Origin of the sequence: Streptomyces sp. NPDC006450 (assembly GCF_040612195.1) — a bacterium.
Lineage (GTDB): Bacteria > Actinomycetota > Actinomycetes > Streptomycetales > Streptomycetaceae > Streptomyces.
In genome coordinates this window covers 1-57671 of the sequence record NZ_JBEXPT010000028.1, presented here as the reverse complement: position 1 = coordinate 57671, position 57671 = coordinate 1, and the positions used below count along the sequence as shown (strand labels likewise).

Genomic DNA, 57671 nt, shown 5'->3' with positions numbered 1-57671 from the left:
GGCGCTCGTCGCCGAACCAGTGGCCCACCACCTCCACGGCCGGGTCGGAGGTGATCGTGATGGCCCGCTCCACGTCGGCGCGGCGTTCGATGGACCGGCTGAACCCGAAGGAGATGATCATTCCGGTACCGACGGTCGAGCGGTTCTCGGGCTTGAAGTAGCCGATGAACCGCTCCTCGGGAACGTAGGTGGTGAAGGTGGTGTGCCGGGCCTGGCGGCGGTTGTGCCCGTCGAGCGCGACCGCGTCCACGGTGTACTTGGCCGCGAGCGCGAGCCGGCCCGACGCCGGGTCGGGGCTCCAGCTGAGCCCGTCGACGGCGATGGCGCCGGGCACCTTCTCCTCCTGGGCGTCCTCGACCTTGGTGACCACGACCCGCTCCAGCCGGCCCTCGGGCACCGAGACCTTCAGCGGGCCCTCGGCCGGCACCCCCTTGGCGTTGTCGTCAGGGCTGATCCTGATCGCCTCGTCCGGTGACCGGGGTTTGCCGGGCAGCTGGATCTCGATCGGGGAGCCGCCGTTCTCGGTGCATCCGGCCAGGCCTCCGAGGAGGCCCGCCCATACCGCCACGGCGGCCAAGCCCGCCCCTGCCCGCCTCGTCAGAAGAGTCACGTCCCTCCAACGACCGGGCCCCTCCGGGGGAAACGTGGGCGCGGCCCACGTTCCAGGCAGGACAGTCCGGGCAGAACAGTGGGAAGGACCAGACGGGGGCGGGCCGCGGCAGGGACGCCGGGGCCGCAGTTCCCCCACCCCCGCAGGTACCGAGAGCCGTGGAGGCGGGCAGTGTCGAGCGCAGCCGAGCAAGAGGCGGTGGAAGCCGTCGCGGGGACCGGGCATCCGAACGGGGCCGGGCATCCCACAGTGACCGGGAACGGAAACGGAAACGGGAACGCCAACGGAAACGGGAACGGGAACGGATCCGGGAACGGGACGTCGAACGGCCTGGCCAGAGGCCATGCGGCGGCGGTACGGGAGCGGACCCGGCCCGGACCACCCGTGTGGCCCGGCTCCTCGCATCCGCTGGGGGCCCGGTTCCACCAGGGGCCGGACGGGAAGGCCGGGACCAACTTCGCACTGTGGGCGCAGGGCGCGGAGGCGGTGGAGGTCTGCCTCTTCGCCGAGGACGGGTCCGAGAGCCGGTGCGGGCTGACGGAGCTGACCCACGAGATCTGGCACGGCTTCCTGCCGGGCGTGCGCCCCGGGCAGCGGTACGGATTTCGGGTGCACGGGCGCTGGGACCCGTGGACGGGTGCCCGCCACAATCCGGCGAAGCTGCTCCTGGACCCGTACGCACGAGCCGTGGACGGGGACTTCCTGCTGCCGCCGGAGGTGTACGGGCACGTCCGCGACTGGCCGCAGCAGTACATCGCGGACACCGTGCGCGACGACCGCGACTCGGCCCCGCACGTCCCGAAGGGGGTCGTGGTCCACGACGACGACGACTGGGCGGACGACGTCCGGCCGAAGACCCCGTGGGCCGATTCGGTCATCTACGAACTGCACGTGCGCGGCTTCACCATGCGCCATCCCGGCATCCCCGAGCACCTGCGCGGCACGTACGCGGGCCTCGCCCACCCGGCGGCGATCGAGTACCTGACCGGGCTCGGGGTGACGGCGGTGGAACTGCTGCCGGTCCATCAGTTCGCGCACGAGGACCACCTGCTGCGCCGGGGCCTGCGCAACTACTGGGGCTACAACTCGGTCGGCTACTTCGCCCCGCACGCGGCGTACTCGTCGAGCGGCACGGCCGGCCAGCAGGTCGGCGAGTTCAAGCGGATGGTCAAGGCGCTGCACGCGGCCGGGATCGAGGTCATCCTCGACGTGGTCTACAACCACACGGCGGAGGCCGGCGAGCTGGGCCCGACGCTGTCCCTGCGCGGGATCGACAACCGGGCGTACTACCGGCTCCAGTCGGACCAGCGCCGGTACGCGGACTACACCGGCTGCGGGAACACCCTGCACGCCGGGCGGCCGCACGTGCTGCGCCTGATCACCGATTCGCTGCGGTACTGGGTGACGGAGATGGGGGTGGACGGCTTCCGCTTCGACCTGGCGGCGGCGCTGGCCCGCTCGATGCACGACGTGGACATGCTCTCGCCGTTCCTCGCGGTGATCGCCCAGGACCCGGTGCTGCGGCGGGTGAAGCTCATCGCCGAGCCGTGGGACGTGGGATCGGGCGGGTACCAGGTCGGGGCGTTCCCGCCGCTGTGGACGGAGTGGAACGACCGCTACCGGGACGCCGTACGGGATTTCTGGCGCGGCGCGCTGCCCGACGTACGGGACCTCGGGTACCGGCTGTCGGGATCGAGCGACCTGTACGCGTGGGGCGGGCGGCGGCCGTACGCCTCGGTCAACTTCATCACCGCGCACGACGGTTTCACCCTGCGCGACCTGGTGTCGTACGAGTCCAAGCACAACGAGGAGAACGGCGAGGAGGGCCGGGACGGCACCAACGACAACCGGTCCTGGAACTGCGGGGTGGAGGGCGAGCCCGCCGGGGGCACGGAACCGCGGATCGCGGCGCTGCGCCGGCGGCAGCTGCGCAACATGCTGACCACGCTGCTGCTGTCGACCGGTGTGCCGATGCTGGTGGCGGGCGACGAGTTCGGCCGGACGCAGGGCGGCAACAACAACGCGTACTGCCAGGACAACGAGACGAGCTGGGTGGACTGGTCGCTGCTGGAGGATCCCTCCTGGCAGGCGCTGCTGGCGCTGACCCGGCGGCTGCTGGCACTGCGCCGGGCCCATCCGGTGCTGCGGCGCCGCGCGTTCTTCTCGGGGCGCTCGCAGGGGGCGGACGGGCTGCGGGACCTGGCCTGGTTCACCCCGGCGGGGGCGGAGATGACCGAGCGGGACTGGTACGCCCCGGCCGGATCGCTGGGCCTGTACCTGTCGGGGCAGGACATCCCGGGCCGCGACGAGCGCGGGCGGCAGGTCACGGACGACAGCTTCCTCGCGCTGCTGCACGCCGGGGACCAGCCGGTGGCGTGGGTGCTGCCGGGGGCGCCGTGGGGCCGGGCGTACGAACTGGTCCTGGACACCTCCCGGGAGGACCAGGCGGCGGCGCCCGCCACCGTGCACCGAGGGGGCGAGAGCGTGACCGTACCGGCCCGCGCGGTGCTGCTGCTCAAGGTGGTGGGCGGGCCGGCATAGAGGCCGGGCCCGGGTCTGCGGTCCCGCGGGCTCCGGTCTGCCGGTCCGCGGGCTCGGGTCCCGGTCTGCGGTCCGCGGGCTCGGGTCCCGGTCTCCGGGGGGCCGCATCCGGCCGACCCGGAGCGGGAGCCCGCGGACGCCCTGCGATGATGTGCCCTTCATACGCACGGATATACGGATGTTCGAGGGGTCGTGTCGATGGCGAGTGTCGGGACCGCGCTGCGGGAGCTGCGCGGGGCGCAGAAGTCGGCGAAGGGGGTGTCGCTGTACTCCCGGTTCGTCAACCGGCCCGTCGGGCGGTACCTGGCCGCCGGGTCGTACGCGCTCGGGCTGACCCCGAACCAGGTGACGCTGATCAGCGCCGCCCTGAGTTTCGCGGGCGCGGCCGTCGTCGCCCTGGTGTCGCCCTCGTGGGGGCTGGGCATCGCGGTGTGGGCCCTGCTCGCCGTCGGCTTCGCCTTCGACTCGGCCGACGGACAGCTCGCCCGGCTGCGCGGGGGCGGGAGCGCGGCGGGCGAGTGGCTGGACCACGTCGTGGACTGCGCGAAGCTCACCTCGCTGCACACCTGCGTCCTGATCGCCTTCTACCGCTTCCCCGGGTCCTACGGGATCGGCACCGGCGCGGACGGCGCCGCCGCGGCCGACTGGCTGCTGGTGCCCCTGGGCTTCCAACTCGCCGCGGTCGTGACCTTCTTCGGGGGGCTGCTCACGGAGAAGCTCAAGCCGAAGCCGGCGCCGGGGAGCGCGGCCGCCGCGCCGTCGACCCTGCGCGCGGTGGCGCTGCTGCCCGTGGACTACGGGGTGTTCTGCCTGGTGTTCCTGCTCCTCGGCGGCAGCGGGCTGTTCCGCTGGGTGTACGCCGGGGCGGGCGTGATGGCCGCGCTGTTCCTGGTGGCGTTCCTCGCGAAGTGGTTCCGGGAGCTCAGCGCCGTCCCCAGGTGACCGGCGCCCGGCGGACCGGCGTTCGGGAGGCCGGAGTCCGGCAGACCGGCTTTCGGGCAGCCGGCTTTCGGGGAGCCGGCTTTCGGGGAGCCGGCGCCCGCCGCTCGCGGTGACCCGGGCGCCGCTCCGCTCAGCCCCGCTGTTCCGTGGCGAGCGGCTGCGACAGCACGTCCAGGGCCCGGCGCAGCTGCGTGCTGGAGGTGTGGACCGTGTACGGGAAGTAGACGACCTCGACCCCGTGCACGGCGAAGTCCCTTTCCAGCTGGTCGCCCTTGGGGGTGCCGCGCCAGTCGTCGCCCTTGAATATGACGTCGAACCGGACTTGTTTCCACGTTTCGACCTTGTCCGGAACGGTCTCGACGAAAGCGGCATCCACGTACTGGACGCTGCGGACGATCTCCAGCCGCTCGACGAGCGGGATCACCGGGCGGCGCCCCTTGGCGAGTTCCGCCATTTCGTCGGACACGACGCCGGCCACCAGGTAGTCGCACTGACTCCGGGCATGCCGAAGGATGTTGAGGTGTCCGATGTGGAAGAGATCGTAGGCACCCGGCGCGTAGCCGATCCGGTGAGGTCTGCGCCCAGTCTCGGCAAATTCGGACATGTCCCGCTCCGTCACGTGTTATCCCCCAGAAGCCGCACACCCCGGTGTGGCGGATTAGCAGACAATAGCGTGCACGTTCCCCGTGGTGCCGGTGAACGAATAGGGTGACGTGCGCATCATCCAGGTGAGAGGGGGACGTCGAGTGTCGAAATCCGGTCAGCGACGCCTACTGCTGGTTTCCACGAATTACGCCCCCGAGCACACGGGCATCGGCCCGTACGCCACTCAGATCGCGGAGCACTGGGCCGGTCTCGGTCACGACACCCACGTCCTGGCGGGCATGCCCCACTACCCGGCCTGGTCCGTCGAGCCGGAGTACAAGGGGGCGCTACGGCGCACGGAACAGCGCGCGGGAGTGACCGTGCACCGGCGCGCGCACACCGTGCCTCCGCGTCAGACCGCCCTCCGCCGGGCACTCTTCGAAGGATCGATTCTGCTGCACGGCTCCGTGGCCCCGCCCCGGATGCCGAAGCCGGACGCGGTCCTCGCCCAGATGCCGAGCCTGGCCGGCGGCCTGGTCGCGGCCCGCCTCGCGGCGCGCTGGAAGGTCCCCTTCGTTCCGGTCGTCCAGGACCTGATGGGCGCCGCCGCCGCGCAGAGCGGGATCAGCGGCGGGGACAAGGCCGCCGCGTTCGCGGGGCGGGCCGAGGCGAGCGCGCTGAAGCGGGCCACGCTCGTCGGCGTGATCCACGAGACCTTCGTCGACCGGGTCGTCGGCATGGGCGTGGACCCCGAGCGGATCCGGCTCGTCCCCAACTGGTCCCATGTGGCACAGCCCACCAAGCCGCGCGGGCGGACCCGCCACCACCTGGGGTGGGCCCCCGACCAGACCGTCGTCCTGCATTCCGGAAACATGGGGCTCAAGCAGGGACTCGAGGTCCTCGTCGGCGCGGCCCGGCTGGACCCGAGCGTCCGTTTCGTCCTGATGGGCGACGGCAGCCAGCGTGCCGCCCTCGCCGACCTGGCGGCCGATGTTCCCAATCTCGACATCATCCCGCCTGCCGCCGACGGCGAGTTCCCGGATATCCTCGCCGCGGCGGACGTGCTCGCGGTCACGCAGCACGCCGCCGTGATGGACATGAGCGTGCCGTCCAAGCTGACCTCGTACTTCCAGGCCGGCCGTCCCGTCGTCGCCTCCGTCGCCGCGCTGGGCGGGACCGCCCAGGAAGTGGAGCGTTCGGGCGCCGGTGTGCTCGTACCGCCGGAGAACCCGGAGGCCCTGCTGAAGGCCGTACGGGCGCTGGCGGAGGACCCCGCGGGCGCGGACGCCCTGGGGGCGGCCGGGCCGCGCCACGTGGCGGCGCACCTGAGCCGTGAGGCGGGCCTGGCCCGCATCGACGCACTGATGGACGAAGCACTTGGGGGTCCCCGGCCGTGATCGAGACCAACCGCCCGGCAGCGGCTCCGGCCGAGGACGAACCGGACCTGCTCCGGGACCAGTTCCGCCAGCTCCTGCGCTACCGCCGGCTCATCGGCGCGGGCGTGGGCATCGGCCTGCTCGGCGGGGTCTACCTCGGCGTCTCCACGGCGGACACCTACGTGGCCACCGCCGACATCGTGCTGCGCGCACCCACCGACGACCCCTTCAACCCGAGCCTCGCCCCCGACAAGGCGATCAACATCGGCTCGGAGCGCCAGGTCGCGCTCTCCAGCTCCATAGCCAACGAGGCCGCGAAGAAGCTCGGGGTCTCCGCCACCGACTTCTCGGCCCTGCGCGCCGGTCTGCAGGTGACCAACCCCCCGCAGACGATGGTGCTCCGCTTCACCTACACCGCCGCCACCCCCGCCGAGGCCGCCAAGCGCGCCAACGCGATGACCGAGGCCTACCTGCTCAAACGGCAGGAGGCCCTCGACGTCACCCGCGACAAGATGGTCAAGGGCTACCAGGACCAGCGCGACCCCGTGGCCAAGCAGCTCGAAGACCTCTCCAAGCAGATCACCGGCATGCCGGCCGGTCCCGCGCGGGACGCCGCGTATTCCGCCAAGACCGACCAGCAGAGCAAGATCAACACCCTCAACGGCAACATCGCCAAGCTCCAGGCCCTGGACATGACCCCGGGCCGGGTCACCAGCGCCGCCGTCCCGCCGCACGGGGCCGACGGTCCCGGACTGGCCATGTCGCTCGCGCTCGGCGCGGCCGTGGGTCTCGCCCTGGGTCTGCTCGGCGCCTGGGTGCGCCTCGTCTTCGACCCGGCGCCGCGCTCCGAGGGCGACGTGGCCCGGGCCCTGCGCGCGCCCGTACTGGGCTCCCTGCCGCGGGGCAAGGCCGACGGCGGTCCGCTGCTCGCGGCGGGCGAGGAAGACCCCCGGCTGGCCGAGGAGTTCCGCTCGGTGGCCTTCCGGCTCGCCTACGACTCCCGCTTCGCGGACCGGCGCCGCCTCCTCGTGGTCGCCCCGCGCGGCAGCAGCGAGATCGCCGCCGCCGTGGCGGTGAACCTGGCCGCCTCCTTCGCGGAGACCGGCAAGGACGTGCTCCTCATCGAGGCGGACCTGCGCACCCCGGTGCTGGCCAGCCAGCTGCCCACCGACGCGGCCGGCCGGCCGCGCTGGAGCCAGTCGCAGGCGGGCGCGGGTGCGCAGCACGGGGAGACCGAGTGGCCCGACGGCCGCCAGCTCCTCGTGGACGCCGGGGAGTCGGGCACCTTCGACCTGATCCCGGGTGAGCGGGTGCGCAACGTGCCCCGCGCGCTGACCTCGCAGCGGGCCACCCGCCTGATCTCCGAGGCCGACTCCCCCAACGCCACCGTCGTGGTGCTCGCCCCGCCCGTGCTCTCCTACGCCGACGCCCTCGCGCTCGTCGACCGCGTGGACGGCGTCCTGGTGGTCTGCAATCCCGGTGCGGTGCGCCGCACCGACCTCTCCCGCATCCGCGAGCTGATCAGCGGGGCCGGCGGCACGGTGCTGGGCGCCGTCCTGCACGCGCCGCTTCCGGGCGAGAAGAAGCGCGGCCTCGGCAGGGCCCCCAAGGGCGGCGGCCCCGCCGCCGAGGACCCCCGGCCTGCGCCTCCTTCCCCGCCCCCGCCCGGTTCGCGGGAGCCGCAGCCGATCCCGTACGAGGTGGCCGCCGCCGACGCCTCGCAGCACATCCAGGGCGACGGCACCGACACGGTCGCCCTGCGTACGGTCCGCACGGGCCGGCGGTGAGCCGGCGCGGCCTCGCGGCGGTCGCCTCGGTACTGGACCAGGCCGCGTCCAGTGCCACGAACATCCTCGTCCTGGTGCTGGCCGCCCGGCTCTCCTCGGCGGCCGGCTTCGCCGACTTCTCGATGGTCTACGTGACCTTCACCGTGCTGCTCGGCCTGAACATGGCCTACGTCGGCCAGACCCTGGTGCTCGAGAAGGACCCCGACCGCCTCGCCGCGGCCTGCCGCTCCGGGCTCTCCTTCACCGGGGCCGCCTCGGCCGCGGTCGGCGCCGCAGTGGCCCTCGTGGGACTGCTGCTGCCCGGGGCCACCGGCCGGGCATTCCTCGCGCTGGGACTCGTACTGCCCCTGGTACTGCTCCAGGACGGGCTGCGCTACTGCTTCTCCGCGCTGCGGGCGCCCCAGCGGGCGCTGGCCGCCGACGCGTTGCGCCTCGCCTGCGTGGTGCCGGCGCTGCTGCTCCAGCCCGAGGGCGCTTCGGCCGGGCGGCTGGTGCTGGTGTGGGGGGTGTCGGCGCTGCCCGCCCTCGCGCTGGGGCTGTGGCTGCTGCGGTCCTCGGTGCGGGGCGCCGCCGGCGGCGCCATCGACCTGCGCCCGTACCTGCGGCGCGGGTACCTCGGACAGCGGTTCGTGGTCGAGTTCGCCGTGGGCAACGGCTCCAGCCAGCTCGCCGTGCTCGGCCTCGGCGTCTTCGCGACCCCGCTGGCCGTCGGCGCGCTGCGCGGCGCCACCACCCTCTTCGGGCCGCTGAACGTGCTGTTCAACTCCGCCAACTCCTTCGGCCCGCCGGTCGTCGGCCGGGCCTCCGGGAAGCGGGGCGTGGTCCGGCTGACCGCCCTGATGGGCGGCGCGCTCGCGGTGACCGGCGCCGCGTGGGGGGCCGTGCTGTACGCGCTGCCGGAGCGGGTCGGCCGCGAACTGCTCGGCGACACCTGGCGGGCTGCGGCCGCGCTGCTGCCCGCAACGGGCGCGCAGTACGCCGTCATGGGGCTCGGCACCTGTGCGCTGCTGACCCTGCGGGTGCTGAATCCGAAGGCCACCCTCTCGCTCCAGGTGGTCTTCTCGCTGCTGTCGGTCGGGCTGCTGCTGGGCGGGTACGCCGTCTGGGGCGTGGCCGGGGCCGCCTGGGGGCTCGCCCTCGGCTCCGCCTCGAAGGCCGCGGCGGGCTGGCTGCGCGTGGCCCGGCTGCCGGCCTCCGCACCGGCCGGGGCCCGTCCCGCGGACGCGGTCCGGGCGGCCTGAGACGCGGGGTCCGGGCGACTTCTCCGGCGGCCTTCCCCACGGCCTTCCCGGGTGTCGTCCCGGCGCGCAGGGTCAGGCCTGGGTGTCGCCGAAGCCCTCTTCGAGCAGGTCGAACAGGTCCCGCATGGGCTGCTGATGGTCCTCCCGGCCGCGGATCAAGCTCGTGGTGTCCATCGCGAAGCGGGCCGGCGCGGCGGACTCATGGAGCGGCTACAGGTGCCGGCGTCAGCGCAGGGCGGTGGCCCTGTCCTGCCGGTACGTGGCCACGAGCGCGAGGCACATCCCCGCGATGGCGATCCTGCCCGAGGCCTGGAGCAGGGGCCCGCGCAGCAGGATGAAGGAGTAGCCCGCGACCAGCGGGACCACCGTGGAGATCAGGCTGCCCGGCGGCGAGCTGCGCCGGGCGCGCTTCGCGTACCGCCGGTCGACGCGGGCGGAGGCGTACCCCATCCCCAGGAGCCCCGCGCCCATGCCCAGCGGCCCGAAGTCGATCCACAGCTCGGCCCAGATCGGGGAGGAGAGGTTGGTGTTGACCGTGCCCATCCACTGGCCGACCATCACGCCGGTGTCGCGCGGCTTGCCCGACCACACCGAGCGCGGCACCGCGAAGAAGACGGATCCCGCGAGCTGGCGCCCGTAGGAATGGCCCGGGCCGGACTCCGAGAAGGTGATGGTGTTCGCGAACATGCCGATCTGGTCGTAGTCCTTGAGCGCCATCGGCTCCAGGAACGAGGTCGTCTCGACCGGCTTGTAGTTCTTCTCGTCGTAGCGGAAGCGGTCCGCGAACGGGAAGACGAGGAGCGCGATCACCACCGCCATGGACAGCGCCACCCGGTACATCGCGGCGCTCACCGGGAAGACGGTGAAGAGCATCGCGAACATGACCGTGAGGAACCAGTAGCGCGGGTTCGAGATCGGGTTGTTGACGATCAGGTTGAGGACCACGAGCGCCGACCAGGTGACGATGATCGACACCTTGCGGCGGGCGAACTTCGAGGTGATCAGCCAGCGCGTGTACAGCAGCAGGGCCAGCAGCGCGGGGACGGTGCCGAAGCCGCGCAGCAGCGCCTGGCCCGCCTGGCCGTCCTGGGAGACGCCCGCTTCCTCGATGCCCGCGATGATCTCCTGGCGGCTGGAGAAGAACACCGCCGGGCCGCCCAGCTTCACGATCAGGGCCGCGCCGCCCAGGAACGCCACGGCGGTGAGCAGGTGGAGGCGCTGCCGGTGCGCCATGACCGGGCGCGGCTCCTTCATCGAACCGCCGGCGCGGCCGGCCGGCCGGTGCCGGGCCAGCAGGACGCCCACGTCGAAGGCGGCGCAGCCGAGCAGGACGAGGCCGATGGCGGCGGTGAGGTCGGAGCGCGGGCCGACGACGGGGGTCGGGACCTGGCCGAGGACGGCCTGGGCGAGGGGGGCCACGCCCATGGCCATGTAGACGAAGAGCCAGAAGGAGCCCTGGAGCAGCTTGCGACGGCTGGTCAGGACCATCGCCGAGAGCCGGGCGCCCGCGTACATGGTGAGCAGGAGCTGGAGCCAGAAGGCGGCGTCGCGCTGGCCCGCACCGGGCTGGACGGCGACGAACAGGGGCAGGAAGACGGTGAATCCGAGGGCCAGCGGCACGGAGAGCGCCCGGGAGAGCAGGGTGCGGGGCGTGGTGACCTTGCCCCAGCTCTTCTCGTCACCGGGGCGCGGTGGCGCCGGCCTGACGGCGCTCTCGCGCATGTCGCTCGCCACGCTTGCCCCCACCCCCTGTGCCTGATCCGGGCGCAGTCTAGTCTGGGCGCTCGGCGCCCGGGGAGGCGCCTTCGAGGGCGCCGTCGGGGGCCGGAGTACGAGGGGTGCCTGTGCGTGATCTTCCTGCCTTCACGCTGGCCGGATACGACAAGGGGCGGGGGCGGCTGACGCAGGCGCTCTGGTTCGCCGTGATGAACACGCTCTTCATGAGCTGGCTGTGCCCGGCCCGGCTGCGGGTCGCGCTGCTGCGCGCCTTCGGGGCGCGGATCGGCGAAGGGGTGCTGATCCGCCACAAGGTGCGGGTGCTGTGGCCCTGGAAGCTGACCGTGGGCGACCACGCGTGGATCGGCGAGGGCGCCTGGGTGCTGAACCTGGAGCCGGTGACCATCGGCGCGCACGCCTGCGTCTCGCAGGAGGCGATGCTGTGCACCGGCTCGCACGACCACCGGGCCGCCGACTTCCGCTACCGCAACGCGCCGATCACCGTCGAGGACGGTGCGTGGGTGGCCGTACGGGCCACCGTGCTGGCCGGCGTGACCATCGGCCGGTGCGCGGTGGCGGGCGCCGGGTCCGTGGTCCACAAGGACCTCCCCGCGCTGACCCTGCAGACCCAGGACGGGCACCGCCGCCCGGTCGAGGAGCCCAAGTGAGAGTCCTGCACGCCGTCACCCTGCACTCCCCCACGCACGCCTTCGGCGGGCCGGTGCGGGTCGCGCTGAACCTGGCCAAGGGGCTGCGGGCCCACGGGCACGAGGCGAACCTGCTGGCACTGGGCGAGGGCTTCCCGGACCCGTGGCCGACCGCGGTGGAGGGTGTCCCGGCGAAGCTCTTCCCGGCCCGGCGCCTGCTCCCCCTGGGCTTCAGCGGGATGACCTCGCCGGCCCTGCTCGCCTCCGCGGGCCGCCTGGTGCGGGGCGCGGACCTGGTCCACGTGCACCTGGCGCGGGACCTGGTCACCCTGCCCGTCGCCCTCGCGGCGCTGCGGGCCGGCACGCCGCTGGTCCTGCAGACCCACGGCATGGTCGACCCGAGCGGGAAACTGCTGGCCAAGGTGCTGGACGCGCTGGCGGTACGCCGCCTCCTGCGCGGCGCCGACGCGCTGCTCTACCTCACGCCGCACGAGCGCGAGGGCCTCGACGCGGTGGTCGGGGCGCCGCTCCCGAACACCGTCCGCCTCGTCAACGGCACCCCGGCCCAGGAGGAACGCCCCGCCCTGTCCGGGCCTGCGCGGATCCTCTACTCGGCCCGCCTGCAGGCACGCAAACGCCCGGTGGACTTCGTGGACGCCGCCCCGGCCGTGCTGGCGGCGTACCCGGACGCGGAGTTCGTGGTGGCCGGCCCGGACGAGGGCGAACTCGCCGCGGTCCGGGCCCGCGTGAGCGCCCTCGGCCTCTCCTCCCGCTTCACGGTCCCGGGCGCCCTGTCCGGCGCGGAGGTCCTGACGGAGCTGCGCCGCGCCCACGTCTACGTACTGCCCTCGGTGGACGAGCCGTTCCCGATGTCGGTCCTGGAAGCCCTGTCGGTGGGCGTCCCGTCAGTGGTCACGCACTCCAACGGCCTGGCCCGCGACATCGCCCGCGCGGGCGCGGGCCGCGCGGTCGAGCCCGGCCCGGCAGGCGTCGCGGAGGCGGTCCTGTCCCTCCTGGACCCGGCCGCTAACGCCACGGCCTCGGAGGCCGCCCGCGAACTGGCGGCCTCCGCCTTCTCGATGGACGCGGTCCTGGACACGCTGCTGGAGGTCTACGGACGCATCTCCCGCTGAGGAGCCGGGCGACATCGCCCGGTCGCGGCCGCGTGGTGGTCGCCTTGCCGCTCTGCCCGGGGCTCGTTCGTGCCTCAGAGTCCGCGGCGGGTCTCGTCGACGACCGGGAGGGCGCCGACGCGACGGCGCTTGAGAACGCTCGCGTAGACCGCGAGGCCGATGATGCCCGCGACCATCATGATGACCCCGACCAGGTCGAGGTTCACGCTCTGCAGCTGCCAGTCGCTCGCGAAGGTGAGGATGGCCCCCACCACGATCAGGCCTATGCAACCGCTGATGCCCCTCATGGGATTCGCCTCCACCGTCGTGGACGGGTGGCCCCGCCCTGTGGAGGCTCGGATGCCCCCGATGCGGGAACGAAAACGCCCCCACTGCCCGGAAGAGGTCCGCGCGGTGGGGGCGTCCGGTTCGATTCCGGGTTACGCCGGGATCCAGGCGTAGCAGCCGTTGGAGACGAACTGGGCCGTGCCGGCCGGGATCTTGGCGGTGATCTTGTCGCCCGGCTTCAGGGGGGTCTGCGGGCCCGAGGCGAGGGCGGCGCCTTCCTTGGACTTGGCCTCCCAGGTGCACGTGGTGCTCTGGGTCAGCGCGCGGTAGGTGCCCGCCGCCGGGGACTGCTTCGTACCGTCCGGGAAGCCCTTCGCCGCCGTGGCGAGGAGCGGCTTCTGCTCCGGGCACAGGAAGGTGATCGCGTCCTTCGCGCCCGGGATCTCCCCGGCCACGAGCGCGCCGACCGCCGCGTCCTTGTCCCGCTTCGCCGTGCGCTCCAGCCGCTGGCAGGCCTCCTGGCCGCCCTGCAGGACGGCCGCCGGGTCCATCTTCTCCGGGACCCTGCCGCTCAGGTACTGCTTCTCCGGCGCGGTGAAGCTGCCCGTCTTGGGGACGAGCTTCGTGTCCGGCAGGACGGGACCCGTCGGCTTCGCGTCCGCCGGGGGCGGCGCCGGGGTGTTCGCGGCGTCGGCCGGGTCGGCGGCCGACGAGGCGGCCGGCGGCTTGGGCGAGACGGCCGAGGCTTCGGCCTTGCCGTCGCCGCCCGAACTGCAGGCCGTCAGCGTCAGGGCGGCGGCCAGCAGGACAGCAGCCGCTGCGGAGCGTCGGTACATCAGGTGGCTCCCGTACGTATGAGATGGGTGTGCGGGGCCCGGCCGTCCGAACGGCCGGGCCCCGCACTCCGTCAAGCGGTTACTTCGCGCCGAAGGTGAGGGTCAGCTGCGGCTTGGCGTCCACGGCCGTGGACTCCGAGGACCAGAGCCACAGCGGGTTGGTACCCGTGCTCGTCAGGCCCAGGCTGTAGCTGGATCCCAGCACCGCGGAGAGCGCGGTGGTGTTCAGCGAGGTGCTCTGGACCGCCGAACCGTCCGGCACGCCCGCGAAGGAGCCGAGCGGGGTGGTGCCCAGGGTGGGCTTGCTGTTGAAGGTCGTGCCCGCCCCGCTCCAGGTACCGGTGACCGGGACCACGGAGACGGTGTCGGTGGTGCCGGCACTCGCCACGGTGGTGGTCTTGATCTGGAGGGACGCGGACTTCAGCACCGTGCCGGCCGGGGCGGCCGGGATGTCGAAGCGCAGGTACGTCTCGTAGGCCGAGGTGCCGCGGACGGCCAGCGAGGTGGACGCGCCGTAGGCGGTGCTGGGGGCGCCCTGGTTGATGTAGGTGTCCTCGGTCGCGGTGACCTTGGAGACCGTGTCGGTGGCGGTCTTCGCCAGGTTGAAGTGGTTCTTGATCTGGGCCTCGGTCAGCACCTTCGGGTAGACGGCCGTCTCGTCGATCTGGCCGGCGAAGAAGTTGCTGGTCGGCCGGGAGGCCCAGCCCGCGAGGTTGTCGCCGCCGACGTGCCAGTAGCCCTCGATCTGCTGGGAGCCGGTGACGTTGAGGGAGGCCTTGGACTGGCCGTCCACGTACAGCGCCATGCCGGCGGGACCCTGGGTGGCGACGACGTGGTGCCACTTGTTGTCGTTGTACGTGTCGAACAGGCCGGTGGAGATCGTCTTCGCCCCGCCCGAGTTGACCCCGAAGAAGATCCGACCGGTGTTGGTCATGTAGATGTTCTTGTCGTAATTGTTGCTGTTGCGGTCCTGGTTGTTGCCGAAACCGATCAGCTTGCCGCCGCGCGTGGTGTTCGTCTTGAACCAGGTCTCCAGCGTGTAGCTGCTGCCGACCGTCTGGCGGTGAGCGCTGTACACCTGCTGGCTGGTGCCGTTGAAGCCCATGGCCGTGCTGGTGCCGGTGATCGCACCCGGGGTCTGCCGCAGCGCCGGGGCGTTGAGCTGGATGCCGCTGGTGTTCCCGGAGACCGAGGAGTCGGCCACGTACGGGCTGACGACGTCGTCGTAGCGCCAGTACAGGTGGGCGCCGTCCTCACGGACCTGGTTGGGGTACGCGAGGACCGAGGTCGGGACCGCGACCGAGACGGTGGCCGACCGGGCACTGGTGTTGCCCGCGGCGTCGGTGGCGGTGACCCGGTAGCTGTATGACACGCCGGCATTGACCGTGGTGTCCGTCCAGGAGGCCTGGCGGCGCAGCCACTCCAGGGAGCTCGCGCTGACGGTGGCGATCGGGGTCGCGGAGCCGTTGCGGTAGATGCGGTACGTCAGCTTGCTGTCGTCCGCGTCGTAGCTGGTGCGCCAGCGGACCTGGACCTCGCCGGGCTTGACGCTGGAGACGCTGGCGACCGGGGTGGTCGGGGCGCCGACGTCGCCGGTGGAGGCGAAGCGGGTCAGCGCCTGCTGGGCCTTGCCGTTGATGAGGGTGAACTCACCGCCGACCCACATGTACTTGGTGGTGTTCTTCTCCGCGATGGCCATCACGCGCGGGCCGATGCCCTCGCCGAGGCCGTCGTTGGCGGTGGGGTGCCAGCCGAGCTTCCCCGGGCTGCGCACGAAGCCGTTCACGGCCGACGGGGCGTCGAGGCCGCCGTTGCCCCAGTCGGTCAGCTGCGCCAGCAGGAAGTGGCGCTTGCCGTCGGGGAACTCACCCTCGGAGCTGCAGTTGTGCGCGTGCGAGGAGCTGTAGAGGACTCCGTCGTACGGCAGCACCCACTGGGTCGCTCCCAGGCACTGGTCGCGCCACTTCTCGCTGAAGTCCGTGGCGAGGGCGACACGGCCGTCGAAGCCGCCCGTGCCCTCGGCGCCGGTGTAGTAGCCCGTGGCGTCGGCCGCGATGGACTTGATGACCGACGCGGAGGGGATGGTGCCGTACGTCTTGGTGACGGCGCCGGTGGTGGCGTTCACGACGGCGAGCGCGTGGCTCTGGGCGCCGTTGACGGTGAAGAAGTCACCGCCCAGCAGGATGTTCTTGCCGTCGTTGCTGAGCTGGAGCGCACGGCCGGGCTCGTCGGCGTTGGCGACGAAGGGCTTGAGCGCACCGGAGGTCGCGTCGATCGCGGCAAACCGCTCGCGGGTCGCGCCCTCGACGGTGCTGAAGTCTCCTGCCGCGTACAGGGTGTCCTCGGTGGCGGCGAGCGCGCGCACCGTGGACGGGAACTTCGGGTCGAACGAGGCCTTGGGGGTGCAGGTCGCGATGTCGATGGCGGCGACGCTGGAGACCGGGGTTCCGTTGACGGCACCGAAGTAGCCGCCCGCGTAGAGGGTCTTCTCGTCCTTCGAGACGGTGAGCGCGCGCACGGTCGCGCTGCCCTCGCCGACGGTGAAGGAGAGCTTGCAGGAGGTGGGGGCGCCGGTCGCCGCGTCGAGCGCGACGAAGTTCACGGCTTCCTGCTCGGCGCCGGCCGCGCCGGTGGGCGGGCGGACGGCCGAGAAGGTGCCGCCCGCGAAGACGGTGCCGTTGGCCTCGGCCATCGCCCAGACGATCCCGTTGGGCTGCCACGTCGGCAGGTCGTCGGCGGTGAAGGCCACCGGCTGCGTGATGGCGGACGCCTCGGGTATCAGCACCAGGCCTATCGCGGTGCCGGCGCCGGCCAGTGACAGGGCGAGGGCAGCAGTCAGCCCTCTGGATCTACGCATGAGCCCCCCAGGGCAATTGCCCGGCTTGAATGGCTGGTTCGACAACTATCAGAGCAGCCATATGTACTGGCGCAGACTAGGGCTCACGCGAGGGCCTGGTCACCACGCCCGGCCCATTGCTACCAACTTGGAATCAACGAGTCCGGCACGGATGGAGCACTACGGACATACGGCAGTTTTGCCCCGGCCACACCCGCCGACAGGGGCGCGAACGACCGGGACAGGGCAAATCGTAGGCGAAATATATGGCCTCAGCGGTCGATCCGGACGCTCGCGCCCGCCAGTTGGTCCTCGACCTGCCGGATATCGGAATCCACCATGATCCTGGCCAGTTCGGCGACGAGGACCGTCGGCTTCCAGCCAAGCAGCTCGTGGGCCTTGGAGGCGTCGCCGATGAGGGCGTCGACCTCGCTGGGGCGCTCGTACTTGGGGTCGTAGCGCACGTGCTCGTTCCAGTCGAGACCGGCGTGCGCGAAGGAGGCCTCGACGAACTCGCGGACGGTGGCGGCGACGCCGGTGGCCACGACGTAGTCGGTGGGCTCGTCCTGCTGGAGCATCCGCCACATGGCGTCGACGTACTCCGGGGCGTAGCCCCAGTCGCGGACGGCGTCGAGGTTGCCGAGGTAGAGCTTCTCCTGGAGGCCCGCCTTGATCCGGGCAACCGCGCGGGTGATCTTGCGGGTCACGAAGGTCTCGCCGCGGCGGGGGGACTCGTGGTTGAAGAGGATCCCGTTGACGGCGAACATGCCGTACGCCTCGCGGTAGTTCACCGTCGTCCAGTACGCGAACACCTTCGCGGCGCCGTACGGGCTGCGCGGGTGGAACGGGGTGGCCTCGTTCTGCGGGGGCGGGGTGGCGCCGAACATCTCCGAGGAGGAGGCCTGGTAGATACGGGTGTCCACGCCGCTCGCGCGGATCGCCTCCAGCAGGCGCAGGGCGCCGAGTCCGGTCACGTCGCCGGTGTAGAGCGGGGCGTCGAAGGAGACGCGGACGTGCGACTGGGCGCCGAGGTTGTAGACCTCGTCGGGGCGTATCTCGCGGAGCAGGTTCACCAGGGCGACGCCGTCGGAGAGGTCGGCGTGATGCAGCACGAGGGAACGGTTCGCCGTCTGCGGGTCCTGGTAGATGTGGTCGATCCGCTCCGTGTTGAAGCTGGAGGACCGCCGCACGAGACCGTGCACCGTGTAGCCCTTGGAGAGCAGGAGCTCTGCGAGGTACGAGCCGTCCTGCCCGGTGACGCCGGTGATCAGCGCGGTCTTGCCCATTGGGTCCCCCTGGGGATCGTTGCGTTGCGGTGCGGTCGTGTCTGCGCCCCGGAGCACGGGCCGGAGCTGCAATGCGGGGCGGTGCCCCGGGTCTGGCTCGGGGCGCGGCCCCGGATGGGGAGGGGTCACACCTCGTCGTACAGGTCGGTGCCGGGCCCCGGTTGCGGCTCGGGGCCGGGTGCTGCGCGGGTCCGCCTCCAGGGGGCTGGGGACGGGCACCGGATGGGTACCGTACACGTTCCGTCCGAAGCGCCTCCCGCCGGATCGGGCCCCATCGCCCCCTTGCGGGCCGGTGTGTACCGCACCGGCCGGGGCGGACCCGGGGTCTGCGGCACCGGAGCGGGGCCGGGGCTCCCGCGCAGAAACCGCGGCCGGCGGACTGGCATCATCGGCGGTATGACAAGTTCGCCGTTCCTGCCCCCGGACGCCCGCGTCTTCGTCGCCGGCCACCGCGGCCTCGTGGGGTCCGCGGTCGTCCGCCGGCTCGCCGCCGACGGGTACGAGGTGCTCACCCGCGGCCGCACCGACCTCGACCTGCGCGATGCCGCCGCGACCGCGGCGTACCTGCGGGACGTGCGGCCCGACGCCGTCGTCCTGGCCGCCGCCAAGGTCGGCGGGATCATGGCCAACAGCACCTTCCCGGTGCAGTTCCTGGAGGACAACCTCAAGATCCAGCTGAGCGTCGTCGCCGGGGCGCACGCCGCTGAGGTCGGCCGGCTGCTGTTCCTCGGCTCCTCCTGCATCTACCCCAAGCTGGCCCCGCAGCCCATCAGCGAGGACGCCCTGCTGACCGGCCCGCTGGAGCCGACGAACGAGGCGTACGCCCTGGCGAAGATCGCCGGCATCGTCCAGGTCCAGTCGTACCGCAAGCAGTACGGGGCCTCGTACATCTCCGCCATGCCCACGAACCTCTACGGCCCGGGCGACAACTTCGACCTGGAGTCCTCGCACGTCCTGCCCGCCCTCATCCGCCGCTTCCACGAGGCCGCGGCCGAGGGGCGCGAGGAGGTCACGCTGTGGGGATCGGGGACGCCCCGCCGGGAGTTCCTGCACGTGGACGACCTGGCGGCCGCCTGCGCCGTGCTGCTGCGCGAGTACGACGGCGCCGAGCCGGTGAACATCGGCTGCGGCGAGGACCTGACCATCAAGGCCCTCGCGGAGACCGTCGCCGAGGTGACCGGCTTCCGCGGCAGGCTCGCCTGGGACACCTCCAAGCCCGACGGCACGCCCCGCAAGCTGCTGGACGTGACCCGGCTGCGGGCCCTCGGCTGGAAGCCCGCGGTCCCGCTGCGCGAGGGCATCGCCGCCACGTACGCCTGGTGGCGCGAGCAGGGCGACGAGCCGACGCGCGGGCAGAGCTGATCCCAAAGCGGGGGTCCCCCGGGCCTCAGTACGCTCCGCGACCGTCGACCACGGCGCGGAGCGTGCGGCCCATGACGTCGACGTCACTGGTGAACGACCAGTTGTCCACGTACTGCAGGTCGAGTTGGATCGTCTCGTCCCACGAGAGGTCGGACCGCCCGCTGATCTGCCACAACCCGGTCATCCCGGGCCGCACCGCGAGCCGGCGCAGTTCGACCTCGTCGTACTCGGCCACCTCCTCGGGCAGCGGCGGGCGCGGGCCGACCAGTGACATGTCACCCGCCACCACATTGATCAGCTGCGGCAGTTCGTCCATGGAGGTGCGGCGCAGCAGCCGGCCCACCCGGGTCACCCGGGGGTCGCGGCGCATCTTGAACATCAGGCCGTCGTTCTCGTTGGCCCCGGACAGCTCGGCCTTCTGCGCATCGGCGTCCACGACCATCGTGCGGAACTTCCACATGACGAACGGAACCCCGTCGCGGCCGATGCGCCGCTGCCGGTAGAAGGCCGGCCCGCGCGAGCCGAGGCGGATCGCCAGCACCATCGCGAGGAAGGCCGGCGACAGCAGGACCAGTCCGATCGCCGCGCCCGCCCGGTCCAGTACCGACTTCAGCAGGGGCTGCACGCCCCGGCTCACCGGCGGCGCCACCCGCAGCATGGCCAGGCCTCCCGCGGACAGGGTCTCCAGCCGCTTGACGGAGACCTCCACCAGGCCGGGGAAGACCGCCAGTTCGAGTCCGGCGTCGTGCAGGGCCCAGGAGATCCGGCGCAGCCGCTCCCCCGCGAGCCGGGCCCCCGGTGCGACGAGCACCAGGTCGGCGCGGTGGGCGGCGACGGCGCCGAGCACGGTGGTGGAGTCCCCGTTCGGGGACTGCGCCATCGCGGAGCCGAGCCGCGCGGCCACGGGTACCCCGTGGTCCATCGCGCCGGGGCCCACCGGGACCACGCCGACCACCACGTACGGGTGGTCGGTGCGCGCGGCGAGGTGTCCGATGACGGACTCGGCGGCGGCGGGCTCGCCGACGACGAGCACCCGGCTCACCGCCTGGGCCTCGCGCCGGGCGGCGGAGAGGTGGCGGTAGGTCAGCTTGTGGCAGGCGACGGTGACGAGCAGCGCGGGTACGAGGGCGCCGAGGGCGGAGAGCCGGGGGGTGTTCTCGCCCGTGATCACGCGGGCCACGGCGAGCACACCGATCAGTATCAGCCAGTCGTGTACGACCGGCAGAACTCCCCTGGATTCGCCGAGCAGACGGCCCGCGTAGCGTCGGCGCAACAGCTGCACGCCGGTCCAGGCCAGGGCCGCGCCGAGGGCGCAGAACCAGGGCCGCGCCTGCTGGGCGGCCTCGAAGACCAGGCCGACGGGGACTCCCGCGCCGATCAGGTCCGCGGCCACCGCGGCGGGCAGGTACCAGCGGGCCTTGTCGCCGAGGCCCCGGGCCGGCATGGCCGCCCGGGCCGCTCCGGCCACTCTTTGCACAGGTATATGGACATGCCTCATGGGCCCCCCTGGCACGTGGTCTATGACAGTTGCGCCGGTCCGCGGCTTCCCCGGGCAGTGGACATCAGACGCACCGGGAAACAGTACGACAAACACCCGTACGGTAAACGCCGTTTCCGGGAACCGGGCGTCTTGTTGCCCAAGCGTTAGCGGCGGGCGGGTCCGCAATCCGGGCAGGGGACCCTCCTCTCTCATCCCAAAGTGAATGTTCCGCATACCGGATACGTCTCTTCGGACAACGAACGATTTCCGGCCAACCTTTTGACGCGGCCCTGACATCACAGCTGCCAAGTGGCACTCTTCGACCGTTCATCGCACCAGCCCGATCTGCCCGGAGGCCCACCCAGCCATCCGGAACCCCCCTTGCAGAAGGAGTCTGCGTTGAGTCCCACCCCCCAGCGGCGTGCCACCACGGCCGGCGCGCTTGTTGCCGCGGCCGCTCTCCTCGCCGTAGGCATCCAGACCGGATCAGCCAACGCCGACGCCACCGCGTCGCAGGTCGGATCGGTCGCCCAGGCCAACCCGGGCGCGGCCAATCTCAAACTCAGCGCTTCGGAGCGTGCGACGCTCCTGGCCGAGGCCAACTCCACCACCGTGCAGGCCGCCAAGGCGCTCAGCCTCGGCAGCGGCGAGAAGCTCATCGTCCGCGACGTGGTCAAGGACGCGGACGGCACCACCCACACCACGTACGAGCGCACCTACGACGGCATACCGGTGCTCGGCGGTGACCTGACCATCCACGCCAAGGGCGGCGTCACCAAGAGCGTCACCAAGGCCACCAACCACGACCTGAAGGTGGACACCACCGCCACCGTCGCGCCGTCCGCCGCGGAGGGCCAGGCGATCTCCGCCGCCAACGCCGAGGGTGCGAAGGACGCCAAGGCCACCAAGGGCGCCCGCAAGGTGATCTGGGCGGCCGAGGGCGCTCCGGTCCTCGCCTTCGAGACCGTCGTCGGCGGCCTCCAGCACGACGGCACGCCCAGCGAGCTGCACGTGGTGACCAACGCCAAGACCGGCGCGAAGATCACCGAGTGGCAGGCCATCGAGACCGGCACCGGCAACACCATGTACAGCGGCCAGGTGACGATCGGGACCTCGCAGTCGGGCAGCAACTACACGCTGAACGACGCCACGCGCGGCGGTCACAAGACCAACAACCTGAACCGGGCCACCTCCGGCACCGGCACCCTGTTCTCCGGCACCGACGACGTCTGGGGCAACGGCCTTCCGGCCAACCTGGAGACGGCCGCCGCCGACGCCCACTACGGCGCGCAGGTGACGTGGGACTACTACAAGAACGTCCACGGCCGCAACGGCCTGCGCAACGACGGGGTCTCCCCGTACAGCCGGGTCCACTACGGCAACAACTACGTGAACGCCTTCTGGGACGACTCCTGCTTCTGCATGACGTACGGCGACGGTGACGGCAACGCCAAGCCGCTCACCTCCACCGACGTGGCCGCACACGAAATGACGCACGGCCTGACCTCGGTCACCGGCAACATGACGTACAGCGGTGAGCCGGGCGGTCTGAACGAGGCCACCTCCGACATCTTCGCGGCGGCGGTCGAGTTCTACGCGGCCAACCCGCAGGACGTCGGCGACTACCTGGTCGGCGAGAAGATCGACATCCGCGGCAACGGCACGCCGCTGCGCTACATGGACAAGCCGAGCAAGGACGGCTCGTCGAAGGACGCCTGGTACTCGGGCATCGGCTCGATCGACGTCCACTACTCCTCGGGCCCGGCCAACCACTGGTACTACCTGGCCTCCGAGGGCTCGGGCGCCAAGGTCGTCAACGGCGTGAGCTACGACTCGCCGACCTCCGACGGCCTCCCGGTCACCGCGATCGGCCGTGACGCCGCGTCCAAGATCTGGTTCCGCGCCCTGACCACCGGTCTGTTCAGGTCGAACACCAACTACGCGGCCGCCCGTACCGCCACCCTGCAGGCCGCAGCCGACCTGTACGGCGCCGGTTCGACCACGTACAACAACGCCGCGAACGCCTGGGCCGCCATCAACGTCGGTCCGCGCATCGTCAACGGCGTCACGGTCACCAACCCGGGCAACCAGAACACCGTCACGGGCAGCGCCGTCAGCCTCCAGATCCAGGCCACCAGCACCAACGCGGGTGCCCTGAACTACACGGCGACCGGCCTGCCGGCCGGGCTGTCGATCAACGCCACCAACGGCCTGATCTCCGGCACCGCCTCCACCGCGGGCACGTCCAACGTGACCATCACGGTGAAGGACTCGGCGAACCAGACCGGGACGGCGGCGTTCACCTGGACGGTCGGCACCCAGCAGCAGACCGTCTTCGAGAACACCACCGACTACGCGATCGCCGACAACTCGACGGTCGACTCCCCGATCACCGTGAACCGCACGGGCAACGCCCCGAGCACCCTCAAGGTGGACCTCAACATCCTCCACACCTACATCGGTGACCTGAAGGTCGACCTCGTCGCCCCCGACGGCACCCTGTACAACCTGCACAACCGCAGCGGCGGCAGCGCGGACAACATCATCAAGGCCGTCACGGTCAACGCCTCCTCCGAGGTTGCCCAGGGCGTCTGGAAGCTGCGTGTCAACGACAACGCGAACCTCGACACCGGCAAGATCGACAGCTGGAAGCTCACCTTCTGACCCCCACCGGGGCCGTCGGTGAACCAGAGCTGAACCGTTAGACCACGGGGCCGCCCGGGAGAAGACCTCCCCGGGCGGCCCTGTTCCATTCCCCCCGGTTCCATTCCTCCCTGCGCCACCCCTCCCACCCCTCGTTCCCTAAGCCCCCGCCGGACAGGTCCAGCGCCCCTGAGGGCCGGGACCTTCGGCGCCCTTCGGCGGGCGGCTCCCGGGTCATAGTGGAATTCAGCGAACCTACGGTCCCGTAGGTTCGGGTGATTCCGAGGACGTGACCCATGCCGCAGCCCCCCACGACCGCCCCCGCCGCGCAGCACCCCTGGCTGATCCAGGGCGGCATGGGCGTCGGCGTCTCCGGCTGGCGGCTGGCCAGGGCCGTCTCCTGCGAGGGCCAGCTGGGCGTGGTCTCCGGGACGGCCCTGGACGTCGTACTGGCCCGCGTGCTGCAGACCGGCGACCCCGGCGGCCACGCCCGCCGGGCCCTGGCGGCCTTCCCGCTGCCGGAGCTCGCCCAGTCCGCCCTCGACCTCTACTTCCGCGAGGAAGGCCTCGCGGACGGCGTGGCGATGCGCACCACCCCGCGACTGCGGGCGACGGGCGGGTCGCAGGCCGAGATCCTCACCGTCCTCGGCAACTTCGCCGAGGTCTGGCTCGCCAAGGAGGGACACGACGGTGTCATCGGCATCAACTACCTGGAGAAGATCCAGCTCGCCACGGCCCCCGCGATGTTCGGCGCGATCCTGGCAGGCGTCGACTACGTGCTCGTGGGCGCGGGAGTCCCCGGTCAGATCCCTGCCCTCGCCTCAAGGCTGGCGCGCTACGAACGCTGCGTGAGCAAGATCCACGTGGAGGGCGACGAGCAGCCCCTGGAGCACCCCTTCGACCCCGCGGCCCTGCTCGCCGGACACCTGCCCGGGCCGCTGCGCCGCCCCCACGTGCTGGCCATCGTCTCGCTCCCGGTCCTGGCCGCCTACCTGGCCCGGGACGAGATCACCCGCCCCGACGGCTTCGTCATCGAGACCAGCCGGGCCGGCGGCCACAGCGCCCCGCCGCGCGGGCCGATGAAACTCGACGAGGACGGCGAGCCGGTCTACGGTCCGCGCGACGACCCCGACCTCGCCAAGATGGCGGCCCTCGGGCTGCCGTTCTGGCTGGCCGGCGGGCAGGCCGGCCCCGGGGCCGTGGCCGAGGCGCTCGCCGCGGGCGCGGCCGGGGTACAGATCGGCAGTGCGTTCGCCCTGTGCGAGGAGTCGGGGATGGCCCGCCACCTGCGCGAGGAGCTGCTGGACCGGGCCCACGGCGGCACCCTCTCGGTCCGCAACGACCCCGAGGCCTCCCCGACTTCCTTCCCGTTCAAGGTGGCGGACCTGCCGGGGACGGTCTCGGAGCCGGAGGTCTCCGAAGCCCGGCGCCGGGTCTGCGACCTCGGGTTCCTGCGCACTCCCGTACGGGGTCCGCGCGGCCTGGTCTACCGGTGCGCGGCCGAGCCGGTGGCCGCGTACGTCCGCAAGGGCGGCCGGGCCTCCGACACCAAGGGCCGCCAGTGCCTGTGCAACGGCCTGCTGGCCACGATCGGACTGGCCCAGCGGCGGCCGCACGGCCGGGTGGAACCCCCGCTGGTGACGATCGGCAAGGACCTGTCCTTCCTCCCGGAGCTCGCCCCGAACGCCGAGCCCTACACGGCCGCGGACGTGGTGCACTGGCTGTCGTCCGGCGCGGGCCGGCCCACCGCCGGCTGAGGAACGCGGTACGCGAAGGCCCGGCACCCCCAGGGGTACCGGGCCCTCACCTCCGGACGGGGGTCAGCCGATGGAGCGGAAGATCCGGTCGAAGAGGTCCGGCGCCTCCCCGGCCTGCCGGGCGGCGGCGCGGCCGCCGATGCTGCGGTCGTCGTCCCAGCCGCCGTCGTGGTCGTGGTGGCCGTGGTGCCAGTCGTCGGAGGGCTTGAAGAAGACCGACCGCACCGACAGGTCCCTCGCCCTCTCGCCCGGCTGCAGCGTCTCCACGGCCGTGCCTCCGCAGGAGCGGTCCTCGAAGAGCACCGCCAGCGACTCCGTGTCGTTCTCCACCTGGAAGGCCGGATGGCTCCGCGAGGCGTTCGTCAGCTGGTAGCAGGTGTCGTTGTCGGCGGGTTCGATCCGGCCGCGGCGGGTGTCACCGTCGTCGTCGGCGAACCGGTAGTGCAGCGTTCCGAGGTTCTCGCGGTCGTCGTGGTCGTTGGCGTACGAGATCCCGGCGGTCGGCAGGACCAGCGCGAGGGCGCCGACGAGTGCGGTGGCGGTGGTACGAAGACGCATGGGGGAGTCCGTTTCTCGGGTTCCTCGGGTTCCTCGGATGCCTGGTGCGGTGGGCATCCGCGGGCAGCGTAGGAGCCGGGGCCCCGGAGAACCGGGTCGGCACGGCAGCGCGTTCGAAGGTTCACCCTCACGGTCCCTCCCCGTCCGAACACCCGGACGCCCCGGATCCACACACGGGATCCGGGGCGTCCGGGCGGAGGGGGCTGCCGTCAGCGCAGCACGACGCCGCCCCCCGTGTCCGTGTCCACGGGCCCGGCGACCAGGCCCAGTTCTGCCGGGGTCGCCAGCAGCGGGTGCGCCGGCAGGATCCGCACGGTGTAGCCGAAGGGCCCCGTACGGTCGAGGGCGAGCGGGCCCTCGTACAACCAGCGGCCCTCCAGGTCGGGTCCGCCGGCGGGCTTGAGCGGGAAGGCGCGCCCGCCCTGGATCACGTCCTGCGCGTCGACCCGGCCCGCGACGGCCTGCACCTCCACGTCCTCGGGGGCCAGGGCGTCGAGGGAGACCTGCACGCGCAGCGTGAGGGTGGCCCCCAGTTCGGCGGTGCCGCCGACCGGGCCCGCGGTCAGGGCCTCCACGTGCTCGACGGTGAGCTGCGGCCAGGCCGCGCGCACCCGCCCCTTCCACCAGGCGAGGTCCCGGGCCGCGTCCGGGGTCAGGGCGCGGTGGGAGAGCGCGGCCGGCGCGTAGAGACGCTCCACGTACTCCCGCACCATGCGCCCCGCGAGCACCTTGGGCCCCAGGGAGACCAGGGTGCGCCGGACCATCTCGATCCACCGCACCGGAAGTCCGGCCTGTCCGGCCCGGTCGTAGAACCGGGGTGCGACCCTGCCCTCGATCAGGTCGTAGAGGGCGTTCGCCTCCAGGTCGTCGCGGCGGTCCTCGTCCGCGCCGAGTCCGTCGGCGGTCGGGATGGCCCAGCCGAAGTCCGGCTCGAACCATTCGTCCCACCAGCCGTCCAGGACAGACAGGTTGAGGCACCCGTTGAGCGCCGCCTTCATCCCGCTGGTGCCGCAGGCCTCCAGCGGGCGCAGCGGGTTGTTCAGCCAGACGTCGCAGCCCGGGTAGAGCTTCTGGGCCATGGCCATGCCGTAGTCGGGCAGGAACACGATCCGGTGGCGCACGCGGGGGTCGTCCGCGAAGCGCACCAGCTCCTGGACGAGCCGCTTGCCGCCGTCGTCGGCCGGGTGCGCCTTGCCCGCGACCACGATCTGCACGGGCCGGTCCGGGTCCAGCAGCAGGCGGCGCAGCCGTTCGGGGTCGCGCAGCATCAGGGTGAGCCGCTTGTAGGACGGCACCCGGCGGGCGAACCCGATGGTCAGCACGTCCGGGTCGAGGACGGAGTCCACCCAGCCCAGCTCGGCGTCGGCGGCCCCGCGCTGGCGCCAGGAGGCGCGCAGGCGCTCCCGTACCTCTTGGACGAGCTGCTCCCGGAGCACCCGGCGCAGGTCCCAGACCTCCTGGTCGGGGATGTCGGCGACGGCGTCCCAGCGCTGCGAGCCGCCGACGGAGAGCGCGTCCTCGGTGCGGCCGGCGCCGATCTGCTTCGCGCCGAGCCTCACCACCTCGGGCGCCACCCAGGTCGGGGCGTGCACGCCGTTGGTCACCGAGGTGATGGGCACGTCGGCGGGGTCGAATCCCGGCCACAGCCCGGCGAACATCTCCCGGCTGACGGCGCCGTGCAGGGTGGAGACCCCGTTGGCCCGCTGGGCGAGGCGCAGGCCCATCACCGCCATGTTGAACACCCCGGGGTCGCCGCCGGGGTACGACTCGGCGCCGAGGGCCAGGATCCGGTCGACGGGTACGCCGGCCAGTTCGCCGCCGTCGCCGAAGTGTCGGGCGACCAGGGCCCGGTCGAAGCGGTCGATGCCCGCGGGGACGGGGGTGTGCGTGGTGAACACGGTGCCGGCCCGGACGGCTTCGACGGCGGCGTCGAAGCCGAGTCCCTGCTGCCCCTCCAGTTCTCTTATGCGCTCCAGCCCCAGGAACCCGGCGTGGCCCTCGTTGGTGTGGAAGACCTCGGGGTCGGGATGCCCGGTGATCCGGCAGTAGGCGCGCACCGCCCGGACCCCGCCGATGCCGAGGAGCATCTCCTGGAGCAGCCGGTGGTCGCTCCCGCCGCCGTAGAGCCGGTCGGTCACCTCGCGGGCGACGGCGTCGTTGTCCTCGACGTCGGAGTCGAGGAGCAGCAGCGGCACCCGGCCGACGCGGGCCTGCCAGACGTGTGCGTGCAGGGCCCGGCCGGCGGGGAGGCTCAGGGACACCCGCGTGGGGTTCCCGTCCTCCTCGCGCACCAGCGCGACGGGCAGTTCGTTGGGGTCGAGCACCGGATAGTGCTCCTGCTGCCAGCCGTCCCGGGAGAGGGACTGGCGGAAGTACCCGTGCCGGTAGAGGAGTCCGACACCGATGAGGGGGACGCCGAGGTCGCTGGCGGACTTGAGGTGGTCCCCGGCGAGGATCCCGAGCCCGCCGGAGTACTGGGGCAGGGCGGCGGTGATCCCGAACTCGGGCGAGAAGTAGGCGATGCCGGCGGGCAACTGCGCGGCGGACTCGTGGCTCTGGTACCACCTCCCGCCGTGGACGTAGTCATCGAGGTCGGCGGCGGCGACGGCGAGCCGCCGCAGGAACCGCCGGTCTCCGGCGAGCTCGGTGATCCGCGCGGCGGACACGGCGCCGAGCAGCCGGACGGGATCCCCGCCGGCGGCCTGCCAGCCCTCGGGATCGACGGATTGGAAGAGTTCACGGGTCTCGGCGTGCCAGGACCAGCGCAGGTTGCGCGCGAGGTCGGCGAGCGGCGAGAGGGTCTCGGGGAGGACGGGGCGCACGGTGAATCGACGGATAGCCTTCACGCGTTCCACCTTCGCAGGGGATTACGGATCGGAGCGGCCGCACCACGCTGTGCACCGCGAGCGTCACCCTCGGAAGGCTAGCGTCCTCCCCTCCCCCGGACCATGCCGCCTCCGGCCGTGCGTCCATCGGGCGTCAACGGGGCGGTGGACATCCGGTAGTCCCCTTCGAGTTGACGGAGCATCGGAAGGTGTTGAGCCGGGGAGACCGGGCAGGCGTTCCAGTACGTACGAGTAGTTGACCGAGCACGCGGGTTGGGCCGGGCTGGAGTGGGAAGGGCTCCCCGGGTACGCGCACGGCGCACCCTTCCCCCGACCTCTCCCGCCACCCGAGTGAACGCGGACAGGAGCGGCCATGCCCGCAGCCCAGCCGTCTTCCGAGCGGCTAGAAACAGAGCGAACAGAGCGTGCACTACCAGCCGTCATGCCGGCTGGCCTGTTGTCACCGAGCCCTGCGAACTGCCCCCAGGTGATCCCATCATGATCGGTCGCATTCCCGTGCTGGACGTCCGCCCCGCCGTCGACTGCGGCGTCAGACCCGCCAAGGCGGTCGTGGACGAGGTCTTCGAGATTTCCGCCACCGTGTTCCGCGAGGGACACGACGCCGTGGCGGCCCATGTCGTGCTCCGAGATCCGAGCGGGCGGCTGCGGCCCCCCGTGCCCCTGTCCGAGCTCGCTCCCGGCACCGACCGGTGGGGGGCGCGGGTGTCCGCCGATGTCGAGGGGAGGTGGACTTACACCGTCGAGGCCTGGAGCGACCCGGTGGGCACCTGGCGGGCCCACGCGGCGGTGAAGATCCCGGCCGGGATCGACACCGGGCTCACCCTCCTGGAGGGCGCCGAGCTCTACGAGCGGGCCGCCGCCAAGATCCCCAAGCGGGACGGCCGCGAACACGTGCTGGCCGCCGCGGACCTGATGCGGAACGAGGACCGGCCCGTCGCCGAGCGGTACGCGGCCGCCCTCGGACCCCGGATCGACGCGCTGCTCGCGAAGCGGCCGCTCCGGGAACTGGTGACGGCCTCCAAGCCGCTGCCGCTGGTGGTCGAGCGCAAGCGGGCCCTCTTCGGGTCCTGGTACGAGATGTTCCCCCGGTCGGAGGGGGCGGTGCTGAAGCCCGGCGAGGCTCCGGTCAGCGGGACGTTGCGGACCGCCGCCGAGCGGCTGCCGGCCATCGCGGCGATGGGCTTCGACGTGGTGTACCTGCCGCCGATCCACCCGATCGGCAGCACGTTCCGCAAGGGTCCGAACAACACCCTGTCCGCGGGGAGTTGGGATCCGGGCGTGCCGTGGGCCATCGGCTCCACCGAGGGCGGCCACGACGCGGTCCACCCCGAGCTCGGGACCCTGGAGGACTTCGACGCCTTCGTCGCCAGGGCCCGCGAGCTGCGCATCGAGGTGGCGCTGGACTTCGCCCTGCAGTGCTCCCCGGACCACCCGTGGGTGGAGAAGCACCCGGAGTGGTTCCGCCACCGCGCCGACGGCACGATCGCGTACGCGGAGAACCCACCGAAGAAGTACCAGGACATCGTCCCCATCCACTTCGACGCCGACATGGCCGGCATCGTCGAGGAGACGGTGCGGATCCTGCGGCACTGGATGGAGCACGGTGTCCGCATCTTCCGGGTCGACAACCCGCACACCAAGCCGGTGGTCTTCTGGCAGAAGGTGATCGCGGACATCAACAAGTCCGACCCGGACGTGATCTTCCTCGCCGAGGCCTTCACCCGCCCCGCGATGATGCGCACCCTCGCCGCGGTCGGCTTCCAGCAGTCCTACACGTACTTCACCTGGCGCAACACCAAGGCCGAGCTGACCGAGTACCTGACCGAGCTCGCCGACACCCGCTCCGCCTCCGTCATGCGACCGAATTTCTTCGTCAACACCCCCGACATCCTGCACGCATACCTTCAGCACGGCGGCCGCCCCGCCTTCGAGGTCCGCGCGGTCCTCGCCGCCACGCTCTCCCCGACCTGGGGGGTCTACGCCGGTTACGAGCTCTGCGAGAACACCCCGGTCAAGGAGGGCAGCGAGGAGTACCTGAACTCCGAGAAGTACGAGCTGCGTCCGCGCGACTGGGCCGCCGCCGACCGCGAGGGCCGCACGATCGCCCCGCTGATCACCGCCCTGAACCGGCTGCGCCGGCGCAACCCGGCCCTCCAGCAGCTCCGCGACATCCATTTCCACCCGACCGACAACGAACAGGTGATCGCCTATTCGAAGCACTCGGGAGGCAATTCCGTACTGGTGGTCGTCAACCTCGATCCGCACCACACCCAGGAGGCGACGGTCTCGTTGGACATGCCGGTACTCGGCCTCGACTGGCACGGGTCCCTCGCGGTGCGCGACGAGCTCACCGGCGAGACCTATCACTGGGGCAGGGCCAACTACGTGCGCCTGGAACCGGGCCGCACGCCCGCGCACGTTCTGGCGGCTCTGCGACCGTCCCCGCCCACCGGAGGGTCACCCATCTCATGATGATCAACGATCCCGTCCCCGACACCTTCGAGGACACCCCCGCCAAGGACCGCGACCCCGACTGGTTCAAGCGGGCCGTCTTCTACGAGGTCCTCGTACGGTCCTTCCACGACAGCAACGGCGACGGCGTGGGGGACCTCAAGGGGCTCACCGCCAAGCTGGACTACCTCCAGTGGCTCGGCGTCGACTGCCTGTGGCTCCCGCCCTTCTTCGCCTCGCCCCTGCGCGACGGGGGCTACGACGTCGCCGACTACACCTCCGTGCTGCCCGAATTCGGCGACCTGGCCGACTTCGTGGAGTTCGTGGACGCGGCGCACACCCGCGGCATGCGGGTGATCATCGACTTCGTGATGAACCACACGAGCGATCAGCACGAGTGGTTCCAGCAGTCCCGCAAGGACCCGGACGGGCCCTACGGCGACTACTACATGTGGGCCGACAACGACAAGCAGTACCAGGACGCCCGCATCATCTTCGTCGACACCGAGACCTCGAACTGGACGTACGACCCGGTCCGCAAGCAGTACTACTGGCACCGGTTCTTCTCCCACCAGCCGGACCTCAACTACGAGAATCCGGCCGTGGTCGAGGAGATCGTCTCCGCGCTGCGCTTCTGGCTCGACCTCGGCATCGACGGCTTCCGCCTCGACGCCGTGCCCTACCTGTACGCCGAGGAGGGCACGAACTGCGAGAACCTGCCGCGCACCCACGCCCTCCTCAAGGCGGTCCGCGCCGAGATCGACGCGCACTACCCGGACACCGTGCTGCTCGCCGAGGCCAACCAGTGGCCCGAGGACGTCGTCGACTACTTCGGGGACTTCGCGAAGGGCGGGGACGAGTGCCACATGGCCTTCCACTTCCCCGTCATGCCGCGCATCTTCATGGCGGTCCGAAGAGAGTCCCGCTACCCGGTCTCCGAAATCCTGTCGAAGACCCCGGCGATCCCGGACCGCTGCCAGTGGGGCATCTTCCTGCGCAACCACGACGAGCTCACGCTCGAAATGGTCACGGACGAAGAGCGCGACTACATGTACGCCGAGTACGCCAAGGACCCGCGGATGCGGGCCAACATCGGCATCCGGCGCCGCCTCGCCCCCCTGCTGGACAACGACCGCAACCAGATGGAGCTGTTCACCGCCCTGCTGCTGTCGCTGCCCGGTTCGCCGGTGCTGTACTACGGCGACGAGATCGGCATGGGCGACAACATCTGGCTCGGCGACCGCGACGGCGTCCGGACCCCGATGCAGTGGACCCCGGACCGCAACGCCGGTTTCTCCTCGTGCGATCCGGGCAGGCTGAACCTGCCGGTCATCATGGACCCGGTCCACGGGTACCAGGTGACCAATGTCGAAGCGGCGATGGCCTCACCGTCTTCGCTGCTGCACTGGACCCGCCGGATGATCGAGGTCCGCAAGGCCAACCCGGCCTTCGGACTCGGTTCGTACACCGAACTGCCCTCGACCAACCCGGCGGTGCTCGCCTTCCTCCGTGAATACGGGGACGACCTGGTGCTGTGCGTGCACAACTTCTCGCGCTTCGCGCAGCCCACCGAGCTGGACCTGCGGTCGTTCAACGGGCGCGTCCCGGTGGAACTCACCGGCGACGTCCGCTTCCCGCCGATCGGCGAATGGCCGTACCTGCTGACCCTGGCGGGCCACGGCTTCTACTGGTTCCGCCTGCGCTCGGAGTAGCGGCCGGCCCGGGGCGGGCGCGGCGAATGGGTCAACCGCCCGCCCCTGTACGGACCATCCTGACCCGACACTCGCACACCGGAGAAGCAACCAGCGTAATCCGGGACACAATGCGCATTCTTTGACGGCCCGGGGAAAGGACGCGACGCCATGTCGGAGGCTGCATCCGCCCGGGATCGGCTCACCGCCGACCGGGCCACCGGACTGGGGCTCGGAATCGGGCTCGGCCCACTGGAGCCGATGCTGCGGGCCTGGCTGCCCGCCCAGCGCTGGTTCGCGGGCAAGGGCCGCGCCATCGGACGGCTCAGGACCATCTCGGCGGCCGAACTGCTGCCGCCCGAGGCCTCGCCCGGCCTGCTGCACCTGCTGCTGGACGTGGACGGGGACTGCTACCAGCTCCTGCTCGGCATCCGCCCGAGCCCGCTGCCACCGGCCCTCGCGCCGGCGCTGATCGGCCGCGCCGAGCAGGGCCCGTACGCCGGGCAGTCGGTCTACGAGGGGCTGGGCGATCCGCGGCTCGCCTCGCTGCTGCTGGAGCGGCTGCGCTCCCCCGGCACCCTGGGCCCGCTGCGCTTCCACCGGGATCCGGCCGCCGTGATCCCCGAGGCACCCACCCCCCGGCCGCTGTCCGGGGAACAGACCAACTCCTCGATGATCTACGGGGATTCGCACATCCTGAAGATCTTCAGACGAGTCGGCCCCGGGGTCAACCCCGACCTGGAGCTGCCCCGGGCCCTGGCCGCGGCCGGCTGCGCCCGGGTGCCCGCGCCGGTCGCCTGGTACGAGGCCGAGCTGCCCGGCTCCGAACCGCTGACCCTCGGCGTGCTCCAGCCGTACCTGCGCGGCTCCGACGACGGCTGGCAGCTCGCGCTGCACCGGCTGCGCACCGGCGCCGACTTCACCGCAGAGGCGCACGCACTGGGCCGGGCCACCGCCGAGGTGCACAGCGCGCTGGCCGGGGCCCTGCCCACCATCGCGCTGGGCCCCGAGCAGACCGCCCGGCTGGCCGCCGGGATGACGGCCCGGCTCGCCGCCACCGCCCGCGAGGTAGCGGCCCTGCGCCCCTACGAGGCGGGACTGCGCGGGGCCTTCGACGCGCTGGCCGCCTCCCGCGGGGCCGGGGTGGCCGCCCAGCGGATCCACGGGGACCTGCACCTGGGGCAGACCCTGCGCACCGCCGACGGCAGCTGGGCGCTGATCGACTTCGAGGGCGAGCCGGCCAGGCCGCTGGCCGACCGGCGCCGCCCCGAACCGGCGGTCCGGGACATCGCCGGGATACTGCGCTCCTTCGACTACGCGGCCCGCTCGCACCGGCCGTTCGCCCCCGCGTGGGCGGACGACTGCCGGGCCGCCTTCTGTGAGGGCTACGCCCGCACGACCGGCAGGGACCCGCGCGAGGACCCCGTACTCCTGCGCGCCTACGAGACCGACAAGGCGGTGTACGAGGCCCGCTACGAGTCCCGGCACCGGCCCGACTGGCTGCACGTGCCGATGGCGGCGATCCGGCGCCTGTCGGAGCCGCAGCGTCCCGGCGCCCACCGCACGCGTCCCCCCGTCCCCGGATCCACCCCACCCCACCCCACACCCCACCCGAAGCCCCCGAGGAGGCCGCTCGCGTGAGCGCCGCACGACAGCCGTCACCGACCGTCCGCGACGAAACCAAGACCGCCGATCCCGCCCCCGAGCCCACCAAGAAGGCCCGGGCCCCCCGGGCCCGGCGGGCCGCCCCGCCGCGCGGGGTGCGGCCGGTGGCGGCGCTGGGCGCGGAGGAAAGGGCCCGGCTGCTGGAGGGCCGCCACCACGATCCGCACGCGGTGCTCGGAGCCCGTACCCAGCGGGGCGGGGTGTCCTTCCGGGTGCTGCGTCCGTACGCCAAGGCCGTCACCGTCGTCGCCAAGGGGCTGCGGGCCGAGCTCCTCGACGAGGGCGACGGGCTGTTCTCCGGCCTGCTGCCGCTGACCGGGGTGCCGGACTACCGGCTGCTGGTGACGTACGACGGCGACGAGGTCGAGGTCCACGACCCCTACCGGTTCCTGCCCGCGCTCGGCGATCTCGACCTGCACCTGATCGGCGAGGGCCGGCACGAGGAGCTGTGGAAGGCGCTCGGCTCGGAGCCGATGGAGCACCAGGGCGTGGCGGGCACCCGGTTCACGGTGTGGGCGCCGAACGCGCAGGGGGTGCGGGTCAGCGGGGACTTCTCGTACTGGGACCCGGTCGCCTACCCGATGCGTTCGCTCGGGGCGACCGGGGTGTGGGAGCTGTTCCTGCCCGGCGTCGGCGAGGGCGCCCTGTACAAGTACGACATCACCCGCCCGGACGGCTCGCACACCCTGCGCGCCGACCCGATGGCGAAGCACACCGAGGTCCCTCCGGCCAACGCCTCGGTGGTGACGGCCTCCTCCTACGTCTGGCAGGACGCCGGGTGGATGGCGAAGCGCGCGGAGCGCCCGCCGCACCAGGCCCCCTTCTCCGTCTACGAGCTGCACCTGGCGTCCTGGCGGCCCGGACTGTCCTACCGACAGCTGGCCGAGCAGCTCCCGGCGTACGTGACGGAGCTCGGCTTCACGCACGTGGAGCTGATGCCGGTCGCCGAGCACCCCTTCGGCGGCTCCTGGGGCTATCAGGTCACGGGCTTCTACGCGCCGACCTCCCGGATGGGCACCCCGGACGACTTCCGCTTCCTGGTGGACTCGCTGCACCGGGCCGGGATCGGGGTGATCGTCGACTGGGTGCCGGCGCACTTCCCGCGCGACGACTGGGCGCTTGCCGAGTTCGACGGGCGGCCGCTGTACGAGCACCACGACCCGCAGCGGGCCGCGCACCCGGACTGGGGGACGCTGGAGTTCGACTACGGGCGCCGGGAGGTCCGCAACTTCCTCGTGGCCAACGCCGTGTACTGGTGCCAGGAGTTCCACGTGGACGGGCTGCGCGTGGACGCGGTGGCCTCGATGCTCTACCTCGACTACTCGCGCAACGAGGGCGAGTGGACGCCGAACGAGCACGGCGGCCGGGAGAACCTGGACGCGGTGGCGTTCCTCCAGGAGATGAACGCCACCGTCTACCGGCGCTGCCCCGGCGTGGTGACGATCGCCGAGGAGTCCACGGCCTGGCCGGGCGTCACCCGGCCCACCGACGGGGGCGGGCTCGGCTTCGGCCTCAAGTGGAACATGGGCTGGATGCACGACACCCTGCGCTACGCCTCGAAGGAGTCGGTGCACCGCAAGTACCACCACCACGACATGACCTTCGGGATGATCTACGCGTTCAGCGAGAACTACGTGCTGCCGATCTCGCACGACGAGGTGGTGCACGGCAAGGGCTCGCTGGTGTCGAAGATGCCCGGCGACTGGTGGCAGCAGCGGGCGGCGCACCGCGCGTACCTGGGCTTCATGTGGGCCCACCCGGGCAAGCAGTTGCTCTTCATGGGGCAGGAGTTCGCGCAGGGTTCGGAGTGGTCGGAGAGGTACGGCCCGGACTGGTGGCTGCTGGACTCCTCGTACGCGGCGGCCGGTGACCACCGGGGCGTACGCAGCCTCGTGGGCGAGCTGAACCGCACCTACCGGGCGGCTCCGGCCCTGTGGGAGCGGGACACGGTGCCGGAGGGCTTCGCCTGGGTGGAGGCGGACGCGGCGGAGGACAACGTCTTCGCCTTCCTCCGCTTCGCGCAGGACGGCTCGCAGCTGCTGTGCGTCTCGAACTTCTCGCCGGTGGTCCGGCACGGGTACCGGATCGGTGTCCCGGAGGAGGTCCCGCTGTGGCAGGAGGTGCTGAACACCGACCTGGAGGCCTACGGCGGCAGCGGCATCCACCACGCCCAGCCGCTGCGCCCCGAGCCGGTGCCCGCGCAGGGCAGGCCGGCCAGCCTGCGCCTGACCGTCCCGCCCCTGGCCACGCTCTGGCTCAGGCCGATGGCGCGGGGGTAGCACCCCTGCCGGCTCCTGGTCGGAGCCCGCGCCCGGCGCGGGCTCCGGCCAGTTGCTGGAGGGGGCTGCGCCGCGACAGGACGAACCGGGTCGGCACGGACGGCGCCCCGTGGCGCACGACCGCGGCGGGGCCGGTGTCCGCGTCGATCCGCCCGCTCGACTCGCGACCCGCTCGCGCACGTCGCCGGGGCGGTCGATCGGGCTCGCCGGAAGCAAGGAGATCCCGTGAGGGGATCGTGCACGGGGCTATCGCCGCGGCGGCCGGAAACGTACGCTGGGAAGTGGATCACAGATCGCCCCGATTACCGGACAGTCACAGGGAAATCGGACCAAAGCCCTTTACTTCATAGGACGTTCCTACGAGGTATGGGCTTGTTTGATTGGTCTGTAGTCGCCGCGCCTCGGCCACTCCTACGGTGTGCCATGTGCACTCCAGCCCCCCTTTCAATGCCCCCGCCGCGCGTCGTCTCCGCGCTGCCCTGGGCATGGCTCCCGGTCATGTCGCCTATGGCCTGCGCGCCCAGTACGGACTGCTCGTCACTCCCGAGACCGTGATGGCGTGGGAGCGTGGCGAGATAGCGCCCACCTCCCCCGAGCTCACCGCTCTGGCCGGCGTGCTCTGGTGTTCCCCCGGCGAGCTGCTCGCCGAGCCCGTCACCCTGCGGGAGCACCGCATCGCCCGGGGCCTGGCCGCCGAGGACCTGGCCCGCCGCTGCGGGGTGGAGGCGGGTGCGTACCAGAAGATGGAGGACTCCGGCCGCTGGAAGGGCAACGAGCGGCAGTCCGCCGCACTGGCGACGGCTCTGGGGCTGACGCTGGCCCAGTTCGTGACGGCGACCGGCAAGCACGAGGAGCTGGCCGAGCTGCTGCGCAGCGCGGTGACCACGCGCTGGCAGGCGTACGTGAAGCCGCTGGCCAAGCTGCTTCCGGTGCCCAAGGGGCACCTGGAGCGGGTGCTGGAGCAGTTGCACGGCGAGTACCAGTCGCGGATGGTGGCGACCCTGAGCTGGGGCGGCGGGCAGGGCGATGCCGGCAGCGGCGACTCGGGTCGTGAGTACCTGGGCGGCATCGTGGAGCGGTTCTGGTACCTCGCGGGGGGTGCGTCGTAGGACACATCCCGCCCGCGGGCTCCGTACGGGAAAGGCCCCGACCGCGTCCCCACGGGGACGCGGTCGGGGCCTTTCGGCGCGCGAAGTCGGGGCGGCGGTCCCGCCCCGGGGGGCCGGTCGGCGCCGGCCCCGCCCCTGCGAAAGTGGGGCCCTTCGGCGGCCGGATCGGGGACGGAGGTCCCGGCCGGGACGGTCAGAAGACGGACTCGGCCTCGTACATGCGGCCCTCGGGGACGGTCTTCAGCTCGGTGACGGCCTCGGCCAGCGGGGCCATGACGATGTCGGTGCCGCGCAGGGCGGTCATGTTGCCGAATGCACCGCGGTGGACGCCCTCGACCGCGTGCCAGCCGAAGCGGGTCGCGAGGACGCGGTCGTAGGCGGTGGGGGTGCCGCCGCGCTGGACGTGGCCGAGGATGACCGGGCGGGCTTCCTTGCCGAGGCGGTGCTCCAGCTCGACGGCGAGGCGGTTGCCGATGCCGGCGAAGCGCTCGTGGCCGTACTGGTCGATCGCGCCCTTCTCGTACGGCATGGAGCCCTCGGCCGGGTGCGCGCCTTCGGCCACGCAGATGACGGCGAACTTCTTACCGCGGGCGAATCGTTCCTCCACCATCTTGACCAGGGCCTCCACCTCGAAGGGCCGCTCCGGCAGGCAGATGCCGTGGGCGCCGCCGGCCATGCCGGACTCCAGGGCGATCCAGCCCGCGTGCCGGCCCATGACCTCGACGACCATGACGCGCTGGTGCGATTCGGCGGTGGTCTTGAGGCGGTCGATGGCCTCCGTGGCGACCATGACGGCGGTGTCGAAGCCGAAGGTGCGGTCGGTGGAGGAGATGTCGTTGTCGATGGTCTTCGGTACGCCGACGACCGGCATGCCGGCGTCCGACAGCATCCGGGCAGCCGTCAGGGTGCCCTCGCCGCCGATCGGGATCAGGGCGTCGATGCCGTAGCGCTTGGCCAGTTCGGCGGCGTTCTCGGCCGCTTCGTGGAGGCGGGCGCGCTCCATGCGGGCCGATCCGAGGATCGTGCCGCCGCGGGCGAGGATGCCGCTGACCGCGTTGATGTCGAGGGGGCGGAAGTTGCCGTCGAGGAGGCCCTTGAAGCCGTCCTCGAAGCCGATGACCTCGTCTCCGTGCCCGACCACGGCACGGTGTACGACCGACCGGATGACAGCGTTCAGGCCCGGACAGTCGCCGCCTGCGGTGAGAACTCCGATACGCATCGTGCTGTGTCTCCTGCTCCTGGTCGTACCTGGCCGTTCGCGTGCGGGCGTCCGGCCGACCGTACATATGAGATGCCGTATGAGGTGCCCGTATGAAGGGCGTATTGGTGAAGCCTGTCCGATTGTTCCACGGGGTCCGGGTGGCGCGCGCTCCGTGGCGTGCCGCCCGCACAGGGCCCGTAGGGCCTTTCGGCCCCCTCCTGCAGGCCCTTCGCCCGGCGGGCGCCCTAAGGAATCGCAGGGGTATTGTCAAGAGGTCAAGCCCATATTTACTGGGACAACCGACACGAATTGGGACGGAGAGCACGCGTGACGCGCAGCGTGTACGTGACGGGTATCGAGCGGGGGGACGGCCGCCAGGTCGTCGAGCTGGGCATCATGGAGCTCCTGACCCGCCAGACCGGCCGGGTGGGCGTGTACCGCCCCCTGCTGCACGACGGGCCCGACCGGCTCTTCGACCTGCTCAAGGGCCGGTACCGGATCGACCAGGACGCCGCGACGGCCTACGGCATGGAGTACCACGAGGCCTCCGCCATCCTGGCCGAGAAGGGCACCGACGAACTGGTCTCCCAGCTCGTCGGCCGCTACCACGAGGTGGCGCGCGACTACGAGGTCATGCTGGTCCTCGGCACCGACTACGCCGACACCAACCTCCCGGACGAGCTGGCGCTCAACGCCCGCCTCGCCAACGAGCTGGGCGCGCTGGTCATCCCCGTCGTGGGCGGCACCAAGCACCCGGCCGAGGCCGTGCGCGCCGAGGCCCGCAACGCCTACCGCGCGTACGAGGCCCTGGGCTGCCACGTCGGCGCGATGGTCGTGAACCGGGTGGCCGCCGAGGACCGCGAGGTGATAGCCGAGCGCCTGGCCGCCAGGCTCCCCGTGCCCTGCTACGTCCTGCCGGACGACAAGCACCTGTCCGCCCCGACGGTCGCCCAGATCACCCGGGCGCTGGGCGGCGAGGTCCTCCTCGGCGACGAGGCCGGACTGGCCCGCGACGCCGTGGACTTCGTCTTCGGCGGGGCCATGCTGCCGAACTTCCTGAACGCCCTGACCCCCGGCTGCCTGGTCGTCACCCCCGGGGACCGCTCCGACCTGGTCATCGGCGCCCTCGCGGCGCACACCTCCGGCACCCCGCCGATCGCCGGTGTGCTGCTGACGCTGAACGAGCGCCCGGGCAAGGACATCCTGACGCTGGCCTCCAAGCTGGCCCCGGGCACCCCGGTGGTGTCGGTGGCGGGCAACAGCTTCCCGACGGCCGCCGAACTCTTCTCACTGCAGAGCCGGCTGAACTCCGCGACCCCGCGCAAGCTGGAGACCGCGCTCGGCCTGTTCGAACGCCACGTGGACACCGCCGAGCTGCGCGAGGTGCTCTCGGTGGCCCGCTCCGAGCGGGTCACGCCGATGATGTTCGAGAACCAGCTGCTGGAGCAGGCCCGCGCCGAGCGCCGCCGCGTGGTCCTCCCCGAGGGCGCCGAGGAGCGCGTGCTGCGCGCCGCGGACGTGGTGCTGCGCCGCGGGGTCTGCGACCTCACCCTGCTGGGCGAGGAGCAGGCGATCCTGAAGAAGGCCGCCGACCTGGGCGTCGACATCTCGGCCGCCCAGCTCATCGACCCGGCGACCTCCCCGCTGCGGGAACGGTTCGCCGAGTACTACGCCAAGGCCCGCGCCCACAAGGGCATGACGGTCGAGCTGGCCCACGACGTGGTCACCGACGTCAACTACTTCGGCACCCTGATGGTCCAGGAGGGCCTCGCCGACGGCATGGTCTCCGGCTCGGTGCACTCCACCGCCGCCACCATCCGCCCGGCCTTCGAGATCATCAAGACCAAGCCCGACGCGTCCATCGTCTCCTCGGTCTTCTTCATGTGCCTGGCCGACAGGGTCCTCGCCTACGGCGACTGCGCCGTGAACCCGGACCCCGACGCCGAGCAGCTCGCCGACATCGCCGTCCAGTCGGCCACCACCGCCGCCGCGTTCGGCCTGGAGCCGCGGATCGCGATGCTCTCGTACTCCACCGGCACCTCCGGCTCGGGCGCGGACGTGGACAAGGTCCGCAAGGCCACCGAGATCGTCCGCGCGCAGCGCCCCGACCTGCTGATCGAGGGGCCGATCCAGTACGACGCCGCCGTGGAGCCCTCGGTCGCCGCGACCAAGCTGCCCGAGTCCGAGGTGGCCGGCCGCGCGACGGTGCTGATCTTCCCCGACCTCAACACCGGCAACAACACGTACAAGGCCGTGCAGCGCTCGGCCGGCGCCGTGGCGGTCGGTCCGGTCCTGCAGGGTCTGCGCAAGCCCGTCAACGACCTCTCGCGCGGCGCCCTGGTCCAGGACATCGTCACGACCGTGGCCATCACCGCGATCCAGGCGCAGTCCCAGCCCGTGGCCGGCTGAGCCCGTGGCCGGCTGAGCCCTCCCCCACCGAGACCCCACCGAGACCCCGTCGCAAAGGAAAGACCCTCATCGTGACCGCATCGCGCGTACTCGTCCTCAACTCCGGCTCCTCGTCGGTGAAGTACCAGCTGCTCGACATGGCGGACTCCTCCCGCCTGGCGGTCGGCCTGGTGGAGCGCATCGGCGAGGAGACCTCCCGGCTCGTGCACGAGCCGTTGACCGGCCCCGGTGCCGCGGGCGGCAAGCGCGGGACGACCGGTCCGATCGCCGACCACGGGGCGGCGCTGCGGGCCGTGGCGGCCGAGCTCGCCGCGGACGGGCTGGGCCTGGACTCGCCCGAGCTGGCCGCCGTGGGCCACCGGGTGGTGCACGGCGGGACCAAGTTCACGCACCCGACGCTGATCGACGACGCGGTCCTGGCCGAGATCCGCGCCCTGATCCCGCTCGCCCCGCTGCACAACCCGGCGAACGTGACCGGCATCGAGGTGGCGCGGGAGCTGCGCCCCGACCTGCCGCAGGTCGCCGTCTTCGACACGGCCTTCCACTCGACCATGCCGGAGCACGTGGCGCGGTACGCGATCGACGCCGCGACGGCCGACAAGTACTCCATCCGGCGGTACGGCTTCCACGGCACCTCGCACGCCTACGTCGCACGGGCCACGGCCGAGCTCCTCGGCAAGGCCGAGGAGGACGTGAACGTGATCGTGCTCCACCTGGGCAACGGCGCCTCGGCCTCGGCCGTGCACGGCGGCGTGTGCGTGGAGACCTCCATGGGGCTGACCCCGCTGGAGGGCCTGGTCATGGGTACCCGTTCGGGCGATCTGGACCCGGCGGTCGTCTTCCACCTGGCGCGCGTCGGGGGCATGTCCATCGACGAGATCGACTCGCTGCTCAACAAGAAGAGCGGTCTGCTGGGTCTGTGCGGCGACAACGACATGCGCGAGGTGCAGCGGAGGGCGGCGGAGGGCGACGCCTCGGCCCGCCTGGCGCTGGCCTCGTACGTCCACCGTCTGAAGAAATACATCGGCGCCTACTCGGCGGTCCTCGGCCGGGTGGACGCGGTGGCCTTCACGGCGGGCGTGGGCGAGAACTCCTCCGACATCCGGGAGATGACCCTGGCCGGTCTGGCCGAACTGGGCCTGGCGCTCGACCTGGAGGCGAACTCGGTACGGTCCTCCGAGCCGCGCCTGGTGTCCGCGGAGTACGCACGGGTGGCCGTGGCCGTGGTCCCGACGGACGAGGAACTGGAGATCGCCAGCCAGACGTACGCGCTGGTTACCGGGTAGTCACTTTGGACTTTCCGCCAGACGGAATATTCCGCTACGAAACAAACCGATAGGATCCGCTCCATGCGCCGTTCCAAAATCGTCTGCACGCTGGGCCCCGCCGTCGACTCTTACGAGCAGCTGAAAGCTCTCGTAGAGGCCGGTATGAACGTGGCCCGATTCAACTTCAGCCACGGCTCCCAGGCAGAACACCAGGAGCGGTACGACCGCGTCCGGAAGGTCTCCGAGGACACCGGGCGTGCCGTCGGCGTCCTCGCCGACCTCCAGGGCCCGAAGATCCGCCTGGAGACCTTCGCCGAGGGTCCCGTCGAGCTCGTCCGCGGTGACGAGTTCACCATCACCACCGAGGACGTCCCGGGCGACAAGTCCATCTGCGGCACGACCTACAAGGGTCTGCCGGGCGACGTCTCCAAGGGCGACCAGGTCCTGATCAACGACGGCAACGTCGAGCTCCGGGTGACCGAGGTCGAGGGCCCCCGGGTCAAGACCATCGTCATCGAGGGCGGTGTCATCTCGGACCACAAGGGCATCAACCTGCCGGGTGCCGCCGTCAACGTCCCCGCCCTGTCGGAGAAGGACGTCGACGACCTCCGCTTCGCCCTGCGGATGGGCTGCGACATGGTCGCCCTGTCCTTCGTGCGTGACGCCAACGACGTCAAGGACGTCCACAAGGTCATGGACGAGGAGGGCCGCCGGGTCCCCGTCATCGCCAAGGTCGAGAAGCCCCAGGCCGTCGCCAACATGGAGGGCGTCGTCGCGGCCTTCGACGCGGTCATGGTCGCCCGTGGCGACCTCGCCGTCGAGTACCCGCTCGAGAAGGTCCCGATGGTGCAGAAGCGCCTCGTGGAGATGTGCCGCCGCAACGCCAAGCCGGTGATCGTCGCGACCCAGATGATGGAGTCGATGATCACCAACTCGCGCCCGACGCGCGCGGAGGCCTCCGACGTCGCCAACGCGATCCTCGACGGCGCGGACGCGGTCATGCTGTCCGCCGAGTCCTCGGTCGGCGCCTACCCGATCGAGACCGTCAAGACGATGTCGAAGATCGTCGAGGCGGCCGAGGAGGAGCTGCTGTCCAAGGGCCTGCAGCCGCTGGTCCCGGGCAAGAAGCCCCGTACCCAGGGCGGCTCCGTCGCCCGCGCGGCCTGCGAGATCGCGGACTTCCTGGACGGCAAGGCCCTGGTCGCCTTCACCCACTCCGGTGACACCGCCCGCCGCCTGTCGCGCTACCGCGCGAACCAGCCGATCCTCGCCTTCACCACCGACGAGGGCACCCGCAACCAGCTCACGCTGAGCTGGGGCGTCGATTCCTACGTCGTCCCGCACGTGGACAACACCGACGCCATGGTCGACCTGGTGGACGTGGAGATGCTCAAGCTCCAGCGGTACAACAAGGGCGACACCATGATCATCACCGCCGGCTCGCCCCCCGGCGTCCCCGGCACGACCAACATGGTCCGGGTCCACCACCTGGGCAGCGGTTCCCGCGACTGACGTCGCACCGCCGCACCGTCGCTCCACCGGTACAGCCTCTGCCGCACAGAGACCGAGGGCGGCACCCCGATCCGATGAGGATCCGGGGTGCCGCCCTCGGTGCGTGCGGCCGCGCGAGACCGTACGCGTCTACTCCTCCGGGCCGATGTAGTTCTTGAGGCCCGGGACGGTCAGGGTGCCGCCGAACTGGCCGGCCTGGACGACCTTCACGTTCGTGAAGAACGCGAAGGGGACGTTCAGGGGCGGCGGGCTCTTCGGGGTGAACTCGATCGGGATGATTCCGAAGAGGTTGCCCTTGAGGCTCTCGGTGTACATCGTCACCTTGGCCCCGCGGATCTTCGAGGTGGACCCCGGGCGGGACTTCAGGTGGGCGACGTGCTTGCCCTTGCCGACCGTCTGGTAGAGGTCCTTGATGTCCAGCGAGTCCGCGGTGAACTTCAGGACGGTCTTGGTCTTGCCGCCCGCCGTCTTCACCTCGACGATGCCCTCGTAGTCGAGGCCGTAGAGGGTCAGCAGCGAGCTGTCCAGGTACCAGGGCTCGTCCGGGAGCAGCGGGATGCCCTGCTCCATTTCGGCGTCGGCCAGGGCCTTGGCGTCGTAGGTCGGGCAGGGGAAGGGTTCCTTCCCGTCCTTGCCCTTCGAGCCCTCCGTGGCCGTTTCCGGCTTCGGCTTCGGCTTCGGCTTCGCCTCGCCCGTCTCGTCCTTCGGGGTGACCTTGGTGCCCTTGACCTCCTCGGAGAGCTCCGAGACCGAGACGCCGGCCGTCTTCGCGGCATCACGGATCGCGGCCGCGGTCGGGTCCGCAGTGGGCGCGGACGCCGCGGTCGCCGTGGCGGTCGGGGTCGGGGTCGGCGCTGCCGGGGCGCCCGTGAGGGGCTTGCCGAGCTCGTCGACCAGGCCCTCGATCGCGGCGCCGACGCCGAGCGGGTCCAGCGGGTTCGCCACCTTGGCCGGGGCGACCGCCGCCGGCATGAGGCCGGGCTGCTCGACGGCCTTCGACGCCGACGGGCTCGCGCTCGGCGAAGGCACCGCCGTGGGCGACTTGCCCGGTGAGGGCGTCGTCCGCGGAGTCTTGGACGGGGTCTTGGAAGGCTTCTTCGACGCCGACGGGGAGGGCGACTCCGCGGGCTCGTCGGACCGCGTCACGCACGGTCCGGGCGCGAAGGGGATGTCCTTGTCGTCGGCCACGGCCAGCTTCGGCGCCATGCTCATGCCGACGAAGACCGCGGTCGGCATGGCGGCCAGCGCCATCGTCTTGCCGACGGGTATCTGGATCTTCGTCAGCAGCGACTTCCTGGGCGCCGCGTGGCGCGGGCCCGTCCTCTCACGGGACCCCGCACCCGGAGCCTCGCCCCGTTGCGTTTCGTCACCCCGCACTGTTCCTCCCGCCATCGGCGTGGGCAGTCGTCTCGCTCGCATATGCGGTCGTTTCCGTTTCGCGCTGTCCCGGGAAGGCCTGGGGGACCATCTGCTGCGTCTCCTGCGGCAGCGAACCCCCCGCGTCCTTGCCGAGGTCCACGGCCTGTGCCTGCACGGCCTCGGCCGGCCCGCCCGGCACCCAGGCCAGCGCGAGGCCGCCGCCGACCAGCGCGAGGGTGAACCCGACGCCGAAGCCACCGAGGTTCGACACCGGCAGGGACACCAGCGCCAGCAGGATCGCGGCGACTCCGGCGAAGATCCGGACGCCCTGCTGGAACCAGAGCGCAAGGCCCAGGGTGACCAGCAGGACGCCGATGATCAGTGAGCCGGCGCCGGCCGTCGTCGCCATCGCGAAGGTGACGTTGCCGAGGCGGACGTCCGCGTACGGGATGTAGCCGATCGGAAGGCCACCGAGGAGGGTGACCAGACCGGCCCAGAAGGGGCGGCGACCGCTCCAGGCGTGGAAGTGGTAGTACGCCACCGTGAGCCAGGCGTCGTCTTCGGCGCGCACGTAAACCGGGGCCTGGGGGTTCATGGACAACAGCTCCCTGAAAACGGGTGGTACGGAGAACGATGTGGAGCCCGGACGGGCCGACGACGACGGTGGCCGTCGCCCCCGGCCCGTCCGGTCAGGAGTCCGGACGGACTACTTCTCGTCCTGGTAGCACGGCTTGTCGCCGCCGTACAGGCGCAGGTTGAGGTCGGGCAGGGTGAAGGTACCCGCCGTCGTCGCCCACGCCTTCTGGCGCACCTTCGTCAGCGTGGCCGTCTTGGCGCGCTGCGAGAACAGGGCACCGTCCGCCAGCGTGCCCTCCTTCGGCTTGGTGGTGTGCGAGCCGTCACCAGCCGCGACACCGATGTCGAGGTCGCCCAGGACGGCGTCCGCGTCGAGCTCGGCGACGTCGAGGTAGATGTTCTTCGCAACGGCGGGCGAGCCCTTGTGGCCCGTCTTCAGCTGCATGGTGATGTTGCCGAGCGGGGTCTTCGTGACCAGCGACTGGCACATGTTGGTGATCTTGGCTTCCTTGAAGCCAGAGATGATCACCGGGTGGTAGGACTTCTTGTCCGACTCCAGGGTCGCGCCCTGGGCCACGCTGCCGTACTGGATCATGTCGGTACCGACGAGAGAGTCGGCACTGACCTTGAAGTCCTGGCCCGAGACGCTGAAGGACGCCGCGAGGGCACCCTGCGCCAGACCCACTCCGACCGCCGCCGTGGCAGCGATGCTCGGCACCATGACGAGCGCGAAGCGCTTCCATCTGGTCCCGCCACGAATCTGGGAAATCATGTTCGTTCCTCCTTCTCGGACGTACATCTCCGGTCCGGGCGGTGCCCGTCCTGGGATGGGAGAAGTGCTACGTCCTCGGGAAGGAGCGCGAGCGGCCGAGCCGCGGCAATGCCGCGTCCGTACACCGGCGTTCACCCCCGAGCGACAACCACTTGGCCACGCGTTCGCGCAACCTGGGGGGACAGGCCCCGCCGTGTGACGGAGACCCCCCTGTCCCACGGCCGGTGCCACTGCCACCGGCCGGCCCGGTGGGGACCCTCCACCGCGGCTCCGGATGAGCGGCTCTGCGGGAAGGACCGAGCGTCGCCGATCGTGGTCCATTCACGGCCGGGGCACAAGGGGGTTCGTTACTGGCGGGTAACGGCCAGATAACCTGAGGGAGTCCCACCCCCGCCGGGCAGCAACACAGGGTGTCACCAAGGGCCACGACAGACCGGGGGAAGAGTGAACACACCGGACAGTTCACGGGGTTCGATTTACTGCGAGTAACAGCGGCCGCGATTGCCAAGTTTTGGCAAAGCGCGGCCGCTGTTTATCTCTGTGTCAACAAATCACCGGTTGCGTGCGGGTGCTGTGCCGGTGCTGTAGCGATGGCATGTCGGTGGCATGCGGGTGCCGTGCCGGCTAGAAGAGCACCCTCGCCAGCGCCGTACGGGCCGAGGTGACGAGCGGGTTGTCCGGCCCGACCACTTCGAACATCTCCAGCAGGCGCACGCGCACCGCGTCGCGATCCTCACCGAACGTCACCTTCACGGTGTCCACCAGCCGCCCGAAGGCGTCCGCCACGTGACCGCCGGCCAGATCCAGGTCGGCCGCGGCGATCTGGGCCGCCGGGTCGCGCGGGTTCTCGGCCGCCGCGGCGCGCACCGCCTGCGGGTTCATGTCCTTGACCCGGACGAACAGCTCGGCCTGGGCGAGGCCCAGCTTGGCGTCGGTGTTGGACGGATCGGCCGCGAGTACGTTCTTGTAGGCGCGCACCGCCCCGTCCAGGTCGTCGGCGTCCAGCGCCTCGATCGCCTCGTCGAGCAGTGCGTCGTACGGGCCGGCCGGCTCCTCGGCCTCCACGGCGCCCGTCCCGGGGGCTGCGGCGCCCTCGGCGGCGGGGTCCACCGCGACGCCGACGACCCCGAAGCGCTCCTCGGCGATCTGGACCAGCTGTGCCAGGACCCCGCGGACCTCGCCCTCGGACGCGAAGTCCTGGAACAGCGGCATCGCCTGACCGGCGACCACGGCGAAGACGGCCGGAAGGGCCTGGATGCGGAACTCGCGGATCAGGTTCTGGTTGGCCGCGACGTCGAGCGCGGCCAGCGCGAGGCGGCCGTTCGCCTCGATGGTGAGCCGCTCCAGCAGCAGGCTCAGCTCCTGCCCCTGCTCGAAGCCCTCGGCGCGGAAGTCGAGGATGACCGGAACCTCGCCCGAGAGCGGGACGACGTGGCTCTCGAAGCGGGTCTCGTCGGTGTCGAAGACGAGCGCGGACGGCGGAACGGCCCCGGCGGGCGCGGGCGCACCGCCCTGAGCGGCCTTCCGGGCCGCGTCGGCGCGGGCCTGCTCGGCCTTGGCCTTGGCTTCGCCGGCCGCCTTCACCGCGGCGAGGTCGACGACGCCGCTCATGGACATGTTTCTGGGCTGCATGCGTACATCCTCCCCCGAGTGCGCGCGCCGACGAAAAAGATCGGCCGAAACGAACCGATCGCGGTACCTGTCGTGCTGATGAGCCCTGTCGTGCTGCTCTACTGCCCTGTTGTGGCGCCGGGTCCCCACCTGGCGCCGGTAGCTCTTCGCGTGGTTGCCGCTCTTACGCTACGAGTCGTAGCGTAACTCCCCCCGCCCGCCCGCGCCTCGTGATCTGAACCACACCCCCGGGGGGCGGATCGCCTCTGCTACCGGCGGGTATGGTCTCGGCCATGCGCAACCCCAGCTCGGACACCTCCTGCCCGCCCGGCCGCACCGGCCGCCCGCGCAGTGCCGCGGCCGACGCTGCGATCCTCGCCGCGACCCGGGACGCGCTGGTGGAGCTGGGCTGGTCGAAGCTGACGATGGGGGACGTCTCGGTGCGGGCCGGGGTCGCGAAGACCACCCTCTACCGGCGCTGGTCGGGCAAGAGCGAACTGGTCGTGGACGCGGTCGCGGAGCTCTTCGATTCCCTCGAACTCCCCGACCGGGGCTCGCTCGAAGCCGACATCGAGTACGTGGTGCTCCAGTTCGCGGCGCTGCTGCGGCGCCCGGAGGCCCGTACCGCCCTGATGGCGGTCGTCGCCGAGTCCACCCGGGACGAGGCCCTGCGGGACCGGATCCGGTCGGCGATCGTGGACCGGCAGAAACGTCTCGTCGTACTGGGGCGCGAACGGGCGCAGGCCCGGGGCGAACTGCCCTACGAGGCGGACGAGTCCCTCGCCGCCCACACCACGGACCTGATCTTCGACGTGATCGCGGGCACGGTGGTCCACCGTGCGCTGGTCAGCTCAGAGCCGGTGGACGAGCTGTGGGTGGCCACCTTCACGTCCCTGCTCATGTACGGCCTCCAGGGTTCCGCCGCCGGCCCTTCCGGCCCCGCACCGGCGGTGTGATCACCGCGGGCCGGCCGCCGTCCGACAGGGGCAGGAAGTCCTCGCACCAGGCCGGCGCCGAGGCGATCAGCGCCTCCGAGCGCGGATTGTGGCCCGGCCAGGGCCTCGGCCGCCCCGGCCAGTCGGCCCAGCGCAGGCTGTCGGCCTCCTCCGGCGGCAGCAGCCCTGAGCCCACCAGGGCCGCCCGGCCCGCTTCGAGCCCGGCGAGCCGGTAGCCGTACTCCGAGGAGTCCACCTCGTGGACTCGGGCGTCGGTGAGCAGCACCGAAGCCGCCACGCCGTCCAGGCCGCGCACGATGCCCGCCCGCACGCAGGACACGTACACCTCGGGCAACCGACGCTCCGCCGGCACGGCGTTCAGGACCTCCGTCAGCCCGTCCCGGCCGGGCGGCTCGAAATCGGCGGCGATGTACGCGTACGGCCCGCAGCCGGTCTGCATGAGCACGCGGGCACTCACCCCGTACACGGGGACGGGAAGGCGGCGGCCGGTCATGGCCGCCACCTTAGGCCCAGGGGCCCTCAGAACCCCGGCGGCTCCGTGTAGGTGCCCCACTCGTCCCGCAGCAGGTTGCAGATCTCGCCCATCGTGGCCTCGGCGCGCACCGCGTCCAGCATGGCGGGGATCATGTTCGATCCGTCGCGGGCGGCGGCCAGCATGGCGTCCAGCGCCGACTTCACCTTCGTGTCGTCCCGGCCGGCCTTGCGCTCCGCGAGCTCGCGGACCTGTACGCGCTCCACCTCGTGGCTGACCCGCAGGATCTCCAGGTCCCCGGTGACCGAGCCGTGGTGCACGTTGACGCCCACGACCCGCTTGTCGCCCTTCTCCACCGAGCGCTGGTACTGGAAGGCCGACTCGGCGATCTCCCCGGTGAACCAGCCGTCCTCGATGCCCCGCAGGATGCCCGAGGTGATCGGGCCGATCGGGTGCTGCCCGTTCGGGTGGGCGCGCAGCCCGCGCTCCTTGATCTGCTCGAAGATCTTCTCGGCGTCGGCCTCGATGCGGTCGGTGAGCTGCTCGACGAACCAGGAGCCGCCCAGCGGGTCGGCCACGTTGGCCACGCCGGTCTCCTCCATCAGCACCTGCTGCGTGCGCAGGGCGATCTCGGCGGCCTGCTCGCTCGGCAGCGCGAGGGTCTCGTCGAGGGCGTTGGTGTGGAGGGAGTTGGTGCCGCCGAGGACGGCCGCGAGGGCTTCCACGGCGGTGCGCACGACGTTGTTGTAGGGCTGCTGGGCGGTGAGGGAGACCCCGGCGGTCTGGGTGTGGAAGCGCAGCCACATCGCCTTCTCGGACTTCGCCCCGTACACCTCCTTCATCCAGCGGGCCCAGATGCGGCGGGCTGCGCGGAACTTGGCGATCTCCTCGAAGAAGTCGAGGTGCGCGTCGAAGAAGAAGGAGAGCCCGGACGCGAAGTGGTCCACGTCCAGCCCGCGCGAGAGGCCCAGCTCCACGTAGCCGAAGCCGTCGGCGAGGGTGTACGCGAGCTCCTGTGCGGCCGTGGCCCCGGCCTCGCGGATGTGGTAGCCGGAGACGGAGAGCGGCTTGTAGGCGGGGATGCCGTTCGCGCAGTACTCCATGAGGTCGCCGATGAGGCGCAGGTGCGGCTCGGGCTCGAAGAGCCACTCCTTCTGGGCGATGTACTCCTTGAAGATGTCGGTCTGGAGCGTCCCGTTCAGGACGGCCGGGTCGACGCCCTGGCGTTCGGCGGCCACCAGGTACATGCAGAAGGCGGGCACGGCGGGGCCGCTGATGGTCATGGAGGTGGTCACGTCGCCGAGCGGGATGTCCTTGAAGAGGATCTCCATGTCGGCGGCGGAGTCGATGGCGACCCCGCAGTGGCCGACCTCGCCGAGCGCGCGGGGGTCGTCGGAGTCGCGCCCCATCAGGGTGGGCATGTCGAAGGCGACCGAGAGCCCGCCGCCGCCGGCGGCCAGGATCATCTTGTAGCGCTCGTTGGTCTGCTCGGCGTTCCCGAACCCGGCGAACTGCCGGATGGTCCAGGTCCGCCCCCGGTAGCCGGTGGCGTGCAGGCCGCGGGTGTACGGGTACTCCCCCGGCCAGCCGATGCGCTCGAAGCCCTCGTACGAGTCGCCGGGCCGGGGTCCGTAGACGGGATCGACGGGATCGCCGGAGAGCGTGGTGAAATCGGCCTCGCGCTTGCGGGCCTTGTCGTACCGGGCCTGCCAGCGACGGCGGCCTTCCTCAATGGCGTCAGCGTCCATGCTCTGAATTTACTAGGACGTCCTAGTAAATGTCGATGGCCAACCCCCGGGGAGTCGCCCCGGGGGCGGATGGATCATCTGAGGTCAGGCGCGGGCGGCGGCCGGATCGCCGGCGACGAGGGGCTCGACTTCGGCGCGGATCCTGCGCTCGACGAAGAACGCGGCGAGCGGGATGGTGCCGGAGACCAGGACCCACAGGAGCTTGCCGAACGGCCACTTGGCCTTGGAGCCCAGGTCGAAGGCGAAGACCAGGTAGACCATGAACAGCACACCGTGCGCCTGCGAGACCGCGAAGGTCAGGTCGGCGCCGGTGTCGAAGCCGTACTTCGCCACCATGCAGGCACAGAGGATCAGGAGCATGACCGCGGTCACGTAGGCCATGACGCGGTAGCGGGTCAGCACGCTTCGTTTCATGCCGTCGAGCCTAGCCGTCCGGTCGGCACGATCTTGACGGGGGCCGGACGGCCTCCGGGTCAGCCCGAGCCGGGCGGCGGGGCGGCCGGTTCCGGGTTCCGCGGCCGCGGGCGCGACCAGGGCGCGTCCACGGCGTCCGACTCCGGACGCAGCCCGAGCTCATGGAGCTGGTTGACCGCCATCATGGCCGTGAACAGCGCGTTCGGGTTGGCGCCGCCGATGCCCAGGTCGGCGACGGCCCGGGCGAAGCGGGCGGTGAAGGCGCTCGCGCCGACCCGCTCCCCCTCCCCGGCCCCGCCGGCCTGCGCCACCAGCCCGAGCCCCGCTTCCTGGAGGGCCACGGCCTGGCCCAGCAGCCCGTCCAGGTGGGACACCGCTTCGGCGCCGCGGCGCACGGCGAAGGTGTGCCCGTCGGTGAGGATCCCCGCTTCGCCCGCCTCGAAGAGGAGCGCGGCGGAGCCCAGTACGGTCTGGAGTTTGAGCTGGTCGGCGTCGGCCATCGCACCGCAGGGCCCGTTGCCCTCGTCGGACAGGTGCAGGACGCGCGGGTCCCGCAGGTGCACGATCACGTGCCCGGCGCAATGCCCCTGGCTGCGCAGCACGCGGACCGCGCCGTCGGCGAAGGTCCAGCCGGTGAACCGGAGCGGGCCGATCCGGATCTGCTCCGGCGGCCGTTCCTCGTAGGTCCGGGTCGTCTCGCCGAAGGGCCGCATCGGCTGGAAGAGCGCGACCACCGCGGCCGCGGTCCGTGCGGGCTCCGGGAGCGCCGCGGGCCCGGCGACGCGCGCGAAGGACCGCACCCAGTAGTCCAGCGGGTCCCGCATCTGAGCCACGTCGGGGGCGGGGACGTAGTGCTCGGCCGGTACGCCCAGCCCGTCGGCCAGGTCGTTGTTGCCCACGTGGTCGAGGTGTCCGTGCGTGGTGAGCACCAGCGCCCGGGACCAGGGGCCGACACGGCCGGCCGCCTCGAGCAGCGCCGCGCGGAAGACCTCCGTGACACCGGTGTCGACGAGCACCAGGGTGTCGCCGGCCCGGTGCACCAGGGCGTTGGCGACGTCCGGCTGCCCGTGAGCGAGGTCCAGGCCCTGCCCGAGGACCAGGACGGTCCGCTCGTCGATCTCGATCAGGTCACCGAGCGCGGTCATCGGCCCTCCCGCGGTCCAGTCCGGGCCCACCCCTGCCGAGCGTACGCCGCCGTCGGGGAGGGCGCCGCCCGCGTCAGGCGGCGGGGGCGGGGCGGGAGCCGGGGACAGGGACAGGGACAGGGACAGGGACAGGAACAGGAACAGGAAAGGGGGCGGGGGCGGGGGCGGGGGCGGGGAAGGTCACTTCTCTTCGAAGTCGGCCGCGGCCACCCGGAGCGGGCGCAGGAGCGCGAAGATCTCCGCGCACTCCTCGGCGTCGTAGGCGCTCAGCCCGAAGTCGATCTCCATCAGCGCCTTCGTGGCCGCCTCGACCACCTCGCGGCCCTTGTCCGTGATCGACGCGAGGGTGCCGCGCCCGTCGTTCGGGTTCGGTCGCCGGGCGACGAGGCCCGACTTCACCAGCCGGTCCACCGTGTTCGTCACCGACGTCGGGTGCACCATCAGCCGCTCGCCGATCTTCGACATCGGCAGTTCCCCGGCCTTGGAGAAGGTCAGCAGCACCAGCGCCTCGTAGCGCGCGAAGGTCAGACCGTACGGCTTGACGACCGCGTCGACCTCGCCGAGCAGGATCTGGTGCGCCCTCATGATCGAGGTGATCGCGGCCATCGAGGGGACCGGACCCCAGCGTTGCTGCCAGAGTTCGTCGGCGCGGGCGATCGGGTCGAAGGGAAGGCTGAGCGGCTTGGGCACGATCAGACCCTACCGGGCGGTCATTTGGCGGCGGGACCCGTCTCACGCCTCGGCCCGTCCGTCCGGCGCACCTCGGCGAGCAGCAGCAGGACGACCCCGGTGCCCAGTACCGCGGCCGACGCGACCACCACGTGCACGGGCAGGAACTCCGCCGCGACCCCGGCGAGCGCCATGCCGACGCCCTGAAGGGTCATCAGACCGGTGCTGAGCAGGGTCATCGCCCGCCCGCGCAGGTCCTCGGGGACGGCCTCGACGTACCACTGGTCGAGCCCGAGGGTGTACGCGTGGGCCAGCCCGGCCAGGACGAGCGCGGCCGGCAGGAGCGGCAGGCCGGGCCGGACGGCGTACACGAGCAGCGGCAGCAGCGAGAGCGCCGCGAGCGGGGCCGTGATCCGCGAACGCGTGCGGGCGGTGAGCGCGGAGCCCGCCCAGACCTCCCCGGCGATGGCTCCGGCCGGCATCGCGCACATCAGCAGCCCGAGCCCGGCGGTGGAGATGCCGAGGCCGGTGGCGTACGGCGTCAGCAGGGCCTCGGGTACGACCACGAAGAGCGGCGGCAGCCAGGACAGCAGCGTGAGCGCCCGCAGCCGGCGGTGGCCCAGGACGGCGCGCAGCCCGGCGAGCGGGGAGACCCGCGGGCCGGCGCCCGTACTCCGGGCGGGCCGGGCCCGGGTGCCCAGGCGCAGCAGGACCGCGGAGCCGAGGAAACCGGCGGCCGTGAGGAGGATGGCCCCGCGCGGGGCCAGCACGGTGAGCAGCAGCCCGCCGAGCCCGAAGCCGATGAGCTGGGCGCTCTGCGCCACCATGCGCAGCAGTGAGCGGCCCAGGACGTACGCGTCGCCCGTGCCGAGGACGTCGGCGAGGGAGGCGCTGCGGGTGCCCTGGAACAGCGGCGCGACGAAGGCCATCGCGCAGCGCAGGACGAGGAGCAGTGCGACCGGGGTGCCGGGCGCGGCCATGGCCGCGGCGCAGGCCGCGCAGACGAGGTCGCAGCCGACGAGCACGCGGCGGGCGGGGAGCCGGTCGGCGAGCGGCGCGAGGAGGGCGCCGCCGAGGGCGTAGGGGAGGAAGCCGAGGGCGAAGGTGAGCGCGCTCATCAGGGGGGAGCCGGTGGCGCGGTAGACGAGGACGGTGAGGGAGATCTCGGCGATGACGACGCCGAGCACGGACAGCAGGTGCGCGGCGAAGACCGGCCGGAACTCCCCGACCCGGAAGACGGCCCGGTACCCGCCCGGTTCCGGCACGGGGGGCTCGCTCCGGCCGGGGGCGTTGGCTGCCGGGGACGCGGACGGTTCTGCGGTGGTCATACGGTGCACCTTGGCGGCGCCTAGGCTGGGGTGACAGCGATTCGTCCCCACACGAATCACCTGCGTCCCTCCCCGCCCCGACCCCCTCCCTGGCATCCCTCGCCTCTGCGCCCCGCCGGCCTCGCGGCCCCGCCCGAACCGTCCCGCCCCGGAGGGACCCGTGCCCTTCCACTTCCGCTTCGGCCCCGCCGATCTGCTGCGCTGCCGGTTCTCGATCTCGCCCCGCTGGGAGACCCAGGAGGCGGTACGCGTCCTGCTGGACCGGCGGCGCCACGCCTACCACCTGCCCTGGCTGCGCGGGATCCGCACGGCGGCCGCCGGGCTGGACCTGCGGCCGCTCTGGCTGCTGATGCCGCGCACGGGACACAATCCGGACTTCCTCAGCCCGCCCCCGACGGGCCCGTCGGTCACCTTCGAGGAGGAGCTGGCGCGGGTCCGGGCCGCCGATCCGCAGGAGGCGCGGGAGGACCTGCGGCGCTCCCTGGTCTGCACCCCGGGCGCCCTGGAGAGCGCGGCCGGGCAGCGGATGCTGGCGGATCCGGCCCGCGCCGTCCAGGAGCTGGCCGACCTCTACGAGCAGGCCTGGCACGTGCTCGTCGCCCCGCACTGGCCCCGGCTGCGCGCCCTGCTGGAGGCGGACGTCCTGTTCCACTCCCGGCGGCTGGCCGCGGGCGGGCTGGAGGCCCTCTTCGACGGCCTCCACCCGGACCTGCGCTGGTCGGGAAGCACCCTCAGCATCGCGCGCCGGGGCCACCACGACCGCTCCCTCGACGGCCAGGGCCTCCTCCTCATGCCCAGCGCCTTCGTCTGGCCGGAGGTGGTGGGCGGCTACGACCCGCCGTGGCAGCCGACCCTGGTGTACCCGGCCCGCGGCATCGGCGCCCTGTGGACGGCCCCGGCCGGCCCGGCCCCACGGGCACTGGCCCGGCTGCTGGGCCGCGCCCGCGCCGACGTCCTGTGCGCACTGACCGAGCCGGCCTCGACCACCACCCTGGCCCTCCGCCTGTCCCTGGCCCCCTCCACCGTCTCCGCCCACCTCAAAACCCTCCAGGAGGCCGGCCTCCTCATCCCCTCCCGTCACGGCCACCACGTCCTCTACGAACGCACCCCTCTGGCCATCGCCCTGACCAATCCAGCCCCGCACTGACCCATCGAGCCCCACCGGGGCAGCCCCCGGCCCCGCCGGGCAGCCCCAGCCCCGCCGCGGGTACACCCGGCCCCGCCGGCGTGTGAGGCGCGGGGTCCGGGAGCGGAGCCCCCGGGGCGGTCCGGGCACAGCCCGGGGAACGGAGGAAGGGCGGGCAGGGGACGGCCCCGCGCAGCGCCCCACCCGCCCCCACCCGGCCGCACCCGGCGGTGTCGCACTCCGCCCTGACTGCCCGTTATGTCACGATGACCCGGTCCGCAGCCAGCCCCTTCGTCCCGAGGAAGCCGGATGCCAGGCCGCCGCAGAGCCCCGCGCAGACGCCCCGTCACCCTCCTCACCCTGACCCTGACCGCCCTCACGGCGGCAGCCGCCTGCTCGCCCGCCCCCGCCACCCGGCCGGAATCCGCGCCGCCCCACCGCCCCGCGGGCGTGGGCCTGGTCGACGAGTCCCCGTTCTGGGTGGATCCGCAGAGCGACGCCGCCCGCCAGGTCGCCGCCTGGGAGGCACAGGGACGCAACGGCGACGCCCAGGTGCTGCGCCGCATCGCCGACCGGCCGATGGCCCTCTGGGGCCCGGCCGGCGACCCCGGCCCCGAGATCCGCCGGGCCGGGGCGAGCGCCCGCGCGGCGGGCCGCACCCTGGTCCTCGTCGCGTACAACATCCCGTACCGGGACTGCGGGCAGCACTCGGCGGGCGGCGCCAAGGACGCCGCCGCCTACCGGAGCTGGATCGGCGCCTTCGCCGACAACATCGCGGACACGAAGGCCTTGGTCGTCCTGGAGCCGGACGCGGTCCCGCACCTCGTGGACGGCTGCACCCGGGCCGGCCACCGCGACGAGCGGCTGCGGCTGCTCTCCGAGGCGGTCGACCGGCTCAAGCGCAACAAGAACACCAAGGTCTACCTGGACGCCGGCAACCCGGCCTGGATCCCGGACCCGAAGAAGCTGGTCGCTCCCCTCCACGAGGCCGGACTGGAGCGCGCCGACGGCTTCGCCCTCAACGTCTCCAACTTCCAGCCCAGCGCGGCGGGCCGCGCGTACGGCGCCGCCCTCTCCAAGGCCACCAAGGGCAAGCACTTCGTCATCGACACCAGCCGCAACGGTGACGGCCCGCTCCGCGGCGACCGCGGCCAGGCCTGGTGCAACCCGCCGGGCCGCGCACTGGGCACGCCGCCCACCGACGGGACGGGTGACCCCCTCGTGGACGCGTACCTCTGGGTCAAGCGCCCCGGCGAATCGGACGGCACCTGCCGGGGCGGCCCCCCGGCGGGCACCTGGTGGCCGGACTACGCCCTGGGCCTGGCCCGGCGTTCCACGGACTGAGCGGGGGGGGGGGGGCGGGGCGGGGGGCCCCCCGCCCCCCCCCCCCCCCCACAAACCGGCCCCCCCCCCCCCCCCCCCCCCCCCCCCGCCCCGGCGCGGGGCGGGGCGGGGGGCACA

The 57671-nt window shown here is 72.1% G+C and carries 42 protein-coding genes (1 of these 42 running past the window's edge); 21 read left to right on the top strand and 21 right to left on the bottom strand.

Translation table 11 applies throughout. The features are described from left to right. Nucleotides 1-577: the 5' portion of an Ig-like domain-containing protein gene (locus ABZY57_RS12355; RefSeq protein WP_356510932.1), read on the bottom strand. Its footprint begins 620 nt before the window's first position; the window shows 577 of its 1197 coding nt (coding positions 1-577); its start codon is at nucleotides 575-577; its stop codon lies off the left edge, out of view. Nucleotides 578-940: 363 nt separating this feature from the next. Between ABZY57_RS12355 and glgX the strand changes: the two genes are divergently transcribed. Both glgX and ABZY57_RS12345 read left to right on the top strand, forming a co-directional pair. Next, nucleotides 941-3151, top strand: a complete 2211-nt coding sequence (gene glgX, locus ABZY57_RS12350; protein ID WP_356510939.1) for a glycogen debranching protein GlgX — start codon at nucleotides 941-943, stop codon at nucleotides 3149-3151. A 198-nt stretch (nucleotides 3152-3349) separates the two neighbouring features. Continuing rightward, nucleotides 3350-4093 (top strand): CDP-alcohol phosphatidyltransferase family protein, encoded by a 744-nt coding sequence (locus tag ABZY57_RS12345; protein ID WP_356510931.1) that lies wholly within the window; start codon nucleotides 3350-3352, stop codon nucleotides 4091-4093. Nucleotides 4094-4223: 130 nt separating this feature from the next. Here the strand turns inward: ABZY57_RS12345 and ABZY57_RS12340 are convergent, their stop codons facing one another. After that, nucleotides 4224-4697, bottom strand: coding sequence for an adenylyltransferase/cytidyltransferase family protein (locus tag ABZY57_RS12340; protein WP_356510929.1), 474 nt, complete (start codon nucleotides 4695-4697; stop codon nucleotides 4224-4226). Nucleotides 4698-4869: 172 nt separating this feature from the next. Here ABZY57_RS12340 and ABZY57_RS12335 point away from each other — a divergent pair, with 172 nt between their 5' ends. From ABZY57_RS12335 to ABZY57_RS12325, 3 genes are read left to right on the top strand one after another with little or no spacing between them, the layout of a single operon-like run. After that, nucleotides 4870-6075, top strand: a complete 1206-nt coding sequence (locus tag ABZY57_RS12335) for a glycosyltransferase (RefSeq protein ID WP_356510937.1) — start codon at nucleotides 4870-4872, stop codon at nucleotides 6073-6075. Then, the gene (locus ABZY57_RS12330) at nucleotides 6072-7841 is read left to right on the top strand and encodes a lipopolysaccharide biosynthesis protein (RefSeq protein WP_356510927.1); all 1770 of its coding nucleotides are present in this window, start codon (nucleotides 6072-6074) and stop codon (nucleotides 7839-7841) included. The genes ABZY57_RS12335 and ABZY57_RS12330 overlap by 4 nt, the downstream gene beginning before the upstream one ends. Next, the gene (locus ABZY57_RS12325; protein WP_356510926.1) at nucleotides 7838-9082 is read left to right on the top strand and encodes a hypothetical protein; all 1245 of its coding nucleotides are present in this window, start codon (nucleotides 7838-7840) and stop codon (nucleotides 9080-9082) included. Before ABZY57_RS12330 ends, ABZY57_RS12325 begins: the two co-directional genes overlap by 4 nt. Nucleotides 9083-9307: 225 nt before the next feature. On the opposite strand, the gene ABZY57_RS12320 is transcribed toward ABZY57_RS12325, so the two are convergent. Then, the gene (locus ABZY57_RS12320) at nucleotides 9308-10804 is read right to left on the bottom strand and encodes a hypothetical protein (RefSeq protein WP_356510935.1); all 1497 of its coding nucleotides are present in this window, start codon (nucleotides 10802-10804) and stop codon (nucleotides 9308-9310) included. A 122-nt stretch (nucleotides 10805-10926) separates the two neighbouring features. Between ABZY57_RS12320 and ABZY57_RS12315 the strand changes: the two genes are divergently transcribed. Continuing rightward, nucleotides 10927-11466 carry a WcaF family extracellular polysaccharide biosynthesis acetyltransferase gene (locus ABZY57_RS12315; protein ID WP_356510925.1) on the top strand — a complete coding sequence of 180 codons (540 nt, stop codon included), beginning with the start codon at nucleotides 10927-10929 and terminating at the stop codon, nucleotides 11464-11466. Further along, nucleotides 11463-12578 (top strand): glycosyltransferase, encoded by a 1116-nt coding sequence (locus tag ABZY57_RS12310; RefSeq protein ID WP_356510923.1) that lies wholly within the window; start codon nucleotides 11463-11465, stop codon nucleotides 12576-12578. The genes ABZY57_RS12315 and ABZY57_RS12310 overlap by 4 nt, the downstream gene beginning before the upstream one ends. Nucleotides 12579-12652: 74 nt before the next feature. On the opposite strand, the gene ABZY57_RS12305 is transcribed toward ABZY57_RS12310, so the two are convergent. The 4 genes from ABZY57_RS12305 to gmd form a co-directional block, all read right to left on the bottom strand. Beyond that, complete coding sequence (locus tag ABZY57_RS12305) at nucleotides 12653-12865, bottom strand: hypothetical protein (protein WP_266881212.1); 213 nt, start codon at nucleotides 12863-12865, stop codon at nucleotides 12653-12655. A gap of 132 nt (nucleotides 12866-12997) precedes the next feature. Then, a complete protein-coding gene (locus tag ABZY57_RS12300) occupies nucleotides 12998-13681 on the bottom strand; it encodes a hypothetical protein (RefSeq protein ID WP_356510921.1) in 684 nt (227 codons plus the stop codon). 79 nt (nucleotides 13682-13760) lie between these two features. Beyond that, the gene (locus tag ABZY57_RS12295) at nucleotides 13761-16538 is read right to left on the bottom strand and encodes a LamG-like jellyroll fold domain-containing protein (RefSeq protein ID WP_356510919.1); all 2778 of its coding nucleotides are present in this window, start codon (nucleotides 16536-16538) and stop codon (nucleotides 13761-13763) included. A 251-nt stretch (nucleotides 16539-16789) separates the two neighbouring features. Next, a complete protein-coding gene (gene gmd, locus ABZY57_RS12290) occupies nucleotides 16790-17803 on the bottom strand; it encodes a GDP-mannose 4,6-dehydratase (RefSeq protein WP_356510917.1) in 1014 nt (337 codons plus the stop codon). Between the two features lie 396 nt (nucleotides 17804-18199). Between gmd and ABZY57_RS12285 the strand changes: the two genes are divergently transcribed. Continuing rightward, entirely contained in the window at nucleotides 18200-19165 is a 966-nt protein-coding gene (locus ABZY57_RS12285) for a GDP-L-fucose synthase (protein ID WP_356510915.1), read from the top strand. Nucleotides 19166-19190: 25 nt separating this feature from the next. Here ABZY57_RS12285 and ABZY57_RS12280 read toward each other — a convergent pair whose 3' ends face one another. Beyond that, nucleotides 19191-20663, bottom strand: a complete 1473-nt coding sequence (locus tag ABZY57_RS12280) for a sugar transferase (RefSeq protein WP_356510913.1) — start codon at nucleotides 20661-20663, stop codon at nucleotides 19191-19193. Between the two features lie 381 nt (nucleotides 20664-21044). Between ABZY57_RS12280 and ABZY57_RS12275 the strand changes: the two genes are divergently transcribed. Both ABZY57_RS12275 and ABZY57_RS12270 read left to right on the top strand, forming a co-directional pair. Continuing rightward, nucleotides 21045-23309 carry a M4 family metallopeptidase gene (locus ABZY57_RS12275; protein ID WP_356510911.1) on the top strand — a complete coding sequence of 755 codons (2265 nt, stop codon included), beginning with the start codon at nucleotides 21045-21047 and terminating at the stop codon, nucleotides 23307-23309. 275 nt (nucleotides 23310-23584) lie between these two features. Continuing rightward, complete coding sequence (locus tag ABZY57_RS12270) at nucleotides 23585-25045, top strand: nitronate monooxygenase (protein WP_356510909.1); 1461 nt, start codon at nucleotides 23585-23587, stop codon at nucleotides 25043-25045. A 63-nt stretch (nucleotides 25046-25108) separates the two neighbouring features. On the opposite strand, the gene ABZY57_RS12265 is transcribed toward ABZY57_RS12270, so the two are convergent. Together ABZY57_RS12265 and glgP are read right to left on the bottom strand one after the other, a co-directional pair. Next, complete coding sequence (locus ABZY57_RS12265) at nucleotides 25109-25603, bottom strand: hypothetical protein (RefSeq protein ID WP_356510907.1); 495 nt, start codon at nucleotides 25601-25603, stop codon at nucleotides 25109-25111. A 209-nt stretch (nucleotides 25604-25812) separates the two neighbouring features. Further along, entirely contained in the window at nucleotides 25813-28449 is a 2637-nt protein-coding gene (gene glgP, locus ABZY57_RS12260; RefSeq protein ID WP_356510905.1) for an alpha-glucan family phosphorylase, read from the bottom strand. 477 nt (nucleotides 28450-28926) lie between these two features. Between glgP and ABZY57_RS12255 the strand changes: the two genes are divergently transcribed. From ABZY57_RS12255 to ABZY57_RS12235, 5 genes are all read left to right on the top strand, one after another. Then, nucleotides 28927-30921, top strand: a complete 1995-nt coding sequence (locus ABZY57_RS12255) for an alpha-1,4-glucan--maltose-1-phosphate maltosyltransferase (protein WP_356510903.1) — start codon at nucleotides 28927-28929, stop codon at nucleotides 30919-30921. Further along, nucleotides 30918-32612 (top strand): maltose alpha-D-glucosyltransferase, encoded by a 1695-nt coding sequence (gene treS / locus ABZY57_RS12250; protein ID WP_356510901.1) that lies wholly within the window; start codon nucleotides 30918-30920, stop codon nucleotides 32610-32612. The genes ABZY57_RS12255 and treS overlap by 4 nt, the downstream gene beginning before the upstream one ends. 240 nt (nucleotides 32613-32852) lie before the next feature. Continuing rightward, entirely contained in the window at nucleotides 32853-34232 is a 1380-nt protein-coding gene (locus tag ABZY57_RS12245; RefSeq protein ID WP_356510933.1) for a maltokinase, read from the top strand. Further along, entirely contained in the window at nucleotides 34229-36535 is a 2307-nt protein-coding gene (glgB, locus tag ABZY57_RS12240; RefSeq protein WP_356510899.1) for a 1,4-alpha-glucan branching enzyme, read from the top strand. The genes ABZY57_RS12245 and glgB overlap by 4 nt, the downstream gene beginning before the upstream one ends. A 485-nt stretch (nucleotides 36536-37020) precedes the next feature. After that, complete coding sequence (locus ABZY57_RS12235; RefSeq protein ID WP_356510897.1) at nucleotides 37021-37644, top strand: helix-turn-helix domain-containing protein; 624 nt, start codon at nucleotides 37021-37023, stop codon at nucleotides 37642-37644. A gap of 193 nt (nucleotides 37645-37837) precedes the next feature. Here ABZY57_RS12235 and ABZY57_RS12230 read toward each other — a convergent pair whose 3' ends face one another. Next, a complete protein-coding gene (locus ABZY57_RS12230) occupies nucleotides 37838-38863 on the bottom strand; it encodes an ATP-dependent 6-phosphofructokinase (RefSeq protein WP_356510895.1) in 1026 nt (341 codons plus the stop codon). Nucleotides 38864-39172: 309 nt separating this feature from the next. Here ABZY57_RS12230 and pta point away from each other — a divergent pair, with 309 nt between their 5' ends. The 3 genes from pta (at nucleotide 39173) to pyk (ending at nucleotide 44034) form a co-directional block, all read left to right on the top strand. Next, on the top strand, nucleotides 39173-41254 hold the full coding sequence (gene pta, locus ABZY57_RS12225) for a phosphate acetyltransferase (RefSeq protein WP_356510893.1): 2082 nt from the start codon (nucleotides 39173-39175) through the stop codon (nucleotides 41252-41254). A gap of 71 nt (nucleotides 41255-41325) precedes the next feature. Continuing rightward, the gene (locus ABZY57_RS12220) at nucleotides 41326-42540 is read left to right on the top strand and encodes an acetate kinase (protein WP_356510891.1); all 1215 of its coding nucleotides are present in this window, start codon (nucleotides 41326-41328) and stop codon (nucleotides 42538-42540) included. A 63-nt stretch (nucleotides 42541-42603) separates the two neighbouring features. Next, nucleotides 42604-44034 carry a pyruvate kinase gene (gene pyk / locus ABZY57_RS12215; RefSeq protein WP_356510889.1) on the top strand — a complete coding sequence of 477 codons (1431 nt, stop codon included), beginning with the start codon at nucleotides 42604-42606 and terminating at the stop codon, nucleotides 44032-44034. Between the two features lie 129 nt (nucleotides 44035-44163). On the opposite strand, the gene ABZY57_RS12210 is transcribed toward pyk, so the two are convergent. The 4 genes from ABZY57_RS12210 to ABZY57_RS12195 all read right to left on the bottom strand — a co-directional run bounded on the left by ABZY57_RS12210 (nucleotide 44164) and on the right by ABZY57_RS12195 (nucleotide 48373). Beyond that, entirely contained in the window at nucleotides 44164-45411 is a 1248-nt protein-coding gene (locus ABZY57_RS12210) for a hypothetical protein (RefSeq protein ID WP_356510887.1), read from the bottom strand. Further along, nucleotides 45401-45988 carry a DUF6114 domain-containing protein gene (locus ABZY57_RS12205; protein ID WP_356510885.1) on the bottom strand — a complete coding sequence of 196 codons (588 nt, stop codon included), beginning with the start codon at nucleotides 45986-45988 and terminating at the stop codon, nucleotides 45401-45403. Before ABZY57_RS12205 ends, ABZY57_RS12210 begins: the two co-directional genes overlap by 11 nt. A gap of 111 nt (nucleotides 45989-46099) precedes the next feature. Next, the gene (locus ABZY57_RS12200; protein WP_356510883.1) at nucleotides 46100-46741 is read right to left on the bottom strand and encodes a DUF6230 family protein; all 642 of its coding nucleotides are present in this window, start codon (nucleotides 46739-46741) and stop codon (nucleotides 46100-46102) included. 624 nt (nucleotides 46742-47365) lie between these two features. Next, entirely contained in the window at nucleotides 47366-48373 is a 1008-nt protein-coding gene (locus ABZY57_RS12195) for a tetratricopeptide repeat protein (protein ID WP_356510881.1), read from the bottom strand. A gap of 272 nt (nucleotides 48374-48645) precedes the next feature. On the opposite strand from ABZY57_RS12195, the gene ABZY57_RS12190 reads away from it, so the two are divergent. Continuing rightward, nucleotides 48646-49308, top strand: a complete 663-nt coding sequence (locus ABZY57_RS12190; protein WP_356510879.1) for a TetR/AcrR family transcriptional regulator — start codon at nucleotides 48646-48648, stop codon at nucleotides 49306-49308. On the opposite strand, the gene ABZY57_RS12185 is transcribed toward ABZY57_RS12190, so the two are convergent. The 6 genes from ABZY57_RS12185 to ABZY57_RS12160 all read right to left on the bottom strand — a co-directional run bounded on the left by ABZY57_RS12185 (nucleotide 49250) and on the right by ABZY57_RS12160 (nucleotide 55084). After that, nucleotides 49250-49801, bottom strand: coding sequence for a hypothetical protein (locus tag ABZY57_RS12185; protein WP_356510877.1), 552 nt, complete (start codon nucleotides 49799-49801; stop codon nucleotides 49250-49252). The genes ABZY57_RS12190 and ABZY57_RS12185 overlap by 59 nt on opposite strands. A gap of 26 nt (nucleotides 49802-49827) precedes the next feature. Next, nucleotides 49828-51528, bottom strand: coding sequence for a methylmalonyl-CoA mutase family protein (locus ABZY57_RS12180; RefSeq protein ID WP_356510875.1), 1701 nt, complete (start codon nucleotides 51526-51528; stop codon nucleotides 49828-49830). Between the two features lie 84 nt (nucleotides 51529-51612). Continuing rightward, nucleotides 51613-51942, bottom strand: a complete 330-nt coding sequence (locus ABZY57_RS12175; protein WP_356510873.1) for a DUF3817 domain-containing protein — start codon at nucleotides 51940-51942, stop codon at nucleotides 51613-51615. Between the two features lie 59 nt (nucleotides 51943-52001). Then, on the bottom strand, nucleotides 52002-53087 hold the full coding sequence (locus tag ABZY57_RS12170; RefSeq protein WP_356510871.1) for an MBL fold metallo-hydrolase: 1086 nt from the start codon (nucleotides 53085-53087) through the stop codon (nucleotides 52002-52004). Nucleotides 53088-53267: 180 nt separating this feature from the next. Continuing rightward, nucleotides 53268-53777, bottom strand: coding sequence for a MarR family transcriptional regulator (locus ABZY57_RS12165; protein WP_356510869.1), 510 nt, complete (start codon nucleotides 53775-53777; stop codon nucleotides 53268-53270). 20 nt (nucleotides 53778-53797) lie between these two features. Next, on the bottom strand, nucleotides 53798-55084 hold the full coding sequence (locus ABZY57_RS12160) for an MFS transporter (RefSeq protein ID WP_356510867.1): 1287 nt from the start codon (nucleotides 55082-55084) through the stop codon (nucleotides 53798-53800). Nucleotides 55085-55244: 160 nt separating this feature from the next. Between ABZY57_RS12160 and ABZY57_RS12155 the strand changes: the two genes are divergently transcribed. Both ABZY57_RS12155 and ABZY57_RS12150 read left to right on the top strand, forming a co-directional pair. Next, nucleotides 55245-56231: a DUF5937 family protein gene (locus tag ABZY57_RS12155; protein WP_356510865.1), complete on the top strand. Its 987-nt coding sequence runs from the start codon at nucleotides 55245-55247 to the stop codon at nucleotides 56229-56231. 288 nt (nucleotides 56232-56519) lie between these two features. After that, nucleotides 56520-57554: a glycoside hydrolase family 6 protein gene (locus ABZY57_RS12150; protein ID WP_356510863.1), complete on the top strand. Its 1035-nt coding sequence runs from the start codon at nucleotides 56520-56522 to the stop codon at nucleotides 57552-57554. The last annotated feature ends 117 nt before the right edge of the window (nucleotides 57555-57671 follow it).

What these genes read in the sequence shown, in the direction of transcription:
- ABZY57_RS12345 (WP_356510931.1), top strand. Translation starts at nt 3,350, where the DNA reads ATGGCGAGTGTCGGGACCGCGCTGCGGGAGCTGCGCGGGGCGCAGAAG.
- ABZY57_RS12340 (WP_356510929.1), bottom strand. Translation starts at nt 4,697, where the DNA reads ATGTCCGAATTTGCCGAGACTGGGCGCAGACCTCACCGGATCGGCTAC.
- ABZY57_RS12320 (WP_356510935.1), bottom strand. Translation starts at nt 10,804, where the DNA reads ATGCGCGAGAGCGCCGTCAGGCCGGCGCCACCGCGCCCCGGTGACGAG.
- ABZY57_RS12305 (WP_266881212.1), bottom strand. Translation starts at nt 12,865, where the DNA reads ATGAGGGGCATCAGCGGTTGCATAGGCCTGATCGTGGTGGGGGCCATC.
- ABZY57_RS12300 (WP_356510921.1), bottom strand. Translation starts at nt 13,681, where the DNA reads ATGTACCGACGCTCCGCAGCGGCTGCTGTCCTGCTGGCCGCCGCCCTG.
- ABZY57_RS12295 (WP_356510919.1), bottom strand. Translation starts at nt 16,538, where the DNA reads ATGCGTAGATCCAGAGGGCTGACTGCTGCCCTCGCCCTGTCACTGGCC.
- gmd (WP_356510917.1), bottom strand. Translation starts at nt 17,803, where the DNA reads ATGGGCAAGACCGCGCTGATCACCGGCGTCACCGGGCAGGACGGCTCG.
- ABZY57_RS12285 (WP_356510915.1), top strand. Translation starts at nt 18,200, where the DNA reads ATGACAAGTTCGCCGTTCCTGCCCCCGGACGCCCGCGTCTTCGTCGCC.
- ABZY57_RS12280 (WP_356510913.1), bottom strand. Translation starts at nt 20,663, where the DNA reads ATGAGGCATGTCCATATACCTGTGCAAAGAGTGGCCGGAGCGGCCCGG.
- ABZY57_RS12270 (WP_356510909.1), top strand. Translation starts at nt 23,585, where the DNA reads ATGCCGCAGCCCCCCACGACCGCCCCCGCCGCGCAGCACCCCTGGCTG.
- ABZY57_RS12265 (WP_356510907.1), bottom strand. Translation starts at nt 25,603, where the DNA reads ATGCGTCTTCGTACCACCGCCACCGCACTCGTCGGCGCCCTCGCGCTG.
- ABZY57_RS12255 (WP_356510903.1), top strand. Translation starts at nt 28,927, where the DNA reads ATGATCGGTCGCATTCCCGTGCTGGACGTCCGCCCCGCCGTCGACTGC.
- treS (WP_356510901.1), top strand. Translation starts at nt 30,918, where the DNA reads ATGATGATCAACGATCCCGTCCCCGACACCTTCGAGGACACCCCCGCC.
- ABZY57_RS12245 (WP_356510933.1), top strand. Translation starts at nt 32,853, where the DNA reads ATGCTGCGGGCCTGGCTGCCCGCCCAGCGCTGGTTCGCGGGCAAGGGC.
- ABZY57_RS12235 (WP_356510897.1), top strand. Translation starts at nt 37,021, where the DNA reads ATGGCTCCCGGTCATGTCGCCTATGGCCTGCGCGCCCAGTACGGACTG.
- ABZY57_RS12230 (WP_356510895.1), bottom strand. Translation starts at nt 38,863, where the DNA reads ATGCGTATCGGAGTTCTCACCGCAGGCGGCGACTGTCCGGGCCTGAAC.
- pyk (WP_356510889.1), top strand. Translation starts at nt 42,604, where the DNA reads ATGCGCCGTTCCAAAATCGTCTGCACGCTGGGCCCCGCCGTCGACTCT.
- ABZY57_RS12205 (WP_356510885.1), bottom strand. Translation starts at nt 45,988, where the DNA reads ATGAACCCCCAGGCCCCGGTTTACGTGCGCGCCGAAGACGACGCCTGG.
- ABZY57_RS12200 (WP_356510883.1), bottom strand. Translation starts at nt 46,741, where the DNA reads ATGATTTCCCAGATTCGTGGCGGGACCAGATGGAAGCGCTTCGCGCTC.
- ABZY57_RS12195 (WP_356510881.1), bottom strand. Translation starts at nt 48,373, where the DNA reads ATGCAGCCCAGAAACATGTCCATGAGCGGCGTCGTCGACCTCGCCGCG.
- ABZY57_RS12190 (WP_356510879.1), top strand. Translation starts at nt 48,646, where the DNA reads ATGCGCAACCCCAGCTCGGACACCTCCTGCCCGCCCGGCCGCACCGGC.
- ABZY57_RS12185 (WP_356510877.1), bottom strand. Translation starts at nt 49,801, where the DNA reads ATGACCGGCCGCCGCCTTCCCGTCCCCGTGTACGGGGTGAGTGCCCGC.
- ABZY57_RS12180 (WP_356510875.1), bottom strand. Translation starts at nt 51,528, where the DNA reads ATGGACGCTGACGCCATTGAGGAAGGCCGCCGTCGCTGGCAGGCCCGG.
- ABZY57_RS12175 (WP_356510873.1), bottom strand. Translation starts at nt 51,942, where the DNA reads ATGAAACGAAGCGTGCTGACCCGCTACCGCGTCATGGCCTACGTGACC.
- ABZY57_RS12170 (WP_356510871.1), bottom strand. Translation starts at nt 53,087, where the DNA reads ATGACCGCGCTCGGTGACCTGATCGAGATCGACGAGCGGACCGTCCTG.
- ABZY57_RS12160 (WP_356510867.1), bottom strand. Translation starts at nt 55,084, where the DNA reads ATGACCACCGCAGAACCGTCCGCGTCCCCGGCAGCCAACGCCCCCGGC.
- ABZY57_RS12150 (WP_356510863.1), top strand. Translation starts at nt 56,520, where the DNA reads ATGCCAGGCCGCCGCAGAGCCCCGCGCAGACGCCCCGTCACCCTCCTC.